43 protein-coding genes, 9 tRNA genes, 1 rRNA gene, 4 pseudogenes and 1 riboswitch (1 of these 58 running past the window's edge) are annotated in these 57,671 nt (G+C 44.3%); of the genes and pseudogenes, 42 read left to right on the forward strand and 15 right to left on the reverse strand.

Going from position 1 to position 57,671, the window contains the following annotated elements:
* The 18 genes from rrf to glmS all read left to right on the forward strand — a co-directional run.
* Positions 1–89 (forward strand): 5S ribosomal RNA (gene rrf / locus ASD40_RS14195); the annotation flags it as partial.
* Between the two features lie 46 nt (positions 90–135).
* Positions 136–212: transfer RNA gene (locus ASD40_RS14200), tRNA-Met, on the forward strand.
* Positions 213–219: 7 nt separating this feature from the next.
* Positions 220–292: transfer RNA gene (locus tag ASD40_RS14205), tRNA-Lys, on the forward strand.
* 20 nt (positions 293–312) lie between these two features.
* Positions 313–392 (forward strand) — tRNA-Leu (locus ASD40_RS14210).
* Positions 393–472: 80 nt separating this feature from the next.
* Positions 473–552, forward strand: a tRNA-Leu gene (locus tag ASD40_RS14215).
* Positions 553–591: 39 nt separating this feature from the next.
* Positions 592–666: transfer RNA gene (locus ASD40_RS14220), tRNA-Gly, on the forward strand.
* 9 nt (positions 667–675) lie between these two features.
* Positions 676–752: transfer RNA gene (locus tag ASD40_RS14225), tRNA-Arg, on the forward strand.
* 22 nt (positions 753–774) lie between these two features.
* A tRNA-Pro gene (locus tag ASD40_RS14230) sits at positions 775–848 on the forward strand.
* A gap of 7 nt (positions 849–855) precedes the next feature.
* A tRNA-Gly gene (locus ASD40_RS14235) sits at positions 856–926 on the forward strand.
* Positions 927–1,017: 91 nt separating this feature from the next.
* Positions 1,018–1,088: transfer RNA gene (locus ASD40_RS14240), tRNA-Gly, on the forward strand.
* Positions 1,089–1,546: 458 nt separating this feature from the next.
* Positions 1,547–4,333, forward strand: coding sequence for a phosphoenolpyruvate carboxylase (gene ppc / locus ASD40_RS14245; RefSeq protein WP_057303907.1), 2,787 nt, complete (start codon positions 1,547–1,549; stop codon positions 4,331–4,333).
* 122 nt (positions 4,334–4,455) lie between these two features.
* Entirely contained in the window at positions 4,456–5,325 is an 870-nt protein-coding gene (locus ASD40_RS14250; RefSeq protein ID WP_057303908.1) for a DMT family transporter, read from the forward strand.
* A gap of 132 nt (positions 5,326–5,457) precedes the next feature.
* Positions 5,458–6,054, forward strand: a complete 597-nt coding sequence (sigW, locus tag ASD40_RS14255; RefSeq protein WP_057303909.1) for an RNA polymerase sigma factor SigW — start codon at positions 5,458–5,460, stop codon at positions 6,052–6,054.
* Between the two features lie 69 nt (positions 6,055–6,123).
* Entirely contained in the window at positions 6,124–6,729 is a 606-nt protein-coding gene (locus tag ASD40_RS14260; RefSeq protein WP_057303910.1) for a zf-HC2 domain-containing protein, read from the forward strand.
* 186 nt (positions 6,730–6,915) lie between these two features.
* On the forward strand, positions 6,916–7,731 hold the full coding sequence (gene cdaA, locus ASD40_RS14265; RefSeq protein WP_057303911.1) for a diadenylate cyclase CdaA: 816 nt from the start codon (positions 6,916–6,918) through the stop codon (positions 7,729–7,731).
* On the forward strand, positions 7,724–8,968 hold the full coding sequence (locus tag ASD40_RS14270) for a CdaR family protein (protein WP_057303912.1): 1,245 nt from the start codon (positions 7,724–7,726) through the stop codon (positions 8,966–8,968). Before cdaA ends, ASD40_RS14270 begins: the two co-directional genes overlap by 8 nt.
* Before the next feature lie 30 nt (positions 8,969–8,998).
* The gene (glmM, locus tag ASD40_RS14275) at positions 8,999–10,339 is read left to right on the forward strand and encodes a phosphoglucosamine mutase (RefSeq protein ID WP_057303913.1); all 1,341 of its coding nucleotides are present in this window, start codon (positions 8,999–9,001) and stop codon (positions 10,337–10,339) included.
* A 473-nt stretch (positions 10,340–10,812) separates the two neighbouring features.
* Positions 10,813–12,642 carry a glutamine--fructose-6-phosphate transaminase (isomerizing) gene (glmS, locus tag ASD40_RS14280; protein ID WP_057303914.1) on the forward strand — a complete coding sequence of 610 codons (1,830 nt, stop codon included), beginning with the start codon at positions 10,813–10,815 and terminating at the stop codon, positions 12,640–12,642.
* A 707-nt stretch (positions 12,643–13,349) separates the two neighbouring features.
* On the opposite strand, the gene ASD40_RS14285 is transcribed toward glmS, so the two are convergent.
* From ASD40_RS14285 to ASD40_RS14295, 3 genes are all read right to left on the reverse strand, one after another.
* Positions 13,350–14,435: a stalk domain-containing protein gene (locus ASD40_RS14285; protein WP_057303915.1), complete on the reverse strand. Its 1,086-nt coding sequence runs from the start codon at positions 14,433–14,435 to the stop codon at positions 13,350–13,352.
* A gap of 110 nt (positions 14,436–14,545) precedes the next feature.
* Positions 14,546–14,845, reverse strand: a complete 300-nt coding sequence (locus ASD40_RS14290) for a hypothetical protein (protein ID WP_057303916.1) — start codon at positions 14,843–14,845, stop codon at positions 14,546–14,548.
* Positions 14,846–14,893: 48 nt separating this feature from the next.
* Positions 14,894–15,703 (reverse strand): SDR family NAD(P)-dependent oxidoreductase, encoded by an 810-nt coding sequence (locus ASD40_RS14295; RefSeq protein WP_057303917.1) that lies wholly within the window; start codon positions 15,701–15,703, stop codon positions 14,894–14,896.
* Between the two features lie 296 nt (positions 15,704–15,999).
* Between ASD40_RS14295 and ASD40_RS14300 the strand changes: the two genes are divergently transcribed.
* From ASD40_RS14300 to ASD40_RS14380, 17 genes are all read left to right on the forward strand, one after another.
* Positions 16,000–17,277 carry a glycoside hydrolase family 1 protein gene (locus ASD40_RS14300; protein WP_057303918.1) on the forward strand — a complete coding sequence of 426 codons (1,278 nt, stop codon included), beginning with the start codon at positions 16,000–16,002 and terminating at the stop codon, positions 17,275–17,277.
* Between the two features lie 24 nt (positions 17,278–17,301).
* A complete protein-coding gene (locus ASD40_RS14305) occupies positions 17,302–18,063 on the forward strand; it encodes a glucose 1-dehydrogenase (protein ID WP_057304235.1) in 762 nt (253 codons plus the stop codon).
* A 173-nt stretch (positions 18,064–18,236) separates the two neighbouring features.
* On the forward strand, positions 18,237–19,202 hold the full coding sequence (locus ASD40_RS14310) for an ABC transporter permease (RefSeq protein ID WP_057303919.1): 966 nt from the start codon (positions 18,237–18,239) through the stop codon (positions 19,200–19,202).
* Positions 19,203–19,216: 14 nt separating this feature from the next.
* On the forward strand, positions 19,217–20,101 hold the full coding sequence (locus ASD40_RS14315; RefSeq protein ID WP_057303920.1) for a carbohydrate ABC transporter permease: 885 nt from the start codon (positions 19,217–19,219) through the stop codon (positions 20,099–20,101).
* Positions 20,102–20,230: 129 nt separating this feature from the next.
* Positions 20,231–21,988 (forward strand): sensor histidine kinase, encoded by a 1,758-nt coding sequence (locus tag ASD40_RS14320; protein ID WP_063870781.1) that lies wholly within the window; start codon positions 20,231–20,233, stop codon positions 21,986–21,988.
* The gene (locus ASD40_RS14325; RefSeq protein WP_057303922.1) at positions 21,985–23,589 is read left to right on the forward strand and encodes a response regulator transcription factor; all 1,605 of its coding nucleotides are present in this window, start codon (positions 21,985–21,987) and stop codon (positions 23,587–23,589) included. Before ASD40_RS14320 ends, ASD40_RS14325 begins: the two co-directional genes overlap by 4 nt.
* 100 nt (positions 23,590–23,689) lie before the next feature.
* Entirely contained in the window at positions 23,690–25,222 is a 1,533-nt protein-coding gene (locus tag ASD40_RS14330; protein WP_057303923.1) for an ABC transporter substrate-binding protein, read from the forward strand.
* A 426-nt stretch (positions 25,223–25,648) separates the two neighbouring features.
* The gene (locus ASD40_RS14335) at positions 25,649–28,462 is read left to right on the forward strand and encodes a family 78 glycoside hydrolase catalytic domain (RefSeq protein WP_057303924.1); all 2,814 of its coding nucleotides are present in this window, start codon (positions 25,649–25,651) and stop codon (positions 28,460–28,462) included.
* Positions 28,459–30,765, forward strand: a complete 2,307-nt coding sequence (locus ASD40_RS14340; protein WP_057303925.1) for a glycoside hydrolase family 2 protein — start codon at positions 28,459–28,461, stop codon at positions 30,763–30,765. The genes ASD40_RS14335 and ASD40_RS14340 overlap by 4 nt, the downstream gene beginning before the upstream one ends.
* A 140-nt stretch (positions 30,766–30,905) precedes the next feature.
* Complete coding sequence (locus ASD40_RS14345; protein WP_057303926.1) at positions 30,906–32,462, forward strand: extracellular solute-binding protein; 1,557 nt, start codon at positions 30,906–30,908, stop codon at positions 32,460–32,462.
* Between the two features lie 240 nt (positions 32,463–32,702).
* Positions 32,703–34,682, forward strand: coding sequence for a helix-turn-helix transcriptional regulator (locus ASD40_RS14350; protein WP_235549257.1), 1,980 nt, complete (start codon positions 32,703–32,705; stop codon positions 34,680–34,682).
* A 258-nt stretch (positions 34,683–34,940) separates the two neighbouring features.
* Positions 34,941–35,846, forward strand: a complete 906-nt coding sequence (locus ASD40_RS14355) for an ABC transporter permease (protein WP_057303928.1) — start codon at positions 34,941–34,943, stop codon at positions 35,844–35,846.
* Positions 35,847–35,848: 2 nt separating this feature from the next.
* Positions 35,849–36,718 (forward strand): carbohydrate ABC transporter permease, encoded by an 870-nt coding sequence (locus ASD40_RS14360; RefSeq protein ID WP_082562226.1) that lies wholly within the window; start codon positions 35,849–35,851, stop codon positions 36,716–36,718.
* A 70-nt stretch (positions 36,719–36,788) separates the two neighbouring features.
* Positions 36,789–38,381: a hypothetical protein gene (locus ASD40_RS14365; RefSeq protein ID WP_057303929.1), complete on the forward strand. Its 1,593-nt coding sequence runs from the start codon at positions 36,789–36,791 to the stop codon at positions 38,379–38,381.
* 106 nt (positions 38,382–38,487) lie between these two features.
* A complete protein-coding gene (locus tag ASD40_RS14370) occupies positions 38,488–41,133 on the forward strand; it encodes a glycosylhydrolase-like jelly roll fold domain-containing protein (RefSeq protein WP_057303930.1) in 2,646 nt (881 codons plus the stop codon).
* A 528-nt stretch (positions 41,134–41,661) separates the two neighbouring features.
* Positions 41,662–42,933 carry a prolyl oligopeptidase family serine peptidase gene (locus tag ASD40_RS14375; protein WP_057303931.1) on the forward strand — a complete coding sequence of 424 codons (1,272 nt, stop codon included), beginning with the start codon at positions 41,662–41,664 and terminating at the stop codon, positions 42,931–42,933.
* 110 nt (positions 42,934–43,043) lie between these two features.
* Positions 43,044–43,125, forward strand: a riboswitch (ZMP/ZTP riboswitch).
* Between the two features lie 45 nt (positions 43,126–43,170).
* Entirely contained in the window at positions 43,171–43,719 is a 549-nt protein-coding gene (locus ASD40_RS14380) for a GNAT family N-acetyltransferase (RefSeq protein ID WP_057303932.1), read from the forward strand.
* 184 nt (positions 43,720–43,903) lie between these two features.
* On the opposite strand, the gene ASD40_RS38575 is transcribed toward ASD40_RS14380, so the two are convergent.
* The 8 genes and pseudogenes from ASD40_RS38575 to ASD40_RS14400 all read right to left on the reverse strand — a co-directional run.
* Positions 43,904–44,368, reverse strand: a 465-nt coding sequence (locus tag ASD40_RS38575) for an ABC transporter permease (RefSeq protein WP_235549258.1), incomplete at its 5' end; no start/stop codon positions are given.
* Between the two features lies 1 nt (position 44,369).
* Positions 44,370–44,713: pseudogene (locus ASD40_RS38580) on the reverse strand (ABC transporter permease); the annotation flags it as partial.
* Positions 44,598–44,939 carry a hypothetical protein gene (locus ASD40_RS39390; protein ID WP_442952677.1) on the reverse strand — a complete coding sequence of 114 codons (342 nt, stop codon included), beginning with the start codon at positions 44,937–44,939 and terminating at the stop codon, positions 44,598–44,600. The gene ASD40_RS39390 and the pseudogene ASD40_RS38580, both read right to left, overlap by 116 nt.
* Positions 44,940–45,290, reverse strand: a 351-nt coding sequence (locus ASD40_RS38585) for an AAA family ATPase (protein WP_235549259.1), incomplete at its 5' end; no start/stop codon positions are given.
* A gap of 1 nt (position 45,291) precedes the next feature.
* Positions 45,292–45,590, reverse strand: a pseudogene (locus ASD40_RS38590) (ATP-binding cassette domain-containing protein); the annotation flags it as partial.
* A gap of 1 nt (position 45,591) precedes the next feature.
* A pseudogene (locus ASD40_RS38595) lies at positions 45,592–45,941 on the reverse strand (ATP-binding cassette domain-containing protein); the annotation flags it as partial.
* A gap of 12 nt (positions 45,942–45,953) precedes the next feature.
* The gene (locus ASD40_RS14395) at positions 45,954–46,820 is read right to left on the reverse strand and encodes a pentapeptide repeat-containing protein (protein WP_057303935.1); all 867 of its coding nucleotides are present in this window, start codon (positions 46,818–46,820) and stop codon (positions 45,954–45,956) included.
* A 13-nt stretch (positions 46,821–46,833) separates the two neighbouring features.
* The gene (locus ASD40_RS14400; protein WP_057303936.1) at positions 46,834–47,163 is read right to left on the reverse strand and encodes a PadR family transcriptional regulator; all 330 of its coding nucleotides are present in this window, start codon (positions 47,161–47,163) and stop codon (positions 46,834–46,836) included.
* A 370-nt stretch (positions 47,164–47,533) separates the two neighbouring features.
* Here ASD40_RS14400 and ASD40_RS14410 point away from each other — a divergent pair, with 370 nt between their 5' ends.
* From ASD40_RS14410 to ASD40_RS14425, 4 genes are all read left to right on the forward strand, one after another.
* The gene (locus ASD40_RS14410; RefSeq protein ID WP_057303938.1) at positions 47,534–49,309 is read left to right on the forward strand and encodes a Rieske (2Fe-2S) protein; all 1,776 of its coding nucleotides are present in this window, start codon (positions 47,534–47,536) and stop codon (positions 49,307–49,309) included.
* 348 nt (positions 49,310–49,657) lie between these two features.
* Positions 49,658–50,110 carry a MarR family winged helix-turn-helix transcriptional regulator gene (locus ASD40_RS14415; RefSeq protein ID WP_057303939.1) on the forward strand — a complete coding sequence of 151 codons (453 nt, stop codon included), beginning with the start codon at positions 49,658–49,660 and terminating at the stop codon, positions 50,108–50,110.
* 24 nt (positions 50,111–50,134) lie between these two features.
* Positions 50,135–50,653 (forward strand): GNAT family N-acetyltransferase, encoded by a 519-nt coding sequence (locus ASD40_RS14420; RefSeq protein WP_057303940.1) that lies wholly within the window; start codon positions 50,135–50,137, stop codon positions 50,651–50,653.
* A 30-nt stretch (positions 50,654–50,683) separates the two neighbouring features.
* On the forward strand, positions 50,684–51,295 hold the full coding sequence (locus ASD40_RS14425; protein ID WP_057303941.1) for an FMN-binding negative transcriptional regulator: 612 nt from the start codon (positions 50,684–50,686) through the stop codon (positions 51,293–51,295).
* Between the two features lie 196 nt (positions 51,296–51,491).
* On the opposite strand, the gene ASD40_RS14430 is transcribed toward ASD40_RS14425, so the two are convergent.
* The 4 genes from ASD40_RS14430 to ASD40_RS14445 form a co-directional block, all read right to left on the reverse strand.
* Positions 51,492–52,058: a CGNR zinc finger domain-containing protein gene (locus ASD40_RS14430; RefSeq protein WP_057303942.1), complete on the reverse strand. Its 567-nt coding sequence runs from the start codon at positions 52,056–52,058 to the stop codon at positions 51,492–51,494.
* A 164-nt stretch (positions 52,059–52,222) separates the two neighbouring features.
* Positions 52,223–53,080 carry an SDR family oxidoreductase gene (locus ASD40_RS14435; RefSeq protein ID WP_156390027.1) on the reverse strand — a complete coding sequence of 286 codons (858 nt, stop codon included), beginning with the start codon at positions 53,078–53,080 and terminating at the stop codon, positions 52,223–52,225.
* 67 nt (positions 53,081–53,147) lie between these two features.
* Positions 53,148–54,791 carry a thiamine pyrophosphate-binding protein gene (locus ASD40_RS14440; RefSeq protein ID WP_057303943.1) on the reverse strand — a complete coding sequence of 548 codons (1,644 nt, stop codon included), beginning with the start codon at positions 54,789–54,791 and terminating at the stop codon, positions 53,148–53,150.
* 33 nt (positions 54,792–54,824) lie between these two features.
* A complete protein-coding gene (locus tag ASD40_RS14445) occupies positions 54,825–55,943 on the reverse strand; it encodes a mandelate racemase/muconate lactonizing enzyme family protein (RefSeq protein WP_057303944.1) in 1,119 nt (372 codons plus the stop codon).
* Positions 55,944–56,123: 180 nt separating this feature from the next.
* Between ASD40_RS14445 and ASD40_RS14450 the strand changes: the two genes are divergently transcribed.
* The 3 genes and pseudogenes from ASD40_RS14450 to ASD40_RS14460 all read left to right on the forward strand — a co-directional run.
* On the forward strand, positions 56,124–56,522 hold the full coding sequence (locus ASD40_RS14450; protein ID WP_057303945.1) for a hypothetical protein: 399 nt from the start codon (positions 56,124–56,126) through the stop codon (positions 56,520–56,522).
* 79 nt (positions 56,523–56,601) lie between these two features.
* Positions 56,602–56,706 (forward strand): annotated as a pseudogene (locus ASD40_RS37185) (gluconate 2-dehydrogenase subunit 3 family protein); the annotation flags it as partial.
* Positions 56,703–57,671, forward strand: the 5' portion of a protein-coding gene (locus tag ASD40_RS14460) for a GMC family oxidoreductase (protein ID WP_156390009.1). It continues 624 nt past the right edge of the window; 969 of the gene's 1,593 nt are visible here — the first part of the coding sequence; its start codon is at positions 56,703–56,705; the stop codon falls past the right edge of the window. The pseudogene ASD40_RS37185 and the gene ASD40_RS14460, both read left to right, overlap by 4 nt.

Below are 57,671 nucleotides of genomic sequence, written 5' to 3' on the forward strand. Positions count from 1 at the left end.
GCGTTCCCATCTCGAACACGACCGTTAAGCCCTCCAGCGTCGATGGTACTTGAACCGCAGGGTTCTGGGAGAGTAGAACGTTGCCAAGCAGTACCCACAAGGGTATTACAATGTAGGGATCACATCTAACTATGACGCGGGGTGGAGCAGCCCGGTAGCTCGTCGGGCTCATAACCCGAAGGCCGCAGGTTCAAATCCTGCCCCCGCAACCAATGATGCGAGTCATTAGCTCAGTTGGTAGAGCACCTGACTTTTAATCAGGGTGTCGTAGGTTCGAATCCTACATGACTCACTTTGCCTTATTTACAGCATGCGCGTATGGCGGAATTGGCAGACGCACTAGACTTAGGATCTAGCGGGTGACCGTGGGGGTTCAAGTCCCTCTACGCGCATCAATCATCCCCAAGTCGTACTATACGGCTTGGCGCCGATTTTTGTCGACTTGTCGTTCATTTTNCCTTATTTACAGCATGCGCGTATGGCGGAATTGGCAGACGCACTAGACTTAGGATCTAGCGGGTGACCGTGGGGGTTCAAGTCCCTCTACGCGCATCAAATCCTCAGCAGTATTTATACTCCTGAGGTACCCATGCGGAAGTGGCTCAGCGGTAGAGCATCGCCTTGCCAAGGCGAGGGTCGCGGGTTCGATCCCCGTCTTCCGCTCCATTTTATTAAGCGCCCTTAGCTCAGCTGGATAGAGTATTTGACTACGAATCAAAAGGTCGGGAGTTCGAATCTCTCAGGGCGCGCCATYTTTTATATGTTATACCTTATCGGGACGTAGCTCAGCTTGGTAGAGCACCTGCTTTGGGAGCAGGGGGTCGCATGTTCAAATCGTGTCGTCCCGATAGACACGCGGGCGTAGTTTAATGGTAGAACTTCAGCCTTCCAAGCTGATCGCGCGGGTTCGATTCCCGCCGCCCGCTTNACTTTATGAATGAATCATACCAATTCCATTCAGCACCTGCTTTGGGAGCAGGGGGTCGCATGTTCAAATCGTGTCGTCCCGATAGACACGCGGGCGTAGTTTAATGGTAGAACTTCAGCCTTCCAAGCTGATCGCGCGGGTTCGATTCCCGCCGCCCGCTTCACAGAATAAGATCACCTTCGGGTGGTCTTTTTCGTTTGAACGGGAATTGGAAGAGAAGCCGTATGGGTTCGACCGTCCGTGAAGGCATCATCGAATATACCCAAGTATGACGCGCGTCCAAATATACCACTAGCCGCTTCCGTAGGAAGCATTTCAAATAAAGTATTTGGAGTATTCCCGCCGCCCGCTTTACATAAAAAGATCACCTACGGGTGGTCTTTTTATGTTTGATGGGAAAAGAAGAGAACCCACTTAGTTTCAATCGTCCGTTAAATTATATAGGCTGCAAAAGGCGCAATACATAAATTACCACGCTCAGGCGGGGCTTTTTTTTATTTTAATACTATGTGCAGAGGGCGGATTGTGGTAAAATATTCTGAAATGAGTTTTTATAGCATCTAGCTTTTGTAGAGAGAAGCATTAATGCAACATAGTGAATAGATGAGGTGGAGAGTTATGTTAGAGAATGATATTGTCCTACAGAAGCAAGCAACGAATAACCTGCTGCGCAGGGACGTACGCTTCTTGGGCCACATACTAGGTGAAGTTCTGGTTCATCAAGGCGGTAATGATCTGCTTGATGTTGTTGAGAGAATTCGAGAGATGAGTAAGTCTTTAAGAGCACACTATGTAATCGAGATATATGATGAATTCAAGAAAACGATCTCCTCCTTGGATCCGGAGATTCGTCATCAAGTGATTCGCGCATTCGCTATTTACTTCCAACTTGTTAATATTGCTGAGCAGAACCATCGGATCCGTCGTAAAAGAGATTACGAGCGTTCCTCTGGTGAATCCGTGCAGCCAGGTTCCATAGAGAGTATTGTGCAAGAGTTAAAGAATAATCATATTCCATATGCAGAGGTTCAAGAAATTCTTAAAGCTATCTCATTGGAACTAGTCATGACGGCACATCCAACCGAAGCCATGCGTAGAGCTGTGCTTGATATTAATCTGCGTATTTCGGAAGATATGATGAAACTCGATAATCCTATGCTGACTTATCGTGAGCGTGAGCAATTACGTGAGAAGCTGCTTGGAGAGGTTCTTAATCTTTGGCAAACGGACGAGCTTCGTGATCGGAAACCAACGGTTATTGATGAAGTTCGTAATGGTATGTATTTTTTTGACGAAACTTTGTTTGATGTACTTCCAGAGATCTATCATGAGCTTGAGCGCTGTTTAAATAAATATTACCCACAAGACTCATGGCATGTGCCTTCCTTCTTGAAATTCGGTTCATGGATTGGTGGAGACCGTGACGGTAACCCATCTGTTAGAGCAAATGTGACTTGGGAAACATTAGGTTTGCATCGTCAACTGGCTTTGCAGAAGTATGAAGAAGTTCTCAAAAAAACCCTTGAGCATATGAGCTTCAGTAAAAGCATTGTGAATGTTAGCGACGATCTAACTGAATCTATTCAATGCGACCGTGAAGCTATGGGGAATATACAGGACGTTTGGCGTAATGAGAAAGAACCATATCGCATCAAAACGACTTATATGATTGAGAAGGTCCATAACACTGGCAATCCCAATGTTCCTACAAACCAGAAGTACAACAGTCCGGAAGAGTTTATTAGTGATTTGAAGATCATCGAGGCTAGCTTGAGGATGCATTTTGCTGACTATGTAGCTGACAAATATATTAAAAAGCTTATTCGTCAGGTTGAGCTATTCGGCTTCCACTTGGCTGCTCTGGATATCAGACAGCATAGTAAAGAGCATGAGAATGCGATGACTGAGGTTTTGGCGAAAATGGGTATCACCAGTGATTACAGCAAGCTGTCGGAAGAGGAGAAAATCAGCCTCTTAACGGATGTACTGAATGATCCAAGACCGATTACATCTACGTATTTGGATTACTCCGAAAGTACTCAGGAGTGCATAGATGTATATCGGACTGTAGGCAAAGCACAGAAAGAATTCGGTCGCAATTGTATTAACAGCTATCTCATCAGCATGACGCAAGGAGCGAGTGACCTCTTGGAGGTTGTTGTCTTTGCGAAAGAAGCTGGATTATATCGCAAAGAGAGCGATGGCAGCGTGACGAGTACGCTTCAGTCTGTACCTCTTTTTGAGACGATTGATGACCTGCATGCGGCTCCTGGCATTATGAGCACGTTGTTAGCGATCCCTGCTTACAAAGCTAGCCTTGACCCTGTGACACAGCTCCATGAGATTATGCTGGGCTATTCAGACAGCAATAAAGACGGCGGTGTGATTACAGCAAACTGGGAGCTGCGCATGGCGCTTCAGGATATTACGGAAGCCGCTAAGCAATATGGCGTGAAGCTGAAGTTTTTCCATGGCCGTGGCGGAGCACTTGGTCGTGGTGGTATGCCGCTTAACCGCAGCATTCTGGCTCAGCCGGTTGAAACGCTCGGTGGCGGCATTAAGATTACGGAGCAAGGCGAAGTATTATCTTCCCGTTATTCTTTGCAAGGCATTGCTTACCGCAGCTTGGAGCAAGCGACTTTTGCTCTAATTACGGCATCTAAATTATCCCGTTCTCCGCAAAGAAATCCACTGGAAGACAAGTGGGAGAACATTATGCGTGGTATTTCGGAACAAGCACAGAAGAAGTATCAGGATCTCATTTTCCGAGACGAAGACTTCTTAACGTTCTTCAAAGAATCCACACCGCTTCCTGAGATTGGCGAGCTGAATATCGGTTCACGTCCATCGAAGCGTAAAAATAGTGATAAATTCGAAGATTTGCGCGCGATTCCTTGGGTATTCTCTTGGACCCAAACGAGATATTTGCTTCCGGCTTGGTATGCGGCGGGTTCGGGTCTCCAAAGCTTTTATCAAGGGAATGCGGCGAACTTAGAAACTTTAAAAGAAATGTATGAGAATTGGTCATTCTTCCAGACGATGATTGATAATTTGCAAATGGCTCTTGCTAAGGCTGACCTTCAAATTGCTAAGGAATACGGCAACCTGGTCAAAGAGTCTGCAATTGCAGAGCGTATCTTCAATCTCATTAGGGAAGAATATGAACTGACTTCGTCCATCATTTTACAAATTACAGGTCAGCAAGAGATTTTGGATAATGTTCCTGTTATTCAGGAGTCCATCCGTCTGCGTAATCCCTATGTAGATCCGCTTAGCTATATGCAGGTAGAGCTATTAACTGAGCTTCGTGCACTGCGTGAGAACAACGAGGATGATGCTATCCTGCTTCGTGAAGTGCTGCTTACGATTAACGGAATAGCCGCTGGGCTGAGAAATACGGGCTGATAAAAACTTAGAGCGTAGAAATAAGATACAGGATTATAAAGTCGGGGGCCACGTGTAACGTAGGCAGCTCGACTTTTCCTGTCCTTATACGAAATGCCCATAGACGGGAGTTGTGCTTCAACATGGGGCGATGGTTTGCAATGGTTCTTGTCATTATCGGGGCGTCAAGCTACGGCTTGCTTTCCTCTTTTATTAAGATGGCCTATGATCAAGGATTTACAGAAGGACAAATTACACCGGCACAAATGACGATGGGAACCTTGTTTGTATGGATGTTGATTCTTTTTCACAAAAAATCATGGGTCAATCCCTTTAAAGGCCCTTGGATTAAGCTTGGTTTGATAGGTATTTTTGGTTTGGCTTTAACGACGGTCTTTTTCAATATTGCTTTAAAAGAGTTGAATGCTTCTTTATCGATTATTCTTCTGTTTCAGTTTACATGGATGACCATTGCGATGGATTGTATCGTGAAACGAAGGCTTCCAAAAAAGGCAGAAAGCATAGCGATTGTCTTAATATTGGTGGGTACATTACTTGCCGTAAATGTGTTTGAGACGAACTGGGAACAATTTAGTTTACTGGGGATTTTGTATGGATTGTTGTCGGCTTTGACGTACAGCATTTTCCTCTTTTTCACAGGACAAGTGGTTAGTACGCTGCCCCCTCTTATGAATTCGGCTATTATGCTTACCGCGGCGATGCCTGTGATGTATATTCTATATCCTCCGACGGTCTTTATACATGAGAATGGAAGTACGCTGCTGCTATGGGGACTTTTGTTGGGTTTCTTGGGGCAGGTCGTGCCTACGGTGTCGTTTAATATCGGAATTCCGCGAATCGGTAGTACGCTTGCTGCTATGCTTGGATCGGTGGAGCTGCCAGTAGCCGTTATTGCTGCTTATCTACTTATAGGAGAGCCGGTAAATGGGTTACAATGGTTAGGGATGGGACTGATCATAGGAGGCATAATTATTTCTGAAAACAAATCATAATTTCTGCGTATGTATAGCAGAGAGACTTTAATCTACGTTTAAAGATCCCACAGCGGAGAGACTTTAATCTACGATTAAAGATCCCTATATTATATTAGGATTTGAATTGTCGAGAAGCCGGAGGAAATCGAATTGAACTTTGTAGAAGCACGTCTGGCTAAGCTGGCCAGGAATGGGGATCGGAATGCTTTTGCAGAGCTTGTGGAGCTCTATAAGGACAAGATCTTTCATTTGGCTTACCGTATGCTGAATAATAAACAAGAAGCCGAGGATGCTGTGCAGGAGACGTTCTTGCGGGTGTATACCAATCTGCACCGATACGATGAGAATCAGAAGTTTTCGACTTGGATTTTCCGAATAGGGACGAATCTGTGTATTGATAAGCTGCGGCGAAGAAAGAATACTTACTCGCTTGATGCGGAGATGCCGGACGGAGAGGGCAATGATTATTATGCCATGCTCCCGAGTCATGAGGACACACCTGAGAAGCAAGTGATTGTGTCCGAAACCCAGGAACAAATACGCAAGGCCATTGAAACCTTACCTGAAAAGTATAAATCCGTTGTGATTCTGAGATATCTGCACGATATGTCTTTACAGGAGATAAGCGACGTTCTTGAAATGCCAGTTACAACGATCAAAACGCGTGTACATCGAGGGCGGGAATACTTGCGTAAAAGGTTAGAGCAGGAGGATCAAGTTGGTAGCACAAATCCTGTTCATATGTGAAACATATTTGAAATTCAAACGTATGGTATACCACAACATGCAAAAGTCTAAGAAAGGGGTGGCTGAATCATGAATTGTAAAGAAGCCCTCCCGCTCATACATGAATATCTCGACGGTGATTTGCAGGGATCCGATTCTCAGCGATTGAAGGAGCATTTGATATCTTGCCAAGCATGTCATGCTCTTTTCAAACAATTGGAGAAAACGGACGCGATGGTTAGAATGCTGCCTCCCGTTAGAGTATCTGATACGTTAACTGCACAAATCATGAGCGGACTGCCTCCAGTGAAGAAACGCAATGGCTGGATGGACTTCATTCGCAAGCATCCTGCTGTATCGGTAGCTGTTGTTTTCGCTACTGTCATGTTCGGAAGCTTCATGTCCATGTGGAATGATGATACGAGTTTGATGGTGAAGGGAAGTAACCTTCAAGACGTTGTTATTGAGGGAGATACAGTTACCGTACCGCAAGGGCATACTGTGAATGGTGATCTTGTTGTTCAGCGGGGTAAACTGAAGGTTGAAGGCGATGTAACAGGAAACTTAATCGTTATTGATGGTTCTCTAAATTTAGCGTCAACCGCGCATATCTCTGGGCACGTCACGCAAGTCGATGAAGCATTGGGCTGGGTCTGGTATAAATTAGGCGAGTTCGTCGGAATGCTCTCGCATTAGCTTGAAACGTCTTCCAAATGGCTTTTTGCCAGAGGAGGGCGTTTTTTTCATTACATAATAATAAAATGAACCAAACTCGTTTTAATAACGTCTTGTGAAGAGAGAAAAATAGAAGTATAACTGGGTTTATGTTATGATTCTATTATAGAGAGATCACTGTGTTCAGTCGCTGGGGGAGAATAATAAATGGACTTACTCACGAGCATCTCGGCTAAGGATATCGTTGATATTCTGATCGTTAGCTATGTGATTTATAAACTGATCCTGTTGGTGCGTGGAACAAGGGCCATTCAACTTATGAAGGGTATACTTGTTGTCGTCATTACATGGGTATTTAGTATTTGGTTTCAGCTCAGTACGCTGCAATGGATGATGAACCAGACCTTTACGTTCGGGGTTCTCGGGGTTATTATTATTTTTCAACCGGAGCTAAGGCGGGCATTGGAGCAGTTGGGCCGGGGGAAGCTATTCAGCCGATCTTCTACAGAAGAGGATCAAGATGTAAATAAGCGGATCAGTGAAGTGATACGTGCTGCGAATTATTTGGCCAAAAGAAAGATAGGGGCCCTGATTGTGTTCGAGAAAGAAACCGGTCTAACTGATTATGTCGAGTCCGGTATTGCGATAGAGAGTAAGATCAGCGCGGAGCTGTTGATTAATATTTTCATACCGAATACGCCGCTTCATGATGGCGCTGTGATTATTCGTCAAGGCCAATTAATGGCTGCTGGTTGTTATTTGCCCTTGTCTGAGAATCCTTTTATCAGTAAAGAACTTGGTACACGGCATCGTGCGGCCATTGGGATGAGTGAGGTTTCAGATGGAATGTGTATTATCGTTTCGGAAGAGACCGGACAAATCTCGCTCACAATGAATGGTCATATCGTACGGGACATCAAAGAAGAATCTTTGATTGCCAAATTGTTCGAAGAACTGAAGCCGAAGGCAAAAACAAAAGAGAAGAACCCTTTCTTGAAATGGAGGGGGCGTTCGAATGGATAAATGGTTACGCAATACGAATGTGGTGCGGATTGTTGCGCTTGTTATAGGTGTTTTGCTATGGGTTGTTGTTCATATGGAGGAAACCAATCTATCCGGGAATTCGCCTCTCCGCGAGCGGGAGGAAACCATAAATAATGTAGCCATTACGACAAAATATGATGAAACTCATTATCACATTTCGTCCATGGCTCCTGCTAACGTACAGGTTATTGTGAAAGGGAAGGAATCATCGGTTAAGAAAGTGACGACCAGTAATTCCTACCAAATTGAGCTCGACTTGACACAAGTGGGCAAGGGAGATCATCAAGTTACGCTTAAACCGGTTGGTTTTCCTTCCGATGTGGAAGTTCAAATTGTTCCTAGAACGGTACATGTGATTATCGAAGAGCTGCAAATGAAAGAAGTGCCAGTCGTCATTAATGTCAAAGGAACTCCAGCAGCCGGTCTCAAAGCCGGACAGCCGATTGTGAAGCCAGCTAAGGTGTATATTACAGCGCAGACCAGCAAGCTAGAGCAGATCGAGAATGTTCGCGGCGAGGTTTCCGTTGATAAGGCCCAGGCAGCTGTTACGAAGCAAGTGAGACTGCAGGCTTTTGATAAAGATGGCAAAGAAGTAGCACTGAATATTAATCCTTCTGTGGTCGATGTCGAAGTGCCAATCACAAGCCCGTTCCAAACCATACCGCTGCAAATGAAAATTAGTGGAGAACCGCCGAAAGGTTTCGCGATAGCGATGGTTACTCAAAATCCGGACAAGGTAACCGTCTACGGTACTCAAGATGTGGTAGATCGCCTAGAGTTTTATCAAGGGCCGCAGCTGAGTGTTCAGGATCTGAAGGAAACAAAGGAGTTTGCACTGGACATACCCTTGAGGAATAAAGTAACTCAACTGGATCCTGCCAAAGTTACGGTCCGCGTGGAAATTGTTCCTTCTATTACGAAGGCATTGGAAAATGTACCGATCACGATTATTGGTCAAAACGAAAGCTATGATACGAAAGTAACACTGCCGGAGACGGCTAAGCTAAACATTACGGTAGAGGGCGCTCCTGCACTTATTGATCAAATGAAAGTGCAGGATGTACAGGCGATCCTGGATGTTAGTAATTTGCCGCCAGGTAAGCATGAGTTGAAGCTGACCTTAAATTTGCCGACCTATGTGAAGCTCGGTTTGCCGCAAGAAGTAAAGGCGACTGTAGAAATCAGCGAGAAAGCATCTAAAGTAACAAATCCATAATGGGTTGTAGAAAAAGAGGAGAATATAAACATGGGGAAATATTTTGGTACAGATGGTGTGCGAGGAGTCGCTAATGGCGAACTGACACCAGAATTAGCTTATAAAGTAGGCCGCTGCGGCGGTTATGTATTAACGAGACAGGCTAAGCATCCGAAGGTCGTTATCGGGAGAGATACACGGATCTCGGGTCCAATGCTAGAAGCTTCTCTCGTGGCAGGCTTGCTATCCATTGGTGTTGAGGTTATTCGCATCGGTGTCGTCAGCACACCGGCGGTAGCTTATTTAACGAAGAAACTCGGAGCTGATGCGGGCGTTATGATTTCGGCTTCGCATAATCCGGTTGAGGATAATGGGATTAAGTTTTTTGGGGGCGACGGCTTCAAGTTGCTAGACGAAACGGAGCTTGAAATTGAGCAGCTGCTAGACGCGGCTGTGGATGAATTGCCTCGCCCCGTTGGCGGCGAGATTGGCACGGTTTCCGATGAGCCAGATGCGAAGTTCGCCTATCTGGCGTTCTTGAAGGAGACGGTATCCGAGTCTTTCGCCGGATACAAGGTCGTTCTGGACTGCGCGAATGGTTCTGCCTTCGAGCTGGCCCCTACAGTATTCCGCGAGCTCGGAGCGGAAGTTATCACCATCGGCGCTGAGCCGAACGGTCGCAATATCAACGATCATTGCGGCTCCACGCATCCTGAGAAGCTTCGCGCTGAAGTGGTGAAACATGGCGCAGCCATTGGTCTTGCTTTTGACGGCGACGCGGATCGTCTGATCGCGATCGATGAGAATGGCGAGGAAGTCGACGGCGACTTCATCCTTAGCATTCTGGGCGATGCGCTGAATCGCACAGGGAAGCTGAACCACGGCACGATTGTGACGACGGTGATGGCGAACATTGGCTTTTTCAAAGGGATTGAAAAAGCGGGTCTAAAAGCTATGCAAACCGCTGTAGGCGATCGTTACGTGATGGAAGAGATGCGTAAAGGCGGTTATAACTTAGGCGGAGAGCAGTCAGGACATGTTATCTTCCTCGACTACATCCCTACCGGAGATGGGATTCTGACGGCTTTGCAGTTGGTGAACACCATTGTCCAATCGGGACGCAAGCTTAGTGAGTTAAAAGGAATTATGCGTAAGTTCCCGCAGCTTTTGGTTAATATTCGCGTTGCGGATAAAAGCAAGCTCAAGGACAACGCTGTGATTGAGGAAGCCATTCGTAAGGTGGAGGAAGAACTCGGAGATAACGGCCGCGTGCTGGTGCGACCTTCAGGAACAGAATCGTTGATTCGCGTTATGGCTGAAGGTCCTGACAAAGAGCAAGTTGAAGCTTATGTTCATGATATTGCTAAGGTTATTCAAGAGCAATTAGTATAAAAGGCAGGGACTAGTGGCTCCCCCTTTCGTGCTTAATGCTAATTGGGGGATTTTCCACGAAAATATATGTTGCGCGCTCACGCTAAAATGAATATGATGTATTTGACTCAAGAAGGAAAGGCAGGATAGAGGTTAATTAAGCAACAAATAGCGCCAGAACTCGCAAGCGGGACGGAAATGTAGTGAGATTGCTACTACTACGCGGTGAGTTGACGAGGTGAAGGTGTTCGAAACATTCGGCGGGGACCTTCCGGCATGAGGAGTGCCGTTAAGTTGGAGAGCAAAAACGTTTGGGCGACCAGGCTGACAAGTATCCAACATCTACTTAATTATTATTTATGAATGTAATGATTGTCCTTATATATGGTTTATTTGATTTGCCGTTTTTCTTGCAAAGCTGATGGATTGTTAAAACAGGATCTTTGAAAAATAGCCCTTTAAGAAGAGGCTTATAAAACTATGGAGGTACTACTATGTGCGGAATTGTTGGTTATATTGGAAAGCGTAATTCTCAGGAAATTTTATTGGAAGGGCTCAAAAAGCTTGAATATAGAGGTTATGACTCTGCAGGTGTAGCTGTGTACACGGCTGATGGTTTGCAAATTAAGAAGGCAAAAGGCCGCATCGCGAATCTTGAATCCAAGCTGGATGAGACTCCACTGACCGGAAGCGTTGGAATCGGACATACGCGTTGGGCGACACACGGTAAGCCTTCGGATGTGAACTCGCATCCTCATACGGATAATTCGATGAAATTCTCGGTTGTGCACAACGGCATTATCGAGAACTACATTAGCCTTAAAGAAGAGTTGACTGCCAAAGGTCATAAATTTGTATCAGAGACAGATACAGAAGTTATTTCTCACTTAATCGCTGATTTGTACGAAGGAGATATCCTCAAAGCAGTCCAAAAAGCGGTAAAGCATATGACAGGTGCATTCGCGCTAGGCGTGCTGACAGAATATGAACCGGATCGCCTTGTAGCTGTGCGTCAGGCTAGTCCATTGATTATTGGTATTGGCGAAGGCGAGAACTTTATTGGTTCGGATATCCCTGCTATTCTTGAATATACACGTAATGTGTTTATCCTGAATGATGGCGAAATGGCGCTGTTGACGCGTGATGGTGTCGAATTAATGACTTTAGAGGGGAATTTTATTTCCAGGGAAATGTTTCATGTCGATTGGGACATTGTAACTGCTGAAAAAGCCGGATATGATCACTTTATGTTGAAAGAGATCTATGATCAACCCAAAGCGTACCGCGATACCATGGGCAGCCGTATTTCCCCTGATGGTCTTAGTGTAACGCTGAACGAGCTTACGATTACACCTGAAGCGATTCGCAACATTAATCGTGTTCATATTGTTGCTTGTGGTACAGCCTATCATGCCGGTATGGTTGGAAAGTATGTTATTGAGAAATTGGCGCGTATTCCAGTGGAAACGGATGTTGCCTCTGAATATCGTTATCGTTCACCGATTATCACGAAAGATACGCTTGTCATCGTAGTTAGCCAGTCTGGTGAGACGGCGGATACGCTTGCTGCGCTTCGTGAAGCTAAACGTTGTGGTGCGCATGTTATGGCCATCACAAATGTGGTAGGAAGCTCAGTAGCACGTGAAGCAGATGATGTAATCACAACTTGGGCGGGTCTTGAAATTGCAGTTGCGTCTACAAAAGGATATACATCACAGCTAATTGCATTCTATCTGCTCGGCCTGCACCTGGCTCAAACGTTAGGGACACAAACATCGGATGAGATCAAAGAAGCGGTTAAGGCATTGAAAGAGCTGCCGGCTCAAGTGGAAGAAATTTTGGGGCAAGCGGAAGCCATTAAAGTCGTCGCTGAGGAGATGGCTAAGCATGATAATCTCTTCTTCATCGGAAGAGGCTTGGATTATGCTGTAGCGATGGAAGGATCTTTGAAGCTGAAAGAGATTTCTTACATTCATTCTGAAGCTTATGCAGCAGGCGAATTGAAGCACGGTACACTAGCGCTAATCGAGGATGGTGTTCCGGTAATTGCGTTGGCTACTCAGCATGAACTGCTTGAGAAAACGGTAAGCAATATTAAAGAAGTTAAAGCACGCGGCGCAAATGTACTTGGGATTGCTGTAGAAGGTGAGCTGGAGCTGCAGAAGTCTGTAGATAGCACTTTCGTTATTCCGAAGACGCTGGATATTCTATCACCTGCTTTGTCTGTAATACCGCTGCAGCTGCTTTCGTATTACGCGTCATTGGCGCGTGGTAATGATGTTGATAAGCCTCGTAATTTAGCGAAGAGTGTGACGGTGGAGTAAGTTTGGATTATTTGTACACTTCAGTGTCTGGTGATATAAAAGTCGTGAACCAGTAAAAAGAGTTGTGAACCTCTAAGTCAGTCCCGGTGAATTTTATCATTCATCGGGACTATTTTTTTAAGGAATGATACATATCGAAACAATAGGCAGCCGTATTAAAATGATTAGAAAGATGAATACGATTAATCAAGTTGATTTCTCTAATCGAATTGGAATATCGCAGGCTACGCTGATTGTCGAGTTATTCGAGGTGAATGTTGAGTTGATTCTTTTGGGATTGAAAAGGTCAATGATAAAGAGGCTAACTTACTGTTGCATTTTGATAAATTAAAGGCTGCCGATCAGGATGAAATTATTGAGTTTATAAAATTGAAAATGAGCCGATATTAATGTTTTTATAATTCTACTCCTATTTCTCATTGCTCCTCGGTGGGGACTTTTTGATGTTTACTGGAGAAGTTCGCAGCAAGGTTGATAAAGTCTGGACGGAGATGTGGGGCTGGTGAGAGACGGACAGGATAGCATGGAAAAGTAAAAAGAGGCTCCAGATGAGATACACGGGGAGTGAATAAAGAATCTTTATCTAAAAAATATGAACCTATTATAATTAAGGTTAAGCGTCTAATTGATTTTCCGAATTCTGCCCCTGAAAAATAAAAGCCATGAAATTCAATGGAGGTTGAATTTCATGGCTAGTTAGAATTCGTTTATCTTCTAGCGTTGAAGCCGACAAAAGCTTTTGTGTTGAAATCGAACACAGCCGTTAACGGTCCAAGAAGTTCATCTTGGTCTGTGTTGTAAGCAACCGTTACGAAATTGCCGTGCGCAGCTTGAATATCTGCGAGCAATTTCTTCTGCTCGTCTGTGGAAGCCAATACGCCTACTTCGTTAGAGGAAACGATTTGAACAGCTGCTTCGTCTTGCTTCGTTGTAATATGAGTCGCTTGCTCCTTCACTTGCGCCCATGCCAAGTTGCGGTATTCCTGCGCTGTCTCTGGCGACATTTTCGGAGTGCCGATTACAGGCGATTGAGCCTGAACAACGAGTAGGAACACAGGGCTTTGCGGAGGTAGGCTCTTCGTTTCAAATGGACCATAGTAAGCTTTTACTTTCGCGCCAGTTTTCAGGTCCTCCCAATTCACGGATTCGCCTTGGGACGTCATGACGCGAGTTTCTTTGCCGCCGTTAAGTACCAAGTTGTCACCTAATTGAACCTGCCAGCCATCATTTGTATGATTCACTGCTTTGATTGTATCTTCTTTGACCGAGCGGTCTGCGTGAACGTTAATGTTTACAGCTTGTGCTTGGCCTGGATAGCTCATCGCCATTGCTGGACCGAACGCGGCATCGATTTGAGTACCGACTTTAAGATCGGCTGCAGTTAGTGTTTTACCGTCTAGGCTCTTGATGGTAGTCGATTTGTCCACGTTTAAAATGACCCATGTGCTGCCAAGCAGCTCGATGCGAGTATTACTACCGTCTTCCTTAGCTTGTACGCTTACGATCACACCAGTTGAACGCATGAGGTCAGCCGCCTCGTCCAACTCGATCTCTTTGTTCGCTTCATCGTAATTCACCGTATATCCAAGCTGAGTCGCAGCATCGCGTACTGGGAGGTATGCTTTTCCATCGATGTACACAGGCGTTAGCGCACTGTCTTGTCCGTTAACAAGAATCTTTACATCTTTTTGTAAGTAACCTGTAACCTTTTCTACCAAATCCTCAGCTCCGACTGCGGCTGTTGTGCCGAGTATCCCAGCCAAAGTTAATATGACAGTTAGTTTCTTCTTCATAGTATAATGCTCCTTCCGATGTTCGAAATGTAGCGTCAATCATGTTGACAATCCATCAGACGGAGGTCGATTCCAATATGTTGCAGTTATCCGAAACTATTTTGTAAGATTTAGGAACTTTGGAAGCTGTAAGGCTGCACATCTCTCTTTTCCATCCCTATAATCCTCGCATGACCCCTGAATATGATCGGATCGTATTTTTTCAATGTTTCTATTGCTTCAGGAACATTCAAAATTTGTGCGCCTTCGCCTAGCTGAAGCTGATCTGGCACCGCCTTATTAATTCGCTCGTTTCTCGCTGCAGTCACGGGATCCACTTGATTATCTGTTTTTTCGATAATCATGAGTTCGCGTCCTGCCTTGTCTTTAATTGTCAGCAAGCCCTTCGTTGAAGCGTAAGCAATCCACATAGTAGTACAACCGATATAACGATGGATGCAATTGCAAACAAGTATAATTTAATCCAATATTTCCGGATGAGTCCATTGGGAGGGTGTTAGCTTACCAGCGCTAGAGCCAGCATCGATTGTAATTGCTGAACCACTAATATAACGAGCCAAATCAGAGGCTAAAAATAAAGCTAAATTTGCAACTTCTTTTGGATCGCCTAGTCTTCCATTTGGAGATAGTAACTTTGCATATTGTTGAATAACCTCTTCAGGTGCATTCCCCCAAATCGAGGTCTTGATGGTTCCTGGACAAATCGCATTGACAGTGATGTTATAAGGTGCATAATCGAGTGCCGCGCTCTTTGTAAGACCTACAACGCCATGCTTGGCCGAAGTATAAATAGCCATGGAACTATTGCCTAACAAGCCAGCTAAAGATGCAATATTTATTACGAAACCTGCCGATACTTTAGACTTAAGAATCGCTTCGATTCCAAACTTCATACCCAGAAATACACCCTTTAAGTTAATAGACGTTAACTTATCAAATTCAGATATTGAATATTCATGAGTCGGCCTATTGTCGGCACTAATACCGGCATTATTTACAATGCCGTCTAAACGGCCATAGGTTTCGATGGTAAAATCAACCAATCCTTTAACATCTTCCTCTTTGCTGACATCCGTTTTAAAGAAAGACGCCTCTCCACCTGTAGATTTAATTTCTTTAACTACGCTAGAACCCTTTTCCTCATTAATATCAGATACAACGACCTTCATCCCATGTTCTGCATAGCACATTGCAATTGCCTTACCGAGGCCATCAGAAGCGCCAGTAACAATTGCGACTTTGTTTTGTACACTAGTGAAGTCTGTCATGAATAAAATCCTCCTAATAAATCGAGTAGAAACGGCAGTTCAGGCTTGGAAATATGACTTGCAGTTACAATTAACCTTAAGTCAATCCATGTTTCTTCACTAACGTTTTGACGACTTCATTATGGTAATTTAACGACAATCTTTTTTCTTTGTAGAGACCTAGCAAGCAGGTCTTTTATGTATTTTTAAGAAAGTCGTCAAAACGTTAGTGATGAGTCGTTAGATTGTTAGTTGCCTTGATATGATCCTTATAAAATGAGGTTGCAGCAATTAACCGAAGCTAAGGAGGAGTAGGCATGGCACATTTTCCAGAAGTTTTTTTATGGGGGGCATCCACTGCAGCGCATCAGGTGGAAGGCAATAATAGGAATTCTGATTTTTGGCTGATGGAAAACTTGGAGGGTTCTGTGTTCAAGGAACCGTCAGGCAGCGCAGTAGACCATTATAACCGTTTTAAGAGTGATATTACTGAGATGGCTAAATTGGGATTGAATTCCTATAGGTTCTCCATTGAATGGGCTCGAATTGAGCCGGAGGAGGGGCAATTCGAAGCGTCAGAAATTGAACATTATCGGGAAGTTCTAATTGCATGTAAAGAAAATAATATAACTCCGATTGTGACTCTCCATCATTTCAGCTCACCGCAATGGCTCATTCGGCTAGGGGGTTGGGAGTCGGCGGATACGCCTGCCCGATTTGCTCGATATTGCTCGCATGTCATGCGTGAATTAGGCGAATTGATTCCCTATGTATGTACGATTAATGAAGCGAATATCTCTATTGGGATCAAGAAAATTATGAAGAGATACGAAGCCAAATCTGGCTCTCCTGGTGCACAGGTCGGTATGAATATGGAGAAAATGGCGGCGCAAATGCAAAAATACTACGTGGAACTAAGTAAAGCGTTTGGAGTACCTCCTACCGAGGTTCACTCGTTTTTGGCACCACGCTCGGAGCAAGGTCTGGCCGTTATCTTTCAAGCGCATGTGGAAGCGAGGGCAGCCATTCGGCAGATTAGTCCGGAAACCAAAGTCGGAGTTACCTTATCGCTATATGACATACAGAGTACTCCTGGCGGAGAAGAACATGCGAGATATGCGTGGCAGGAGGAGTTTGTTCAATTTGTTCCATACTTGCAGGATGATGACTTTTTCGGGTTGCAGAACTATACGCGTGCCGTATATGGACCAGATGGCCTTCTCCCCGTGTCAGAAGATGCAGAGACGACACAAATGGGGAACGAATTTTACCCGGAGGCACTTGGGGCAGTTGTCCGATATGTTAGCACACATCTGAAAATGCCGATTATGATTACTGAAAATGGCATAGCAACGGATGATGATACACGTCGTATTGCCTTCATCGATCAGGCCTTGAAAGGTGTCCATGATTGTATTTCGGATGGACTCCAGGTTTTGGGCTATATGCATTGGTCCTTAATGGATAATTTTGAGTGGCAGCTTGGTTTCTCCAAACGGTTTGGATTAATTGAAGTGGACCGCACCACCCAGGAGCGAACCGTTAAGCCTAGCGGATTTCATCTGGGGAACATTGCTAAAGAAAACGCAATCTAATGAGTGGAGAGAGGGGAAATGGGTATGAAACTGCAAAATAAAGTCGCCATAGTAACCGGGGCAGCTTCAGGTGTAGGCAAAGCGATCGCGGAGCTGTATGCGAAGGAGGGTGCCAAGGTCGTGGTAGCCGACCTGAGTGAAGACGCCATTTTAGCCGTTGTGGACACGATTAACCAAAATGGTGGTACCGCCATAGGCGTTGTCGCTAACGTCATGAAGGAAGAAGATATTCAGGCGATGGTCGAAAGGGCTGCCGAAGCATTCGGAAGCGTCGACATTCTCGTGAACAATGCAGGAATTATGGACGGCTTCAGATTAATCGAAACGATCGAGGACGATTTGTGGGACCGGGTTATAGGCATTAATCTGACAGGTCCAATGCGTGCCATTCGCAAAGCGCTCCCGTTCATGTTGAAACAGGGGGAGGGCGTGATTGTAAATATTGCTTCCGCCGCAGGAATAACAGGGGGTAAAGGGGGAGTTGCCTATACTTCCTCCAAGCATGGTCTAGTGGGGCTTACCAAAAACGTTGGTTACATGTACGCGAAATCCGGCATTCGCTGTAATGCCATCGCACCAGGCGGTGTTCTAACCAGCATCATGAATTCGATGGGAAATATCGACATGGCAGCTTTACAGGTATTCCAAGATGGAGCGGGCACTCAACGGCGTGAACCGGTGGACCCGAGTGAAATTGCTACCGTTGCTCTTTTCCTTGCATCCGAGGATTCTAAATTTGTGAATGGGACTGTCATCACGGCTGATGGTGGCTGGACATCTTATTGAGGCAAATGAAGGCTGAACGGGCGTTTTCCCCGCTCAGTCTTTTTTTATTTCAGAGAAGAGAAATGTCGTTAAAACGTCAATAGGAAGTCGTTAGATTGTTAGTTGGACGATAGTGTATCCATTATGATCAAGGTAAGACATTTGAGCATAAAACGGAAAGGAAGGAACTTTAAATGGAAAAAGCCGTATCAGCGACTGTACCGCGGGCGGGTATCCAGTACAAGAAAAGAGAAAATCGGTACCGTAAATACTTGCCGCTTCTGACTATGATGGCGCCTGGACTTCTTTACCTGTTGTTTAATAACTATCTCCCGATGTTAGGGATCGTCATTGCCTTCAAAAAAATAAATTTTGCTAAAGGCATTCTTGAGAGTGACTGGATTGGATTTAAAAACTTTGAGTATCTCTTTAAGACATCGGACGCTTTTATCATTACCCGAAATACCATTCTTTACAACCTATTGTTTATTATTGTTGGAACCTTATTGTCCTTAGCCTGTGCAATCTTGTTGAACGAGATCAAAAACAAAATCTTGCTTAAGTTCTATCAAAGCGTGATTACTTTGCCGCACCTGATTTCCATGGTCATCGTCAGCTATTTGGTATATGCCCTCCTAAGTGCGGATACGGGATTCATGAATCACACAGTACTCCCTTGGTTCGGAATAAAAGATGGCATTTCTTGGTACACTGAGGAAAAATACTGGCCTTGGATTCTAACGTTGGTTCACTTTTGGAAAAGTGTTGGCTATTCGAGCATTGTTTTCTTTGCTGCATTGCTTGGGATTGACGAAGAGTATTATGAAGCTGCGAGACTCGATGGCGCAAGCCGATTGCGGCAGATCCGCCATATTACCTTGCCGATTCTAACACCAGTCATCATCATGTTGACGCTGCTCAGCATCGGAAGAATTTTCTACTCTGATTTCGGATTATTTTATCAGGTTCCTATGAATTCAGGAGCATTATTTAACACAACGGCCACGATCGATACGTATGTATTTAAAGGACTAACGGGCAATGGTGATATTGGCTTGTCCACAGCAGCAGGTGTGTATCAATCTATCGTTGGATTTTTACTTGTTATGCTCGCAAACTATATGGTGCGACTGTACAGCAAAGATAGCGCATTGTTCTAAGGAGGTAGACACCCATGAAAAAAGAGAGCAGAGGCTTGGCATGGTTCAGCCATATCACGATGTTTTTATTCACAGTCTTTTGTATTCTCCCTTTCATACTGCTCGTTTCTGCTTCGTTAACGGATCAGAATGATATTATTGCGCATGGTTATTCGTTCATCCCCCATACGTTTAGTACGGCTGCATATGAATATTTATACGAAAGAGGGGGGGATATCGCCCGTGCTTACGGAGTAACAGTCTTCGTTACGGTAGTCGGAACGGTGTTAGGGGTAGCCATGACAGCGCTTCTGGCTTACCCGTTATCTAGAAGTGTGACCCCGCATCGCAATTTAATTATGTTTATCGTCTTCTTCACCCTGTTATTCAATGGTGGATTGGTTCCCTCGTACTTGGTCTACACACAAATCTTCCATATAAAAAATACGATCTGGGCATTGATTGTGCCAGGGCTCCTGATGAACGGATTTTACGTGATGTTGATGAGAACCTTCTTTCAAACGACAATTCCAGGCGCATTAATCGAATCCGCACAAATAGACGGAGCCGGAGAATACAGGACCTTCTGGTCAATCGTGCTTCCGCTGTCAACCCCCATATTGGCGACGATTGGTCTCTTCGAATGTATTATGTACTGGAATGATTGGCAGCTTGGCATGATCTATATTACCAACCCCAAACTTTTCAGTATACAAAATCTGCTGAATCGAATCATGCAGGATATTCAATTCATAAGCACTAATATGACGAACAATGCCGGTGATGCTATGCAACAAATGCCTACTGATGCTGTAAAAATGGCCATTGCTGTCATTGGGGTCCTCCCGATCTTGGTGGCATACCCATTCTTCCAAAAATACTTTATCAAAGGAATTATGATTGGTGCTGTAAAAGGTTAAGGTGCCGGTTGGATATCCCACATGCTCAACGCCACAACTTACTTACTACGGTTGTGGCGTTGCCAGTTCTTATAAGAGTATGATAGATTTGAAATTTAAATTTATGTAACAAAAGGAGCCCAAACGATCATGTTTACGCCCATATGGTACTGGAGACGAGCCTCATTGCGAGTCAAATTAATCGTCAGCGTGCTTATAATGACGATGCCGCTGGTGGGGATGCTCTTATACAATAACTATTATGCTATTCATGTCGTTCGCGGTCAGGTTGCGGATTCCTATAAGAACATGTTGAACCTGTACACAAACCAAAGCGATTCTCAATTAGACGACATCGACTCTTATATGAGTACGGTGGCCGGTACTGGATATGATTTGTTATCGCTTAGCCAGGAGGCAGCGGATGGAGAGTATTACAGTGCTAAAATATATTTGTTTAACAAGTTAAGTAATGATATTAACTTGTACGATCCGATAAGTTCATTTTTTGTATATACGGATCACAGACAGGATTTCTTAAACATTTCTAAGAAAAATCCTTCAGCCATTAAGGAAAATGAGATTATTGAACATTATATAATTGATTATATTCATTCTGAGCTATATTCGAAGGGGAGTTCCTCGAAGGTTTGGAAATATGTCCAGATTAACAAAAATAATTACCTCATTGACATTGTGCGTGCGGGGGACTCCTACCTTGGAGCTTTGATTAATACTGACGAATTAGTACAGCCCCTTCGTTCTCTTCAGATTGGAGAAGAGGGAGAGGTCCTACTAGCCAATATGCAAGGAGAACCTATTTCTGATTCAAAACTAGTAAGCGAATATGGGATTGAACTGTTACAGAAAGTAAACGAATATTATATTTCAGGCGCTAAAAAAAAATTTCTTGTAGTTGGAGCTCCGTCTCATCGAGGAGACTTCAGTTTAAATGCTTTGATACCCGATCATTATATATTGGCTAAGCTTCCTTATCTGCAGTCCATTGTTTGGTTTATTACGATCGCTGCCTTCCTCTTTATTCCGATAGGGTTGTATGCCATGAGACAATCGGTTTTGGTACCGTTATATCGGTTACTGCGAACAATGAAAAAGGTTCGAGAAGGAGATTGGAGCAGCAGGGTAGAGCTGAGCAATACTTCGGGGGAATTTCAACTGATGGGAGGGGCGTTTAATGCCATGATGTCCGAGGTTGAACGGCTCCGCATTAACGTTTATGAGGAGCAGCTGGATAAGCAAAAGGAGGAATTACAGCGGCTGCAGCTGCAAGTCAATCCTCACTTTTTCTTGAATACGCTTAATATCGTTTATAATCTGGCCAAGATAAAGAATTATGAGTTGATCTTGGACATGACCATGTCGTTAATCGAATATTTCCGATTTATGTTCCGCAGTAATACGTCATTCGTACCGCTCAAAGACGAACTTGAACATACTCGTAATTATTTAAAGATCCAGAACTTGCGGTTTCCGGAGAAATTGAAGTGGACGATCCACTCTCCGGATTATTTATCGGATGTCCCTATCCCCCCGCTAGTCATTCAATCCTTTGTCGAGAATTCCATTAAACATGCTGTTACGTTGGATGATCCGCTTACCATTGAGGTTCAGATCGAATTTCTGATTGAAGAGCACGGCTCCAGAATGAAAATAAGCATTAGTGATACAGGACTTGGATTTAAGAACGACGTACTTGAAAAACTGCAGGCAGGTAGAAGTGTGGAAAATGAACGGGGTGAGCATACCGGGATTTGGAATGTGGAACGGCGATTACGACTCTTGTACGGTGAGGCCGCATCCATCGTATACGATAACGATCAGGATACCCACGGAGCAAAAATAGAAATGATTATTCCTACAAATCCAGGAACGGAGGAAACCAGATGAATGTTCATCTACTTATTGTAGACGACGAAGTTCTCGCCATTGAAGGGGTGAAATCTGATCTTGATCTTACTAAATTAGGCATCAGCAAACTGCTCACAGCCATTAATATCAGACAAGCCAAAGAACTCTTCGTAGAGGAAAGGATCGATATCCTGTTATGTGATATTGAAATGCCCCAAGGTAGTGGCTTTGATTTACTGACTTGGGTGAGAGAGCATCATCCGAATACGGCGACAATCTTCTTCACTAGCCATGCTGATTTTAAATACGCTAAAGAAGCGCTGCAGCTTGGGAGTATTGATTATTTACTAAAACCTGTTCGTGCAGTTGACTTGGAAAATGCCATACGAAAGGCACAGGGCATTATAAATCGAAACAGTGAATTCAATAGAAACAGTCAATCCCATCAATTATGGCTCAAGCATCATTCCTTTATTATCGAAAGGTTCTGGGTGGATTTAATCAACCATTCCATACCTAGCCAGCCAGCTGCGATACGAGATCAAGTGGAATTGCATCACGTTCCTATTACTGAAGAATCGATCTTCCTTCCCATTCTCATTTCGGTCCAGAGATGGAAAAAGGAGTTAAATCGAAGGGATGAGAAGATCCTAGAGTATGCCCTTAAAAATTCAGCCGAAGAAATTCTGATTGGTGACGGTTCAAACGGAATATGTTTTCATCTGGATCGGGGAATGCTCTTGATGATAATGGTCGCAAATAGGAGAACAAATTGGGAATATGAACAACTTTACCAGGCATGCGAACGATATATCGATTCTTGTAATGATTATTTTTACTGTGACCTCTCCTGTTATTTTGGAAACTCTGTAGAAGCTTATGAGATGGCTGGAATGGTAGCAGAATTAAGGAGACAAGATCGAAACAATGTTGCCTTCGTGAACCAAGTCTATCTTCAGCGTGATAACGGCACCTCCATGCCCCATGCAAAGCTGCCAGCATTGGGAGTAGTTGCTTCCCTTATGAAGACAGCTACTAAGGATGCAGTCGTTCATGAAGTGGAGACGATTTTAGGCAGTCTTGTTAACAATCAAGGTATAAATGCTGAAATCTTACACCAATTCAATCAAAATTTCACACAAGTCGTATTCTCCTATCTGAACTTGAAGGGCATTGAAGCCAATCAATTATTTGGTGATGAAGAGTCAAGACGTATTTCGGAATCGGCGGTGCGGTCCACAATGGATATGCTCGCCTGGGTCCGTCATTCTGTGAGCAAAGCGATGATCCATGCAGAAGCGATCAAAGAGACAGAAAAAATTGTCCAGATCGTAAAAACCTATATCTCTATTAACTTGGATCAAGATATGACACGCGAAAACATCGCGGACCAAGTATTTCTCCATCCCGATTATTTAACGAGAATTTTCAAAAAAGAGACGGGTTATGCTTTATCCGATTATATTGTGCTTGAAAAAGTCAAAGTGGCCAAAGAGTTATTGTCGCATACGGAGCGCCCTGTAAGCGCTATTGCATCAACTTTGGGGTACACGAATTTCTCCTATTTTACAAAATTATTTAAAAAACATGTCGGATTAGGGCCAATGGAGTATAGAAGTCAAAACAGCGACAGTCAATAAGTCGTGAAAACGCTATTATGAAGTCGTTAGAGTGTTAGTCGCTCACGACATTGAACGATATGATGAAGGTGTAAATGAATGATAATTTTGGGGGGATACGATGAAAAGGAAAGCGAAGTTGGCGACATTGTCACTTGTCACAGTCATGTTAACGGGGGTGATTGCCGGGTGCGCGTCTTCGAAAAATGAAGGAAGCAGTGGCGCTACTGCATCTCCGGCTTCAAGCACAAACCCGAGCAGTGCTACGAAAGACCCTTATGAGATCGCAATTGCCATTCCGGCATTCGGAGCAGCACCTAAGGATACGCAAGCGGTACAAGATGAGATTAACAAAATTACAAAGGCTAAAATCAACGCAACAGTGAAAATCATGCCCGTCAGTATCGGGGCCTGGGCGCAACAAATGAATTTGATGACTTCCGGCCGTGAGAAACTGGATTTGTTCTTTGAATTTGGTGCGGGGTACAGCCCCGATGTGGCGACTGGAAAAATAATCGCGATTGACAATCTGTTGGACAAGTATGGTGATGGCATCAAAAAACAGATCGATCCCGTCTATCTAAACAGCGTTAAAATTGAAGGAAAGACCTATGGTGTGCCTGTTTATAAGGATTATACGACAGGGGTTCCCGGGGTTCTTATGCGAAAAGATTTAGTGAATAAGTACAAAATTAATGTAGCATCCATCAAGACGATTGATGACCTGGATCAAGTGTACAAGACAATTAAGGATAATGAGTCCACTATCGTTCCGCTCGGAGCTGGGTTATCTATGCCGTCGGATTTTTATGTTTGGTATGATAAACTGGGAGACCGTTTGGGCGTGTTGCCGGGATATGACAATGGTCTAAAGGTCGTGAACTTGTTTGAGACCAAAGAGTATGAAGACTATTTGAACAAGGTTCATAGTTGGGCTAAGGCCGGATATATCAACAAGGATGCTGCGACAACTCAAGCTAACGCCTCTGACTTATTGAAAGCAGACAAGGCATTTTCTTATTTCATCGGCCTTAGACCGGGCAACTTGGAATCTGAAATCCGAGCGAATGGCAAAGAGCTCGTTTTTGCACCATTAATGCCTAATATTTATGCGACTACTTCCAGTACGCAATCGGGATTGTGGACCATATCCGCTAATTCTACCAACCCTGAACGCGTCATGATGCTCATGAATTTGATGTACACGGATAAGGATCTTGCTAACTTGTTTATCTATGGCATTGAAGGGAAGCACTATGTGAAGGTGTCGGATAATTCGATCGATTACCCTACCGGTATTGATTCAAAGACGGTGGGATATTCGATTCAAAGTTGGATATACGCTAATCCATCCATAGCCTATTTGATGAAGTCAGATTTGCAGGAAATGTGGAAATTGACTGCAGAAGCCAACCAAAAAGCGATTAAATCGAAAGCGCTCGGCTTCACATTCAATTCGGAGCCTGTTAAAAATGAGATTATTGCTCTTAAAAATGTAACAGATCAGTACGCGAAAGGGTTGGAGTCAGGAACACTCGAACCGGTAGATAAATTACCAGAGTTTAGAGCTAAACTGAAAGCAGCGGGTATCGATAAAGTTATTGTGGAAAAGCAAAAGCAGCTTGATGCTTGGGCGACTGCAAACAAAAAATAAGAAAGTTCAAAACCAGGCTTCCATTTTAATGGGCCTGGTTTTTTTATTAGACCATTGCTTGTAAACAGGAAGTCGGTAAAACGTTATGGATAAGTCGTGAGAGTGTTAGTGCGTTATTTAGATTGACCTTAAGATGATAGTAAATCCTTTTGTTTTCGAGAGGGGGACACCTGTGCTTAGAGAAAATCGTGAACTTTGCACGTGAGGTTGATTGATCAGGTGGGCAAACGAGGAAAGGGCGATAAAAGCTTCCAGTATTCCGGCGGTTTTACGGATTGTATGCGACTGGTAACTGCAAACCATGCGAAGCTCCTGCCTTATTCGGTTGGTTTCAATATACGCCCACCATGTGACGTGGGACATGAATTGCGTTAAAGATTGATTTCGGACTTTAATTATCAATCTTAGCTTTGGGAGGTTACCAACATGTTGGAAGTAGTATCATTGCGAACGGAGTATTTGGAAAATCCCCTGGGATTGGATACGAAAAAGCCGCGTCTAGGCTGGAAGTTCCGTTGTGACGGCAGGAACGTCATACAAACCGCATATCAAGTTCAAGCATCTGCAACCGAGAGCTTCACTAACATAATGTGGGACAGCGGCAAGGTTGAGACAGACAAATCGCAGGGCATTCTGTATGAGGGTCCGGAATTAAAATCGCTTGAACGGATCTATTGGAGAGTTAAAGCTTGGAGTAATTACGAAGGGGAGTCATCCTTCAGCGATCCGGTTTTCTTTGAAACTGGATTGTTGAACGCTTCAGATTGGAAAGCCCGTTGGATTGAGCCGGAGAAAGAAGTAGATATTCACGCCTATAAACCGGCTCCATATATCCGGAAGGAATTCACCGTAAAGAAGGGGCTCAAATCGGCCAGAGCTTGCCTGACATCGAAGGGGTTGTATAGTTTTTATCTGAATGGAATCGAGGGCACGGACCATCTGTTCACTCCTGGCTTCACTTCATATCATAAACGCCTACAATACCAAGTTTACGATGTAACTCCATTCTTGCAAGAAGGCTCCAATGCGCTAGGTGTCGTTCTCGGGGACGGTTGGTGGAGAGGGGCTACGGGTGGAGCAAGTTTAAAGAACAATTTTGGCTATAAAGTAGCTTTTCTGGGGCAACTCGTGTTGGACTACGAAGATGGAAGCCGCGAGACCATCGGCAGTGACGACTCCTTTAAGACGTCCCTTGGACCCTTGCGTAAATCGGACATGAAAGCTGGGGATCTTTATGACGCCCGAATCAACATAGAGGGTTGGAATCAACCTTTCTATGACGATTCCTCCTGGGAGCCAGCCCAGCTCACAGACGATGGATTCGACAACTTGATTGCTACTCGAAGTGTCGCGGTAAGAGAGAAAGAAAGATTTACGCCAAAAGTTATGCGAACGCCAAATGGCGAAACGATTCTCGATATGGGTCAAAATATCGCAGGTTGGGTAGAAATGAAGGTTCAAGGCGATGCAGGGACTGAGATTGTTCTAATCCATGGGGAAGCCTTAGATAAGCACGGAAACTTTACTCTACAAAATCTGGCGGATCATGGAACGCTGGAGGATTTCCAAGAGATCCGTTACATAATGGCTGGTAACGGTGAAGAGCGCTACCGTCCGCGGTTTTCGATCTTCGGCTTTCGCTATGTACTCATTAAGAATTATCCAGGAGAAATAATACCTGACAATTTTACAGCTGTAGCGGTGTATTCCGACTTGGACGAAACGGGGGATTTCACTTGTTCAAATCCATTAATCACGAAGCTGGTATCTAACTCCAAATGGAGTCAAAAGGGAAACTTTATGGAGGTGCCAACCGATTGCCCAACCCGGGAAAGAGCGGGATGGACAGGGGACGCCCAAGTATTCTGTAGAACGGCGTCGGATTTCATGAACGTGTACCCATTCTTTGAAAAGTGGATGGCCGACGTTGCAGCGGAACAATTTGCTGACGGTTCGGTCGGCAGCACAGTGCCAACCGTTATTGGGCATCACAGCATGGAGGAATGGGAAAGATTCATAGAGCAAATTAACAACCCGATGGAAGCTATGCGCAGGCCCAAACCTGGTTCAGCCAGTATTCTTGACGGTTCTGCAGGATGGGGCGATGCGGCTGTTATCATTCCATGGACGATGTATCTTTGTTATGGGGATAAGGCTATTTTAGAGAAGCAGTTTGATTCAGCGAAGGCATGGGTCGATTACATGGCTGCTTGTGCGAAGAATGCGAATGAGCTATACCAAGATTCGCCGGCTTATCAAAATTATACAGACGGGGAACGTGATGCTGATTACATCTGGGATACAAGGTACCATTGGGGGGAGTGGCTTGAAACGGATACGGAGTTCAGTGATCTCATGGCCGTTTTGAGCAAAACCAAAGGAAATCATCCGGATGTGTCAACCGCCTACTATGCCTATTCCACCCGATTGTTGGTTGAAATGGCGACTGTGCTAGGCAAGACGGAGGAAGAAGCCAAATACCAAGCACTTTATGAGAAAATTAAACGCGTATATAATCAGTACTTTATTAAAGATGATGGCGCTATATTGGAAGGCAGGCAGGCACCTAATGTTCGTACGCTAGCATTTGACTTGGCGTATGAAGATAAAAAACAAGCCGTTGCCGACAGACTGGCGCAGTTGGTTGTTGAACAGGATTATCACTTGAACACTGGCTTCCTATCGACACCTTTCATTCTTCAGGTGCTGGCGGATTACGGACATGCTGATATCGCTTTCCGGTTGTTGGAGCAGGATACGTGTCCTTCGTGGCTGTACGCTGTAAGCAATGGTGCGACGACCATTTGGGAGAGTTGGAAAGGTATTAAGCCAGACGGAGAACTATCAGGATCATTGAATCATTATTCGTATGGGGCCGTATGCAATTTTCTCTTCGCGGGCATAGCCGGAATACGTCCTGTTTGGGAGAAACCAGGCTACAAGCATTTCATATTGAAACCAATGGTTGGAGGGACGCTGACTCAAGCATCCGCAACGTATGAGTCCCTCTATGGAACCATTAAATCGAGCTGGGAAAAAATGAATCGGGGCGTAACCTATCGTTTTGAGGTGCCGGTGAATACGACGGCAACGATCATGCTTTCAGGCAATCAAGATGATCTTAAGGTAGTATCGGGCGAATTCCCGGATGCACGATATGAAGATGGACGAATTGTATTTAATGCGGGAAGCGGCGAATATCAATTTACAATTTTGGTAGGGAGAGTGGCTACACAATGAGAAGATGTATTGAGATGAATGATGCTTGGCGATTTATTCGGCAGAACGAAGAACAAGCTGAAAGTGAATTGTACAATGATGATCATTGGAATACTGTGAATATTCCCCATACATGGAACGCGATTGATGGAGCAAATGGCTATGAATATTATCAAGGTGCGTGTTGGTACAGAAAGGCTTTTACGGTTGAGCCTTCATACGAGGGAAGTAAAGTGTTTATCGAGTTCAATGGATCTAACAGTATTACTGATGTATACGTAAATGGTCACCATATGGGGCAGCACAAAGGCGGGTACTCCACCTTCAGGTTTGACATTACAGACGTCGTTAAACATGGAGCTGAAAATGTACTTGCGGTAAAAGTTGACAATACGGTTGTGGATGATGTTTATCCTCAGAAAGCAGACTTTACCTTCTACGGGGGGATTTACCGCGATGTAAAAATGGTTGTTACGTCTCCTGTTCATTTTGATTTGATGGATTATGGTTCACAGGGCATATATATTGTTCAGGAAGAGATATCTAAGGAAAGAGCCCAACTGAGCATTAGAACAAGACTTGTAAATGACAGTAATGAAGAGAAAAAAATTAGACTGTGGGCAGATATTTTCGATGCCGATAATCAACTTGTAACCTATGCCGCTAAGGAAGTTATACTGGCTGCAGGAGAAACCAAAACAGAAGATCTGCCTTGTGTCATTGACCATCCAACACTATGGCACGGTAGACAAAATCCCTATATGTACAGTGCCAATCTATCGATGACTAGCTTTAATGACACGATCGATGAAGTATCGATTCCTTTTGGCGTAAGATACTTTCATGTTGATCCTGAAAAGGGCTTCTTCTTAAACGGCGAGCATCTGCCTTTGCATGGTGTATCTAGACACCAAGACAGGAAGGATATGGGCTGGGCTATTACGGAACAAGAACAAATAGAAGATATGGCCTTCATTCAGGAAATTGGAGCATCTTCCATTCGATTAGCACATTACCAGCACAGCCAATATTTTTATGATTTATGCGACAAAGAAGGTATGGTGGTTTGGGCTGAAATTCCCTTCATTTCAGTTATGTCGCAGAACGAATTGGAAGGGATCAATGCAAAGCAGCAGATGGTCGAATTGATCAGGCAGAACTATAATCATCCTTCCATCGTATTCTGGGGGATACAGAACGAAATTCAAATCGGCGGTGAACGACCAGAGGTCAGAAGACTTGTTAAAGAGTTGCATGACTTAACGAAAAAAGAAGACCCCACTCGCCTTACGACAATGGCTAATGTTTTATTTGTCAGTGAGGAAGATGAATATAATCGTATGACGGATGTGATCGGATACAACAAATATTATGGTTGGTATCACGGTAACGCGGAAGATTTTGCACCTTGGCTTGATAAGTTTCACCGCATTAACCCCGATGTGCCGCTTTGTATATCCGAATACGGAGCAGAAGGTATTGTCCAATACCATAGCGCCGATCCAAAGGTAAAAGACTATACGGAAGAATATCATGCTTTGTTCCATGAAACAGTTTGGAAGACTTTCGAGAAGAGACCTTTTCTTTGGGCAACGTATGTATGGAACATGTTTGATTTCGGAGCGAATATCAGAGATGAAGGTGGCGTCCAGGGAAGAAACAACAAGGGTCTTGTCTCCTATGACAGAAAGATCAAGAAGGATGCCTTCTACATGTATAAAGCTCATTGGTCTGAGGAAAAATTTGTTCATATCACCAGTAAGCGACATGTTGATCGAGCAGAGGGCAGTATTACAGTTAAGGTTTATTCAAACTGTGATAACGTAGTGCTATACGTAAATGGAAGTGAATTTCAAAATAAAACCAGTGCGGATAGGGTCTTCATTTTCGAGCATGTATCCCTGGTTGAAGGCATGAATGAAATACGTGCAGAAGCCACCGGAAATAATGCTCAATACGTAGATATTGCAAAATTTAATAAGGTGGAAGAACCGAATCCAAGTTATGAAGCCCCAGTAGAGGAAAAAGGCGGCGAAGTTACGAACTGGTTCCAAATGCCTGATTTGGATGGAGAGATCGAGGAATTACAGTTTACGGACGATGTTTACTCTACGCGTTGTACGTTTAAAGAGCTTTTTGAGAATAAAGATGCGGAAGCGGTCTTAAATAAATATTTAGGAGAAAGTTTTAGGGAGAGACCAACGTATGGCATGACGCAAGGATTTAAGATCGATATGTTGGCGGAAATGGCACCCGAACACTTCACTGAAAAGCTGCTATATGCACTAAATAGAGAACTGACAAAAATTAAAAAGAACAAGTAATATCCATGAAAGAGCAACGAAAAAAAGCCGGTGATTTCGGCTTTTTTTCGCATTCTCTCTAAAAGCAAGTGTAATGTTGGGCTTGAGTCCTCTCAATGATATAATATTTAATTAGTTGCAAATTGAAAGGGGCAAGAAAGATGGCAGTACAATCAAGAATGATGCGGATGATCGTATTGTTAACCGTAGGCGCATTGCTTGCCCTAACAGTAACAGGATGTTCAAGTGTTGGTTCAGGTGGTAATGACACCGCAACTGGTAGTGCTTCTGGGAGTGAACAGAAAAAGGAAGTTAAGACAGTTAGCATTCTCATGTATGGCGATTGGGGGAAAATGCCTGGGCCAGATGATAAGCAGATCAAATATGTTACTGAGAAGACCGGTATTGAAATTAAATCAGAAACGCTGCCTTGGAATGGCGGCACTGATTTTACCAAAGCTTTGAATGTTAAGATTGCTGCGAATGAACTTCCGGATTTGTTCTTGCCTCACGGGGTTGAAAATACTTTGCTGAAGCAAGGTACTTTGCTTGCCTTGGATGATCTGTTGCCAAAGTATGCGCCAACCTTGTGGAATGCAATCCCTCAGGATGTATGGGATAGCGTAAGGGCAAACTCTCCAGATGGAAAAATTTATTTTATCCCGAGAGTTAATTTGTATCCACGATATAGTTCATTGATTCGCAAAGATTGGTTAGACAAGGTAAACATGAAGATTCCGACAACGAAGGATGAATATGTTGCTGTCCTTAAGGCATTTCGCGATCAAGATCCTAACGGCAACGGTATAAAGGACGAGATTCCGACCAGCGGACGCGAAGCGGGGCGATGGATGGACGACTTATTCTTGATGTACGGCGTTGCCATGGTAGAAGGTTACCCGGTTTGGGATTTGTACAACAATGAACTTACGTACTCGGCTGTCACTCCCAATATGAAAGCAGCCCTTACATTTGCCAGAGACCTTTACAAAGACAAATTGCTTGATAATGAAACATTTTTGAATAAAGAATTGACATGGAAAGCAAAGATTCAGCAAGATAAGGTTGGCGTCTGGTACCATATTCCATATGGAATTAAGCAAAACTTTTTCGAGAATCTGCCTAAAATAAATCCAAATGCTTATATTGTCGGAATGCCGGTCCCCAAAGTAGAAGGGTTTGATAGTTTTACTCCGAGACCACTTATCAATAATATGGAGTGGGCTATTCCCAAATCATCCAAAAACGCAGTGGAAGCTTTGAAGATCATTGAATTTTATGCGAAGCCCGAGAATCGTAATTTTGCTTCTTTTGGGATTGAAGGCGAACATTTTGAAATGAAGGATGGCAAAAAGAAGCGGCTGCCCGTCAGTTCGGATCAAACTTATCTGATTGATTTATTTCCAGTTATAACAACGGAGCAGATGACACTGACGCTTCAGGATCAGTATGAACCAAAGGTTGCCCAGATGATGATAGATGCGATGATGGTAGGTGGAAGAGACGGCAAACGGATTGCTGGCGATGGCATTCCTTTATCGATCTATGACGGCTTCCCAGACATTAAATCCAACAAGCTCTATCAAGAATACATGTCCAAAATTATTGTCGGTGATTGGCCGATTGATAAATTCGATGAATTCGTTCAAAGATGGAAAAGCAGTGGGGGAGACGAAGTCACGAAGCGGGCACGCGAGTGGTATGCAAAGAAGAAATAATTAGGAAAAACGGCAGGGGAAAGTATGAATGTATACAAGTACAAAGCGAAACTGATTTTCTCGAATATCAAAACAAGATTAATTCTCATACTTACACTTGTCATTTGCCTCGCAATTGCTTTGGTTGGAACTGTCATGTATAGCCTAGCTAGACATTCGCTATTAGAGGAGATCAAAGTTCCGCACCAGCAAATGTTGACCTTTGTCAGGGACGATGTTGACAGGAAAATGACCGACATTATGACAACGTCTATTTATGCAGTTCTAGACCCTCTGACGATCGATTTCTTGCGTTATGACAATCATAAAAGTATGGATACCATCCTTGGGGTTGTGTCTATGTTGGATACACTAACTCAAAATAGTTCGATCATAGATAGTATCTATATATATGATGAAAAAAATCGTCATGTTGTTGGCAGTTCTCCTTTCGGGTTTAATTCCAGTATTGAGACCTTTGGTGACAAGGGTTGGTTGTCTCAATTGTCTTTAGCTGAACAGGGCACCAATAATTTGACTTTCGCTAAAAGAATGAAAGACCAGGGCGAAGTGATAAGTTTCATTAGACGAATATACGAAGAAAATAAAATATCCGGGTACCTGATCATAAACTTGAAATCCTCAAAACTATTTTCCCAAATCACTCCTGAAGGTTCTACTAACAATGAGGCAGTTCGAATCATTCAAGACGCAAAAGGAGAAACTTTATTCTCAATTGGTGAAAATAAGAAAGAGCAGATAAACCCAAAGAAATATTTTATTACTCGTCTGACTTCAACTTCAACACAATGGAATTACGTTTATGCGGTTCCTCAAAAACAAATTTTTGGCAAATTGTATTGGATTCGGACCATGACTTTCTTGGTGTCCGCGGTTACCATGTTGATCGGAATGTTGATTATTTTCCAAGTTAACCGCATTACATTTAGACCTATTGAACGATTGATTAAAACGGTTCAGAGCCATCGGAATGAGGCGCTAGAGGTTGACTTCACTCAATTGGAGTCCTATGTCGGCAGACTGCTCACGCAACTAACTTTCTTGCATGGCAGCAGCAAAGAACTAAAAGCCAAATTTATTCAAGATATGGTTTACGGAAGACTACGCCGTAAGGAATTTGATCGGAAGTGGCGGTTGCTTTACTCAGAATGGCGTTCTGACTTACCTGTTTATGCTGTTATTGTTTCGGTGGATGCCTATTATAATTGGTTGAATGCATACAAGCAAGATGATCAGTTATTACTTAAGTTTGCAGTAGGTAATATTTTCGAGGAAATTCTTGGGGAGAGTTTTAGGGTGCAGTTTGAAGATTTAACCCAGGATCGGAGTGCCCTCATTGTACAACCCTTGTCTTCTGATATGGCTTTGCAAATGCTTTATGATAAACTTTCAAATGGGATTGAAGTCGCTGATAAATTGTTGAAAATTTCATTATCTGTTGGTGTTGCCGAATCGCTTTATCCGATTAGTAGTGATCTCAGCACTCGCTACAAGCAAGTTGAAGTGCTACTGCTGGATCGTCTGTATATTGGGTATAAAAAACTTCATGTGCCTGAGCAAGCATTACCCTATTCAGATGCGCATGGCTCTGGTTCTAAAAATGAAACCATCCATGAAATTACTCAAGGCATTAAAGAAGGAAAAACAGAATATATAAACAGTATTTTAGAAAAAATACGAATGGAGTGGGAAACGTCAAATTCAAGGCCACTGCACGTATACCGCTGGTATTCCAATTTACTTAAGGAAATGATAACGAAATTCAGAGACCCAGAAGATGAACAATTCCAGGAAATCATGGATTCGTTGGATTCCCTTCAAACGTTGACATTTTCAGATTTGCATCAAATGACATTAGATGAAGCTACCTACCTAGCAGAAGAAGTGAAGAAGAGAAAACCAACAAAACATGGTAATTATTTTAGGAAGATGGTCGAGTACATCCAAGAGCATTATCCAGAAAATATTGGCGTGTCGCACGTAGCGGAGGCTGGAGGCATTAGTCAGTCTCAGGCAAATGTCCTCTTTAAACAAGAAACCGGAACTTCGATCTACGATTATATTACACAAGTACGAATTGAGAAAGCGGAAGAATTACTTAAGAGTACGAATTTGAAAGTGATTGAGATTTCTGAGAAAGTTGGATACGCTAGCGAAAACAGTTTTATTCGTAACTTCAAAAAAATTAAAGGGATTACACCTGGCAAATTTAAAGAATAAAAAGATTTATATTGGAAGCGGAGAAGCTGAAAAAGCTCTCCGCTTCTATTTTTTTTCATCTTCATATTCAACAAATCATATCTATATCCACCATTTATCCGGTGATTTGTTGGATTCAGTGGTGAATTGGACAACTTCAATGTTGAGTCCAGATACAGATGACCGTATTGTTGAATCCAACAGAAGTGGAGGAGTCAGGTAGGGCTGAAGCCGATCACAGTATCTAACAACTAAGAATCAGATTCAGGGGGGAATAAGTTGAAAGTCGTTGCATCTCATCGAATGAAGGTGTTTTGGCCGCTGTATATCATGGCCATACCAGGTATAGTTTTTCTCATCATTTTTAAGTACATTCCGCTTGCGGGCTCCGTAATTGCTTTTCAAAACTATTCTGTATTTAAAGGATTCTTGGACAGCCCTTGGGTTGGATTCAAAAACTTTGAAACCTTGTTCCAGTATCCGGATTTTATAAGGGTGTTCAGCAATACACTAGTGCTTGGATTTCTACGCATTGTAATCGTGTTCCCAATTCCTGTCCTGTTGGCGCTCATGATCAATGAAATCCGGAAATCGCTACTTAAGAAAGGAATTCAAACGGCTCTGTATGTGCCGCATTTCCTTTCATGGGTCATCGTATCAGGCATTGTGTTTGATATGTTTTCACTAAGCGGACTGTTTAACATCGTGATCGGGTGGTTTCACCATGATCCTACCTTGGTTATGCAGGAAAGTTCCTATTTCCGTATTGTTTATGTGCTTTCCGCCATCTGGAAAGATGCGGGGTGGGGAACAGTTGTTTATATGGCAGCGATTAGTTCGATAGACCCTCAGTTGTACGAATCAGCGATGATAGACGGAGCATCTAGGTTCAAGCAAATCCGGCATATAACATTTCCGCTGCTGCTACCTACTGTATTAGTCTTACTTTTACTAGAAATCGGTAATTTCTTGGATTTGGGCTTTGACCAAGTATTTAATCTTCAGACGCCAATGACTTATAGTGTTTCGGATATCTTAGATACTTACGTGTTCCGAACAGGCATTCAACAAGGGCAGTATAGCTTTGCGACAGCCGTCGGATTATTTCAATCGTTAATTGGATTTATTCTAGTATTTACTTTCAATAAGTTGTCGAAAAAAGTTTCAGACGGGGGGTTATGGTAAGTATGCTTGAATCCAGAGGGGAAAAATTATTCGGTTCAGTCGTTACTATCATCCTCCTGCTTGTATCTTTCATCGCAATTATTCCGCTACTATCCGTACTCTCGACCTCATTCAGCTCTAAACGGATGGTGGATATGAATCTGGTCACAATTTGGCCAAAGGAATTTACATTAGCCTCCTGGGATTTTATGATGTATCGTCCCGATCTATGGAAGTCGTTCTTCTTAACACTGGGCACAACGGTGATTGGAACGATTTTGGCGCTGCTCGTCACGGCCCTTCTTGCATATCCGTTGTCTAAATCGGAATTTCGTTGGGGCCCTGTCATTATGATCGGTGTCGTGATTGCGATGATTTTCAAGGCTCCCCTTGTTCCTTATTTTCTGACAGTAAAAGGTATCGGGCTTTACAATAACCCATTGGTGTTAATCATCCCTCATATTCTAAATCCATTTAATTTGATCATTATGCGTACATTTTTCAAGCAGTTTTCCAAAGAGTTGGAAGAAGCTGCTTTTATAGAGGGTTGCGGATATTTCCGAATGCTGTTCCAATTCGTACTTCCGCTTTCCAAGGCTGTGTTAGCTACTTTGGCTTTATTCTACGGTGTTGTGTTATGGAACCAGTTCCAGCATCCGTTGATGTTCTTGCAAGACACGAATCTATTCCCACTGCAAATCAAGATTCGGCAATTTATCACCGACGACAACATCTTGGTTACGGGAGCCGTCTCTACAGCTGGTTTAGCGTACAATGAGCGTACACTTCGGGCGACAACCGTTATTTTTGCCATGATCCCTGTTGTGGCGGTATATCCTTTCTTGCAAAAATACTTCGTTAAAGGGGCTATGCTTGGCTCTGTAAAAGGATAATATCACATCGGTTTGTAGGCTCATTGAGTCTTAGAACATAAACTATTTTAAAAATTAGGGGGAACATGGAATGGTCATCAAAAAGATTGGGGTACTTGCGGCTGTCAGCGCCCTTGCTTTTACTGTAGTAACAGGCTGTAGTGATAAAAAGAATTCTTCCGAAAGTGCAAGTTCTTCATCGGCAGCGCCGAACCAAGGGGCATCTTCAAAGGCGGAGGACATTGTTGATATTGAAGTCTGGGGAACTAACATCGGGTATAAACCAACCACCAAAGGCAGCAAATTGTATGAATTTTATAAGGAAAAATTAGGCGTAGGTGTGATCAGCCCGTATGTGGAATGGAACGGAGGGACTGCTTATTTAAATACGTTAAATCTAAAGATTGCATCCGGTGAATTGCCCGATTTGTTTTTACCCCAACAGGGTATCGAAAATAGCTTAGCAAAAAACGGAGCTATCGCCGATCTGACCGATTTGCTGCCGAAATATGCACCGAATTTATGGGAAGCCATTCCGAAGGATATGTGGGATATTGTGAAAGCAAATGACCCTACTGGTCAGGGCAGAATTTATTATATCCCTGGCATGGTAGACTACGGAAGATATTCCGGCATGATTCGCAAAGATTGGTTAGACAAGCTGGGCTTACAGATGCCGAAGACGCAAGATGAATACGTCAAGGTCTTGGAAGCATTCCGTGATAAGGATCCTAATGGTAATGGGCAGAAGGATGAACTTCCAACTGGCGGCCGTCAGGAAGCACGCTGGATGGATCAACTGTTTGCGATGTACGGAGTAGCTATGTTTGAAGGCTATCCGGATTGGGACCTTTATGATGGCAAGCTGACTTATTCCGCGGTATCACCGAATATGAAGTCTGCCTTGGAGTTTATCTCCAAGATGTACAAGGACGGATTAATTGATAAAGAATCCCTACTGAACGATAAAGCGAAGTGGGACGGCAAGGTTGCAGCTAATAAGGCAGGCAACTACTTCCACTGGGCAGAACAAACCAATCTTTATTTGGATAATTTGCAAAAGAACAGTGGTGTGAAAGGTACATTTGCTTCTCTTCCAATACCAGAGGTTCAAGGCTACAAGGGCTTCTATACCTGGAAACGATTTACACCTCCGGCTTGGGTCGTGAAGAACGAAAAGGATCAAAAGAAGTTAATGGCTACCTTAAAGTTACTGAACAACATGTATGACAAGAAAAATTGGAATGCTTTGTACCTGGGTGTTGAAGGCATGCACTATACAATGAAGGATGGCAAAGCCGTTAAACTTCCGGATGATAAAAGTACCCAAGAGAATCTTATCCTTGATCCTTATTCCAAAATCTCGACCCTTGATTTTACAAGTAATCTCCTGAAAAGTACGTCATCGGAAGATAGAATGTGGGAGATTGACCAAACCGTTCAAATCATGCAGGATGCCCAGAAGTATGCGAAAGTCATTGCTGGAGACGGAATGCCGGCTAGCGTCTATGAGGGTTTCCCAGATATCAATAATCGCACACTCTATATCGAATACGTTAGTAAGATCATTACAGGGCAGTACCCGATCAGCAAGTTCGATGAGTTTGTAGAAAAGTGGAACAAATCGGGCGGCGAAGAGGTTACGAAGCGGGCAAGAGAATGGTATGCAAAAGTGAAAAAATAACTGTTAGACGCTAATATCCGCTCGGCTTCTCATCGAAGTCGAGCGGATATTTCAATCTAATCTCGGGAATCGAATGAACCGAACCTAAATAGGGGGCTATACTATAATGAGTAATCGTATTAAGGAAGTGCTTGAGGGTCAAGAACATAATTATATCCTTCCTTTTCTCTGGCAGCATGGAGAAGAAGAACAGGTGATACGTGAAGAGATTGCCCGTGTTCATGAAGCTGGAATCAGAGCCGTTTGCATCGAAGCACGTCCTCATCCTGATTTTCTAGGGCCGAAATGGTGGACGGATATGGACATTATTATGGACGAAGCCCGGAATCGTGGAATGAAGGTATGGCTGCTGGATGACGATCATTTTCCAACGGGTCATGCGGCAGGCAAGGTGAAGGAGGCTCCGGAAGAGCTTCATCGCAAGTTTTTGGGTGAACGCTATATCGATACCATCGGTCCTGCCCAAGGAACGTCTCTGCTGCTGGATACCTTGCTGATGCGTGGGCTTCGACCTACCATCTCACAGCCCGAAAAAGCGAGTGGAAAGAATAAATTAATCTCCGTTATCGCGGTCCGCCGACATCCCTCTAATGGAGAATTACTCAGTGATTGTATCGACATTACTGATCTTGTGCAAGACGGTATCCTATATTGGGATATCCCTGAAGGGTACTGGCGAGTATTTATTATTTCAGAAAATAAGGATGGCGGCAGCCAGCAGCAGGATGATTATCTCAATCCGATAGATCGAGATTCCGTCCGGATTCTGCTCGACACGGTGTATGAAGCTGTATATGAACGATACAAGGCTGATTTTGGAAAGACATTTGCCGGATTCTTTTCGGACGAACCCGGATTTTACAACGATAAGACAACCTTTGACTTCAATTCGAAACCTGGAAAACAAGGAGTGCCGCTTCCTTGGAGCAGTGAAATGCAGGCCTTGCTTGAGCAGGCATTGGGTGAGAACTACCGTAAGCACCTCTATCTACTCTGGCATGATGGGGGTGAACAGTGCAATATTGTACGTTATACTTATATGAATATCGTTAGTAAGCTCTACGCGGATAACTTTTGTAGGCAAATCGGAGAGTGGTGCAGAGAACGCGGAGTAGAATACATTGGACATGTCCTCGAAGACAACAATGTGCATGCAAGGCTTGGCTCTGGGGCCGGACATTTCTTCCGCTCAATGTGGGGACAAGATATGTCTGGCCTCGATGTAGTGCTATGGCAAATTGTTCCCGGATTTGATGAATTGTCTTATAGCAAGCCTGGCGGGGATACGGATAGCGAATTTTTCCACTATGGCCTTGCTAAGCTTGGTGTATCGCTTGCACATATCGATCCTAAAAAACAAGGCAGAACCATGTGTGAGGTGTATGGTGCGTACGGCTGGGCAGAAGGTCTGAAACTAATGAAATGGCTCACAGATCATATGTTAGTTCGTGGTGTTAATTATTTTGTCCCGCATGCTTTTTCTCAAAAAGCTCCTGATCCGGACTGCCCGCCGCATATGTATGCAGGCGGGAAAAATCCGCAATACCGCTATTACAAACATTTAAATCATTACATGAATCGGATTAGTCACTTGATCTCAGGCGGAAGACATGTGGCCACTGCAGGCGTCGTATACCACGCTGAAGCCGAATGGTCTGGGGAAGCGATGTATTTCCAAAAGCCCGTGAAGCAATTGATGCAGCATCAGATCGACTGCGATGTGCTTACCATTGATATTCTTCTAGGTGACGCACGTGTGATAAACAACAAGCTGCATGTCAATAACGAGGATTTCCAATGCCTTATCTTCCCTTATGCAGAGGCAATTCCCGCAGCGATGATTAGGCGGTTAGTGGAGTTTGCCGAGCAAGGGCTAGCTGTTCGTTTTGTAGACGGACTACCGGAACGATCTAGTGAGGGTTCCGAGGTTTCTGACGATCTAGCTTACCTTGCCGATCACAAGAACGTAAAGGTTGTTGACTTAGAAGATCTGGCTCGAGTACTTATTACTGACGGACATTATGAAATTAGTGTGGACGAACATGAGCCATATCTTCGGAACTATCACTATAAGCATGACAAGTTGGATGTTTTTATGTTCTTTAACGAACATCCGCATCAAACGATCCGTAGGAAAATAACTTTGCCTGTCCAAAGTGATGTATATGCTTACGATGCATTTCGTAATCAGTTGACTAGTTTACATGTAACTCGGGAGAATGGGGCGAATGTGGTGGAGGTCGTTCTTCATCCGTATGAGTCCAACGTACTGCTGCATGGTACTAACCTTGAAGGTTGTGAGGCATTGCCGTCTTATATTGCTGGGGCTGAACGTGAACTAAAAGGAGAATGGAGCGTATCCACTGCAGAGTCTGAGCACTATCCTCGTTTTAAGGAATGGGGGAAACTGGGGGCTTTAACGAATATGAGCGGACCTAGTTATTTACCTCGATTTACAGGTACCTTCCGTTATGAGACGGAATTTGAGTGGAACGAGCCTGCTGACCAAGCAATTTTAGACTTGGGAGAGGTCTATGAGACCGCTCAAGTGTGGATTAATGGTGAGGAAGCAGGAGTACGCATTTGTCCGCCTTACCAGGTTGAGATCAATGGCCTAATTAATAAGGGTAAAAATAAGTTAGTTATCGAGGTTACGAATACGTTGGCGAAAGAACAACCTGATTTCTTGTCGGCATTTGCGCAGCAAGAACCAAGTGGACTTATTGGACCTGTGCGAGTGGTCAGATTATGATATCCTCCTCCGTATTTGGATCGAGGAATTATTTTACGGAGTTTGACGGATTTGTAATTTGGAAAAGCTGCGTGGATTAAACAAATTCAGTCTATTTTCACCGTATGAAAGATGACCTGCATCCGAATTTTTTTCGGTCAGGTCATTTTTCATACGGTGTTGAGCAAGATCATGGATTCATAAAGAAAATTACAAACCAATGCTTGGTTTCGAAACGTTCACATTGCAGAACAGACGTTGAAAGGAATCAAGGCCATAAATATGATTAGTAAAGGGCAGGCGAAAAATAATTCGTCTGTTCTATCTGCTGTTGAATGGCTCAATATAATATTTAGAAAAGTGGCATAGCAAAATTACAAATGATCGCAAAAACGAAATAAAAAGGTCGTCATATCGGATGTGAGCCTCCATATGTTTCCGGTAGAATGAAAACATGGGGGTGAAACGGCAGGAGGCTTATCTAATCCAGATCGCTGATTAGAACGATTTTGAATCAAACATTTTATCTAAGAAAAGGAGGATTGTGCTATGGGAAGAAGTTACTACGCAATTATCGATATAACGGATTATGGTCCTTACGTTACCAAACTGGTGCTGCCCATATCGGTGAACGTGAAGGCGGAAGAGGTGAAGCCGGAATGCTTTAGTGTATATGTGGAGCGGAAGGACAAGAAGGGTGAGATCCTGAAGCTTTCGAGGAACTGGTTAGAGAAGACGGAAAAGGAGCTAAGCAAGGGCTACTGCGTGGTGGAAGCCGCTTATCCTTCTTGTAGCCAGGGTGTACGAAGAGAGGAAGGGGAGTTCGTGACTCTAGAAATGAAGTATGGACCGCTCGATTCCTTATCCGCTGCAATTGCCTGTCCGAACAACTTCAACGAGTTTATCGTCAGCGATTATCGGATTACCCAGATTGCGGAAATTCCGGCGGAGGAAGAGAGGCTGACGGGATTGGTATTCGACCTGTGTGCAGGTAATACCATGAAACAGGCGGAGAAGTTCCTGCACGGCATTTCCTCCTATGAAGAGGAGCCGCTAAAGTATGGCTACTTCGTGCCGCAGTATGGAAACGGCAGGCGGCCACTCATCATCTGGTTGCACGGAGCTGGAGAGGGCGGAGAGGATCCGACCATCGCTTATACAGGCAACAAGGTAGTGAACCTGGCCAGCGATGCAATCCAAGCCAAGTTTGGCGGAGCTTACCTGTTGGTACCGCAGACACCGACCTTCTGGATGAACGATGGCAGCGGACAGTACGGCAGGACAGGTAAGTCCAAGTATGGGGAGGCCTTGAAGGCTCTGATTGATGAGTTCATTTTCAGGAATGATGCGGCAATCGACACTAACCGGATCTATATCGGCGGCTGCTCCAATGGGGGATTTATGACCATGCGTATGGTGCTGGATTATCCGGATTTCTTCGCTGCTGCATACCCTGTTTGCGAAGCGCTGTTCAATGACGTCATCCGTGATGCGGATATCGAGGCGATTAAGCATGTGCCGATTTGGTTTACCCATTCCAAGGATGATTTGATTGTAAAACCGGAGGAAACTGTAATACCGACTTATAAGCGCTTGATTAAGGCTGGTGCGAAGAATGTGCATTTCTCGTTCTTTGATAAGGTTGTGGACATCCATGGCTTGTTTACGGATGAAAAGGGAGAACCCTTTAACTATATAGGACATTTCTCCTGGATATATGCCCTGAACGATGACTGTCACCTGAATTATGACGGGAAGCCGGTCGTGGTGGAGGGGAAGGAAGTATCTTTGATGGATTGGCTTGCTATGCAGAGCAAGTAAATGAAAAACATATCCTATTACTGGAGAGTTTAAAAGACTTCTTAACGGGGAGATAACGCAATAAAATTCCTTGATCTCCTTATATTTTCCAGATTATAATGTAGTAAATATTTGGTATGAGTGACTGGCGAAAACGTAGATCACTACGGGGGAGCGCATATTTCATAAAAGCCGTTCGCCTGGGCAAAGTATTTGGTCAAATGACCGAATACTTTTCTATTTTAAGGGGGAATTGCATTGGTTGATTTATCAGATCGAAAGCCCAGTAAAGGTAAACTTAATAGTCAATGGATTGATATTAGGAAAGCTCGAATTGAAGACTTAGACGAGGTGCAGAAATTATATGTAGAAGCAGCTAAATGGATTCGCTCCTCGCAAGGTATCATTCAGTGGAACGAAGATACGTTTACGATGAATTATTTGGAGCAATTTATTCGTGAGAAAGATGTATTTGTCGCATACCTGGATGGTGAGCTTGTGGGTTGTTTCTCTGTCCAGTGGAAGTACGAGGAAATATGGGGAGAATTATTTCATGATAATGCGGGTTACATTCACAGGTTAGTTGTTTTGCGGAAGTATAAGGGACAGGGGATCGGAAGCTATTTCCTTACTTGGGCGGAAGACTATATAAAGAGCGAAGGAAAGAAATGGTTAAGATTAGACTGCATGGCGGATAACCCAGCGTTAAATCAATACTACCTTAGCCAAGGATTGGTTTTCCAGGGGAGATACGACGGTCGCGGGTGGAGCGCAAATTTATACGAGCGTGAAATTATAACAAAATAAAAAGCACCACTTAGGTGCTTTAAGCTGAGCTGATATTTCAGCACTAGGGGCTGATAACATTTTTTCAACATGAGCGACCACCGCAAGATAACTCGGATAAACACCCTCATAAGCCCAGTATAAGCGATTATAACGACTTTCGTATTTTTACACTGCTAATCAGTTGCGACAGCTGATCTTTTTTTCATACCCGCTTTTTGTACACCCTCATTGCAAAGAAATAGGCTACGAACAAAATCCCGACGCACCACGCAAGAGCGATCCATATTTCATTGCCCACCGGCTGATCTGCCAGTAGCGCACGGATGGCGTTCACGATCGAGGTCACCGGCTGGTTTTCGGCAAAGGCGCGAACGACCGACGGCATYGACTYGGTCGGCACAAACGCCGAACTGATAAACGGCAGGAAGATAAGTGGATAGGAAAACGCGCTTGCACCTTCCACCGTTTTTGCGGACAGWCCGGCAATCGCCGCGACCCAAGTTAAGGCCAGTGTAAACAATGCAAGTATGCCTGCTACGGCAAGCCATGGCAGTATTCCCGCGGACGAACGAAAACCCATAATCAACGCTGCGAGAATGATGACGATCAACGATATGGCGTTGGACACCAGAGAGGTCAGCACATGCCCCCAAAGCAAGGCGGAACGNCGAAAACCCATAATCAACGCTGCGAGAATGATGACGATCAACGATATGGCGTTGGACACCAGAGAGGTCAGCACATGCCCCCAAAGCAAGGCGGAACGTGAAATCGGCATGGTGTGAAACCGYTCGAATATGCCCCGCTGCTTATCCATAAACAGGCGGTAAGCCGTGTAGGCTATTCCGCTTGCGATCGCCATAAGCAGTATGCCTGGCAACAGGTAATTCACATAGTTATCCGTTCCGGTTTGAATGGCACCGCCTAACACATAGACGAACAGCAGCATCATCGCAATTGGAGTGATGCAGACCGTGATGATGGTGTCCATACTGCGGAAAATATGGCGCATGGAACGTCCGAAGCCTGAGCGCCAGCTTGGGTGGAGGCATCGTTGGGATACCACCCTGAGTTCCGGTTTGAATGGCACCGCCTAACACATAGACGAACAGCAGCATCATCGCAATTGGAGTGATGCAGACCGTGATGATGGTGTCCATACTGCGGAAAATATGGCGCATGGAACGTCCAAGCATAACGCTAATATCGGTGAAGAAATGATTCTTTGCCGTCTCCATTTACTTCGCCTCCTTTTTGCCGACGATTGCGAGGAATATTTCCTCTAAAGTCGGCTGTTTTTCAACATATTCCACCTTTGCGGATGGGAACAGCTTTTTTAGATCCGAGAGTGTGCCGTTGGCAATAATTCTACCCTCGTGCAAAATGGCAATTCGGTCGGCTAGCTGCTCAGCCTCCTCCAAATACTGCGTGGTCAGGAGTACCGTCGTGCCGCCGTCGGCAAGCTCCTTGACAATCTTCCAAACCTCGATTCGCGACTCGGGATCAAGTCCAGTGGTCGGTTCGTCGAGGAAAATGATCTGCGGTTTTCCCACAAGGCTCAAGGCGATGTCGAGCCTGCGGCGCATACCNCGCGACTCGGGATCAAGTCCAGTGGTCGGTTCGTCGAGGAAAATGATCTGCGGTTTTCCCACAAGGCTCAAGGCGATGTCGAGCCTGCGGCGCATACCACCCGAATAAGTAGAAGCCCTGCGGTCCGCGGCATCTGTCAAGTCGAAGCGTTTAAGCAAGTCGTCCGCAACCTGACGCGGATTATTGAGGTATCGCAGCTTGGCAATCATGATCAGATTTTCCCGTCCGGTCAAAATTTCGTCCACGGCGGCAAATTGCCCGGTCAGACTGATCGCCTGCCGCACATTCTCGGGTTTTGANTCGTCCGCTACCTGACGCGGATTTTTGAGGTATCGCAGCTTGGCAATCATGATCAGATTTTCCCGTCCGGTCAAAATTTCGTCCACGGCGGCAAATTGCCCGGTCAGACTGATCGCCTGCCGCACATTCTCGGGTTTTGATGCAACATCGAATCCGTTTACGGTGGCAGTTCCGCTGTCTTGTTTGAGCAGCGTGGTGAGGATTTTGACAACCGTTGTCTTGCCCGCCCCGTTGGAGCCGAGAAGGGCGAAAATACTGCCCTTCTCCACCTCGAAATCAACGCCCTTTAGGACTTGATGCTGCTTGTAGGACTTTTGCAGCCCTGTCACTTTAATGGATGTAGTTTGCATATTTTTCCCTCCTTATCGGACTGTAACCTTTGACAAGTCTGCCCCCATTCCTTTAAGCGAAGCATAGGTCAACTTATCCATGACTGCGCCGTCAAAGCAGATAGTTTTGATGCCACGGTAATACTTGTTGGTCAACGAAAAAAACGCTTGAAAAGATACATTCTTGAGTGTAGCGCCCCTAAACGAAACTTCGTTTAATGCCGACTTGTCAAACTTAACGCCGATAAAGGTTTGCCCGTCAAGGCGCAGTCCGCTCAGGTCGGAATATTTGAAGTCCACGCCGTCAAAGATACAACCTTCAAAGATCGTTTTTCTAAGGTCAATCTTGGTAAGCGTGACGTCGGTCAGTTTTATGCCTGTGAATTTGGCTCCGTCCAGCCCCGAAACGCTGAAGTTGGTGCGTACAAGGAGCGATTTATTGAAGCTCGCATTCGAAAGGTCTAGTGTGGATAGGCTGCAGTCAGTTAGATTTGCACCGTCAAAATTGGCTTCACGTAAATCACTGCTCTTAAAGGAACTTCCGGTCAAGTCTGCGCCCGCAAAGTCGGCACCGCGTAACGCGCTAGCGTTAAATTGACCTTTATGGGCCGTAACGCCTGCAAAGTCGCTCATTGCCAGGTTGCTTGCGCTAAAGTTTGTCACTACTTGCCGTTCCAGCGAGCGGGAGAGGTTGGCGACTTCCAATATCGTTTGCTCAATGTCGCCGATGCTCTCAATGGTCATATTAAACGCTGTTTCATCGTTTTTGCCCTCAGCTTTGAGTTCACGATATCGCTCCTGCAAATCGGAGTGCAGGTCGGCTTTTAATTCGGTGACGCTTTTTACCCCATCGTATGGCGTGAACACGCCGTTCAAATAGTTCGTCAATTTCGGATTCATAACATCAATCTCCTTATAATAGATTTTCTAGTACGCGCTTTGAATACTCCCAATTGCTTTTGTTGCGTACGTAAGCATCCTTGCCTTTTTCGGTAATCCTAAAATACTTGCGCCGTCCGCCCTGTGACTCATCGCCCCAATACCACTCGATATCGCCGTCTGTCTCAAGCCGCCGGACGCTGGAGTACATCGTGGCTTCCTTTAATTCATACTCGCCGCCCGAGCGCTCGGCGATCAGTTTGACAATTTCGTATCCGTAGCGGTCAGCTTCGGATAAGAGCCTTAAAATCATCGTATCGGTATGTCCGCGCAGCAGGTCGGATGTAATTTTGTTTTCGCTCATTTCATCACCTCCGCATTTTTATAATACGACATACTACTATGTCTGTCAAGGTAATGTTTTAAATAAAATACTTTGTTTGAAATGCATGCTGTAATCAAAACGATATCTAACGGATTCATTGCTGAAGGAGTACGCCGTGGAGAAGTTTCTGCGTATAAAGAACATAAATATCTTTAAAATAACTAGACAAGATACTTTATTGTCAACCATTGGAAAAGATTTTGTCATGCCGATTTCCTTACTCTTTGCTGAAGCCATGGCCGGAACACTAAGGTATAATAAAACTATGGAGAAGAACGCAGAGGGTTCTGCCCAGATACGATTGTTGTAGTTTGGAGTGCAGCTTGAAAAAATAAAGGAGGCTGTATCGATGAGTGTCAATTTAAACTGGATTTCAGCAGGCAATTTGGAAGCGCTTAAACAAGAGGGCGCAAAGGTTATACGAGGCGGTATCGCTGTTTTTTATCATGAAGACCAAGTATATGCGGTGGACAACCGCTGTCCGCATTTAGGCTTTCCGCTCCATATGGGGAGCTTGTGCGACGGGATTTTGACGTGCCATTGGCATCATGCCCGGTTTGATGTCTGCAGCGGCGGTACGCTTGACCCGTGGGCAGACGATGTTCCGTCGTATGAAGTGCGGGTCGACGGCGGCGAAGTGTGGGTAAATCCGGTTTCCAGAAGAGCGGAAGGCACGGAAAAATATAAGCATAGACTGAAAGAGGGACTCGAGCAAAATATCGGCATCGTCATCTCGAAAGCGATTGTCGGACTGATCGAAGCGGGAGTGCCGGAGCAGGACATCGCCCGCATTGGCATCGAATTCGGCACGACATATGGAACGGGCTGGAACGCCGGACTTACGATTCTTACCGCGATGGCGCAAATCGTCGACAAGCTGGACAAGAACGGCAAAATACTCGCCTTGTACCAAGGCCTTGTCCATGTCGCTCGAAGCAGCTCGGGCAGAGGAACCCGCCACTTGCTGTCAGCGCTGCCGTCGGCGGACGTGCCGTTCGAACGGTTGGCAGAGTGGTATCGCAGCTGCATAGAGGTGCGGGATACGCAGGGCGCTGAGAAAGTGCTGATCACCGCCATTTTGAAAGGCATTGACACGAAGCGTCTGTCAGAAATGATGCTTGTCGCCGCAACAGATCACTTTTACTTGGACGGCGGCCATGTGTTCGATTTCCACAGCAAAGCTTTTGAGGCGCTGGAGTGGGCGGAGGTGTCACAAAAGGAGCGGATTTTAACTTCGCTCGTGCCGATGATGGCTCGTCCGACACGGAGCGAAGAGCTGCACCAGTGGCAGGCACCGCTGAACCTCGTAGAGCCGATCAAGCAAGCGGTCAACGAGCTGGAGCAGAATGCAGCGCAGGCGAAGCTCGCCGGTGGGTCAAAGGATGCGCGGCAGCAGACAGCTCTGTCTGCTGATAGGGAAGAGCAATTGCTGAAGCGGCTGCTGAGCGATACGCCTGAGCAGACGATCGCTTTGCTGCGCGACCTGCTCATCGCGGGAACGGCTCCGGCGCAATTGGCGCAGCTCGTTGCTTTGGCCGCCGCGGAACGGATCGTTCGTTTCCATACGCAGAACGATTTCGGCGATTGGATTGCAGTGCTCCATACGTTCACTTATGCTCACGCCGTGCATGAAAGGCTACTGCAATCGGATGAGCCGATGCTGCAGCGGGCGATTTTTCACGGAGCCGTCAGCGTATATCTCGACCGTTTCTTAAACGTGCCGACAGCCACACGTCCGAAGCCGTCCGGCTCCGCCGCGCCGGCCAACCATCAGGAGCTGCTCGATTTGCTCGATCTGCGCCAGCAGGTCGGACCGGCCGCGCAATGGGTGATGGACTACATTCATGGCGGTGGTGAGCCGGGAGCGCTGCTGAACACGCTTGGACATGCGTTGTTGCGGGAGGATGCGGAATTCCATTCTTTTCAAATGTATGAGGCCGCAGTGGCCGAATACGACCGCTGGCAAGCGGCGACAGGTTCTTTTGCGGAGAAGGCCAAAGAAACGATGCTGCTCGCCTGCACCCGATATTTGGCGGCACACGCGCCAACCGCGCGTGAGCTCCCGCATACGGCTAAAATTGCCTGGAGGCTGCATAAAGGTGAACGATTGTTTGAAGAAGAATAACAGATAGACACGCCAGCTGGAGCGTAGAAACGCTTTGGCTGGTTCTCAAAGATGAGCGGAGCAATAAGAAGCAGGGCAGCATCGCCGCTCTCGAAAACATTTGATTGGAGGCTTTGAGCAGTGGCTGCTGATTCGGGGCAGCAATGCGAGCAATCAGCTACTTGCTTATTTAAACGATAGCGTTCAATAAGCATAGAAACAGGCTACCGCAGAATTTAATCGCGGTAGCTTATTTCCGTTAACGGTTAGTATGGAAAAGCCTGCAGGATTTTTGTTGTAAATACAACAAAAATGATGTACTATTTTTTTACGACGTTTGAAAAATACACGATTAGTGGAGTTGCAATTATGAAGGAAATTCTACGTGAGGTTGGAATGATTGCCAGGGCATTGGATTCTATAAGTAATATAGAATTTAAAAAATATGACCTTACAAAAGGACAGTACCTGTACCTCGTACGAATATGTGAAAATCCAGGAATTATTCAAGAAAAGTTAGCTGAAATGATAAAGGTAGACCGAACAACAGCTGCTCGTGCTATAAAGAAACTGGAGATTAATGGATTCATTGAAAAGAATGATGATCCATATAACCAAAAAATTAAAAAACTATTTCCTACAGAGAAAGGGAAGACTGTTTACCCTTATATAAAAAGGGAAAACGATTATTCCAATATGGTCGCACTATCTGGATTCTCTGAAAGTGAAGTAGAAACGATTTTTAACCTGCTGCAAAGAGTCAGAAAAAATGTGGAAAAAGACTGGGAGTTTGTAAAAAAGGGAAACAAGAGAAATTATTGATTTAGTAAAAGGAGGACAAATAAAATGACTATAAAAATAAAAAAGTGCACATTTGAAGATCTAGCATTACTTCAAGAAATTAGTGTTGAGACATTTAAGGAGACATTTAAGAATCAAAATTCACCTGAAAATATGAAAGCCTACTTGGAAAAAGCATTTAACTTAAAACAATTAGAAAAAGAATTATCAAATATCTCTTCGGAATTCTATTTTATTTATTATAATGAGGAAATTGCCGGGTATTTAAAGCTAAACACCATGGATTCTCAAACTGAAAGAATGGGCAATGATTCGCTTGAAATCGAGAGGATTTATATAAGGGGAAAATTTCATAGACAGGGGCTTGGTAAATATCTAATAAATAAAGCTATAGAAATAGCGATAGAGCGGAATAAAGAGAAGATATGGCTAGGGGTTTGGGAAAAAAATGAGAGCGCAATTACCTTTTATAACAAATTGGGTTTTGTTCAAACAGGGGCCCACTCTTTCTATATGGGTGATGAAGAACAAATAGACTTTATAATGACCAAAATACTCATCTAACATTTTCCGGCAAACGAGGAGGAGAAAACCATGTATATTCCTTCACACTTTCACATTGATGAAATAAAAGTCGCTTACGACATTATCAGAGAACATAGCTTTGCAACACTGTTTTCACAACACAATGGAGTACCCTTTGCTACTCATTTACCATTAATTTTGGATAAGGAGAACAAATACTTATATGGGCATTTTGCACGTCCGAATCCTCAGTGGAAGGATATTAGCAATCAAATTGTCTTAGCCATTTTTCATGGTCCGCATTGCTATATCTCTCCTTCATGGTATGAAACAAATAAAGCAGTTCCAACATGGAATTATGTAACTGTTCATGTAAACGGTGAAGTCCAACTTATTGATGATGAAAAAGAGTTAATGGATTCCTTGCATGAAATGGTATTGAAGTATGAAGCCCCTGATAGTTCATATAGATTGCAAGAGGTAGACGCAGACTATATCGCTGGGCTGAATAAAGGGATTCAAGGATTCAAAATAAGAATCAACAAGATAGAGGGAAAAGCAAAGTTAAGTCAAAACCATTCCGTACAAAGGCAAGAACTTGTCATTAATCAACTGGAACGGATTCAGAATGGAGACGAACAAAAGATTGCCTCTCTTATGAAAGCAAACCTAAAAAAATAACTTTAGGTTATATTCTTTTACAACAGAACTTTGAAGTTTGGAAACGATGTAAAAGTTTAATAGAAAAGTACAAGAAGACCCGAATGGGCCCTCTAATGTTTAGAAGATGTGAAGAATCACCATTTAATTTCTATGCGGGGGCGTCGATGCCTTCTTTGACCGTAATGTCCATTCCTTTGTCTTGGGGAAATGGGAATCAAGTTTCGGACGAGCCGCCGGTTTTTGCGGCTTTTTGGCGTGCGCGGAACCGTCGGACCTTCATTAGGTTGCCGCATGCTTTATCATCGCAGAACCGTTTGGAGCGGTTCCGGGTTTCGTCGTAGTAAACCACCTTGCAATCCGGATTATCGCAAATACGCAAGCGGGAGTGATCGCTCTCCGCGAGTAAGCGGCCGAAGGAAGCGGCCACTTCCGCTCCGATGCGGGGCCATCCTTTTTGTAAAGGAGTGGATTCCAAGCGATACTCCGAATCCGAATCCGCTATGCGCAGAATCATGGGTCCGCCCGATAGCGCCCGGTTCAGCCCCTCGAGATTTGTAGGGTCTGCGGAATCGCGGACCGTCAGCTTTTGGACGATACGAAGGATGTGCCCTCGCAACCGTTTCAACTCATCCAATTCTTCCGCGGATGGAGCGCCCGGATAGGGAAGGTTGTGGAAAGCCAGCCATTGTTCCAACCATCCCGGTTTGTCCAGAAAATCTTCGGAATGACCGCTGCCTCTCCAGTCGTGATAATCGCTTTTCAGAAAATCGTCCCATAACATCGCGTCGCAGCTCCCTTGTCTTCATGTGGAATGTATTTATTGTAACACTCAAATCATTCCTTAGCTAGTGACTTGACGGCCATAATGCATCATGATAAAGTGTGCCGAATTTAATTATTTTGATAGGTAAACCAAGAAGGCATATTAACTGTGATTAAGCAGTTTTAGCCGTTCATAATCACTCCACCAGTGATATGAATAAATTGTCCTGATACATAAGTAGAATCTTCCGAAGCTAAATAAACGTAAGCGGGAGCGATTTCAAAAGGCTGCCCAGCACGTTTCATCGGATTTTTGGCTCCCCAATCCGCAACTTGATCTGGCGGGAATGAAGCTGGAATAAGCGGAGTCCATATTGTTCCGGGAACGACACCGTTGACACGAATGCCCTTGCTATGTAAGGACTTGGATAGCGAACGTGTAAACGATACAATTGCTCCCTTAGTTGCGGAATAATCAATAAGTTGTTCGTTTCCTTCATATGCCGCAAGAGATGCTGCGTTGATGATGGAGCTGCCGGGTTTCATATGCGGCAAAGCTATTTTGGTCAAATAAAAAATGGAGAAAAAATTCGTTCGGAACGTTTTTTCCATTTGTTCGGAAGTTATGTACTCCAAGCCATCTTGAACGTGTTGTTCCGCTGCGTTGTTCACCAAAATATCAAGTTTTCCGAATTGCTTAATCGTTTGCTCCATCACCTGCTTGCAAAACGCTTCGCTTCCTATATCGCCTGCAATACATAGATAACGCCGACCCTTTTGTTCCACATATTGTTTTGTTTCTTCAGCGTCGGAATGTTCATTCAAGTATACAATGACAATATCCGCCCCTTCTTTGGCGAAAGCGACAGCAATAGCACGCCCCTGGCCACTGTCTCCACCAGTAATGATAGCTACCTTATCCTTAAGTTTTCCACTGCCCTTGTAGTTGGGATTATCGAATATGGGTCTTGGATTCATGAGCGATTCAATGCCCGGCTGCTGATCCTGATGCTGAGATGGATATGGGGGGACTGGCTGCATGGGGGATTTCATTGGAATCGAATCTTGTGTTGTTGACTCTGTCATCGAGGGGCTCCTGTTCTATTTATTATGATTTGAAATCGGGATGCGGAATTTTGGCGGTAAACACGTCAAGTAAGACAGGTATGCTGCTGGTTCGTGAATGTTTCAATGCTTCTTCCAGTTGTTCAATAGTTTCGATTCGATATGCGTTCCAACCGCTAGCTTCCGCTACCGTGGCGAAGTCCAGATGGGTCAACTGTGTCCCTTCAGGCTGAAATCCTTTCATGAACATTTTATCCCTTTCCATTTGCAGAGTACCATTGTTAAAGACGACAACAGTAATTGGCAACCCGTACCGAGTGGCGGTAAGCAAGTCAGCCAGTACCATTGCTAAACCACCGTCTCCCGTTATACAGACGACTTGTTTTTCCGGCCAGCATAGTTTTGCTGCCATCGCGGCAGGTAGACCAAATCCCATTGTTCGCCACTGGTTAGAGAGCAACACGTGCTGATGGTTTGCACGGAAATTCCTCAGAAACCAAAGTGTTGAATCTCCCTCATCCAAGGCAATTACCGCATCTTCCGCAATGTTTTGTTCCATTAGTTTAATAATGGTTGAGGGAGGGAGAGGAGATCCAGTTTGATTCCTTTCAACCTCGTTTTGTACCATCCACGAATGTTTGCATTGTTGAACTTGAATGACCCAATCGGATTGAGGTTTATGTGACTTTAAGCCTTCTATTAGCTGAGGAATAAGATTCGCCAATTCTCCTACTAATCCGATGTCTACTGGAACCGAAGTCCCAATGTTCGACGGATGTTTTGAAATGTGAACAATGCGTACATTACTAGGGACAAATCCATCAGGGAACCATGACGTTTCAACCGCTAATACAACATCTGCCTGTAGGAACAGCGCTTTGAGAAAGGGGTTACCGCCTTCTCCGAGAGCGTTCAACATGAATGGATGTGCATCTGGTAAGATTCCCATTGCACCATAGCTCATCGCGACGCCGCAACACCAAGTTTCGGCTAATTTTTGGATTCCTTCACGATCTGAAATAGCGCCACTTCCCACCAACATTATAGGTTGCTTGGCGGATTGTATGAGTTGTAGGGCTTTTTGTATGATTTCCCGATCGGAAAAAGGGAAGGCGACCTGTGGTTGCCTGCGAGGTTGAATAGTAGTTGTCATGTTGAATACATCAGTAGGAATCGACAAATGCGATACGCTACGCTGCAAAATAGATGTTTGCATCGCCTGTGTCAGTGACTCGATTACCGAATCTGGATGAACGACGATTTGACTGTATTGTGAAATCGCTTGTACAAGTTCTTGTTGATTGATGTACTGTTTATAGGATGTGCCTATTTTGTTCACCGGTGCTTGACCAGTGATTGCAAGCACTGGGGCATTATCCAAATAAGCATCGCCCAAACCATTAATGAGATTGGCAAGGCCAGGTCCCATGTGTGCGATACAGACCCCAAGTCGGCCAGTTAATTTAGCCTCTGCCGAAGCCATCATGGCAGCGACGGACTCATGTTTGACGGCAATAAATGAGATAGTATCTTGCATGGCAAGTGCACTCATTAGTCCAAATACAGAATCCCCAACTACTCCATAAATCCGTTTGACATTCCAGAGTTGAAGTTGTTCCAATATAGCCTCTGCAACTGTAAGGAAAGAACGGCTCTCATTGATCGAATTAGATAACTTTGTTGTCATCCATGTTTTACTCCCCACAAATTGTTTTTGGATTTATCCATAACTATTCCCATCCCATTGATAGAAGGCAAGCATCTCGCTATCAATCTCGAGTCCAATTCCAGTGCCGCTTGGTATAGAGATTTCACTATTCGAAGGTTGAATTCCGATTAATTTTGTAAAAGGATTATCCATGACGTCCCATTCAAGAGGTTCGATTGAGTCTTCTCCCATCTTGCCCCAAGGCTCCAAACAAGCATGAGCGAAGATGGCGTATAGGCGTGATAATGCACCATCATAGGAATGTGGAGTTACGCGGGTCCCAAAGCTTCTAGCAAGGCTTAATGTTTCCCTGTAACCGTCAATACCAGCCACATGCAGAGTATCCGGCGTTATAAAGTCAAGAGCATATTGGAGAAAAATAGGCATGAAATCTGCTGCTTTTTCGAGGTTCTCACCGCCGGCCAGCGGAGCAGACAAACGACTTCTTAGCCATACGTATTCAGTAATGCGACTGATCTCAAGCGGCTCTTCAAACCATAAAAAATTAGGCCACGTATCAAGCATAGACTGCCAGCGTAAAGCTGCAATTATGTCATAGCTTTGATTGGCGTCCAAAGCTAAACCAATCTTTTCTTGTAACAATGTCTGAACCATCTTTATATGTTGTTGATCCTCGTGGATTGATTTACCGCCTATTTTTACCTTAATTTTATCAAATCCTTGATGGATTGCCTGCTCAATAGCTTTCAGGGAATGCTTTTGCCAATTTGCTTTATCTGAATAGGACTGAAACGAAGCATAGACGGGCACACTCTCTCGAAACTTCCCTCCCCAAAAGTCACACACGGATACATTGCATGTCTTGGCCATAATCTCTGTTAATGCCATACTAACAGCCGCAGATGAACGGGAATGCCATTTTTTCAAGGTACGAACCAAGGTAATTCTGTCAGTAACTGACTTACCGATTAGATAGGGAATGATTCGTTCCTGAAAGCCTTTATGCAAGGTTGGCAGCCAATCGACGCATTCTCCCCAACCTTCGACACCTAAATCAGTCGTTATCCGAATCAGATAACAGGTTCGATACGTTTTTAAACCGTTGGCATCTCCGTATGGTTTAGGAAGATGATAAAAGAGTGGAAATGTTTCTATTTTACGAATCAGCAAGGAGATATACCCTTTCAAATTATGATGTGTTTACAAGTAGGATTTATTAAAAAAGGGATAAATATACAATAAATTAAAGTTACGTCCATAGAGACATAGCCTTTGTTAATATATGTAATAATTTCTCGAGAAGCAGGAAATAATTAGTTGCAATATATTGTTTATGAAAAGAGGTATAGCATGAATTGGCACAATTGGTCCATTGATCGGACGCTCATTCTTTTTGTCGGTTTGGCATTTCTAGCTCTTGGTATCCAAGTGACGATGTTTCATTATCGGCAAAATTTTCACAATAAAGCTATGTGGGTACCTGTCATTTCAGCTCCCATTTTTTTTATAGCGGGTATCATTTTGGCCTGGTATAACGTTTATTGGCTGCGTAATTTATTTCAGGTTCTAATGTGGCTGGGCGTTTTGTTCGGTCTGGTTGGTTTCTATTTCCATTTTCGGGGAGTAGGTGTTCGGGTTGGAGGATGGGCTTTGCGCAACTTTCTCATCGGCCCGCCAATCATACTTCCTTTATTGTTCTCCGCTATGAGTGTTCTCGGTTTGATCGCCATATATTGGGAGGTAAGGTGATTCTATGCTAACGAGTAGCTACTACCCCTCTTACGATGTCATGAATGAGTTAGATGAGTGCGATGACCATACCCAACGGGTGGTTTGGTCTGAAATTGGTTATGCAGGTCCGGCTTATCCGCGTGGATACGTACGTACACAGCTGGGGCAATTGGATCCATGGGAGGCGCAACCGAAACAATGATGAAACGAAAATATGGAAATGAAGAAGTAGATGTAGTTATAGTTGGGGCAGGGGCAGCCGGAGGTGTACTCGCCAAAGAATTGAGCGAAGCAGGAATGAGCGTGGTAGTCCTGGATGCAGGTCCCTTCCGTGATACTCAAAAAGATTTAGCAAGTGATGAGCTTACCATGCAAAACTTAGGGTGGCAGGATACTCGAATCGTGGATGGAAGCAACCCGTTAACGATGGGACACAACAATTCCGGCCGGGGTATCGGTGGAGGGACGGTGCATTTTACGGCTGTCTTTTTACGATTTCATGACGCTGATTTTAAAGCGAGAACAATGGATGGAGTCGCAGAAGATTGGCCGATTAGCTATGAGGATTTAGAGCCTTTCTATGCCAGGGTCGAAAAGGATATTGCCGTATCTGGGCCTAAGCACTTTCCATGGGGAAATTACCGCGGCCCCTATCCTTATCCCGAAAGGGAGCCTCTTAGTCCAAACGCGTATATGTTTATGAACGGTTGTGAAAAGCTTGGGATCCGTTCGTCTGTAGCTCCACTTGCTATACTATCCGCACCATTCGAAGGCCGTCCCCCATGTATCAATCGAGGCTTCTGCAATCAAGGGTGTATGCCCGATGCTAAATTCAGCACCCTCATCGTACATATTCCTAAAGCAATCAAAGCTGGAGCAGAAGTATTAGCCGATTGCATGGTGACGCAGGTGTTAATGGGAAAAGACGGGGTGGCGAAAGGCATCGCCTTCGTACATGACGGAAGAACTTATGAGCAAAAAGCTAAAATCGTGATTTTGTCTGCCTATGTTGTAGAAACGCCACGTTTACTTCTTAACTCTGCAAATTCTCAGTATCCGGATGGGCTAGCCAATAGCAGCGGTTGGGTTGGGAAATCTATTATGGTTCACAGCTCTCAAGACGTTTATGCCAGATTTGAGGAAGAAATCAGGCTGTATAAGGGTACA

This window comes from Paenibacillus sp. Root444D2, from assembly GCF_001426375.1.
In the GTDB taxonomy this organism is placed as follows: Bacteria; Bacillota; Bacilli; order Paenibacillales; family NBRC-103111; genus Paenibacillus_E.

Bases quoted from the DNA above. Each gene is read 5' to 3' on its own strand.
- glmS (WP_057303914.1), top strand. From the start codon at position 10,813: ATGTGCGGAATTGTTGGTTATATTGGAAAGCGTAATTCTCAGGAAATT.
- cdaA (WP_057303911.1), top strand. From the start codon at position 6,916: ATGGACTTACTCACGAGCATCTCGGCTAAGGATATCGTTGATATTCTG.
- ASD40_RS14250 (WP_057303908.1), top strand. From the start codon at position 4,456: ATGGGGCGATGGTTTGCAATGGTTCTTGTCATTATCGGGGCGTCAAGC.
- ASD40_RS14350 (WP_235549257.1), top strand. From the start codon at position 32,703: ATGACAACGTCTATTTATGCAGTTCTAGACCCTCTGACGATCGATTTC.
- glmM (WP_057303913.1), top strand. From the start codon at position 8,999: ATGGGGAAATATTTTGGTACAGATGGTGTGCGAGGAGTCGCTAATGGC.
- ASD40_RS14340 (WP_057303925.1), top strand. From the start codon at position 28,459: ATGAGAAGATGTATTGAGATGAATGATGCTTGGCGATTTATTCGGCAG.
- ASD40_RS14400 (WP_057303936.1), bottom strand. From the start codon at position 47,163: ATGAGCGAAAACAAAATTACATCCGACCTGCTGCGCGGACATACCGAT.
- ASD40_RS14285 (WP_057303915.1), bottom strand. From the start codon at position 14,435: ATGAAGAAGAAACTAACTGTCATATTAACTTTGGCTGGGATACTCGGC.
- ASD40_RS14435 (WP_156390027.1), bottom strand. From the start codon at position 53,080: ATGCAGCCAGTCCCCCCATATCCATCTCAGCATCAGGATCAGCAGCCG.
- ASD40_RS14300 (WP_057303918.1), top strand. From the start codon at position 16,000: ATGGCACATTTTCCAGAAGTTTTTTTATGGGGGGCATCCACTGCAGCG.
- ASD40_RS14310 (WP_057303919.1), top strand. From the start codon at position 18,237: ATGGAAAAAGCCGTATCAGCGACTGTACCGCGGGCGGGTATCCAGTAC.
- ASD40_RS14345 (WP_057303926.1), top strand. From the start codon at position 30,906: ATGGCAGTACAATCAAGAATGATGCGGATGATCGTATTGTTAACCGTA.
- ASD40_RS14330 (WP_057303923.1), top strand. From the start codon at position 23,690: ATGAAAAGGAAAGCGAAGTTGGCGACATTGTCACTTGTCACAGTCATG.
- ASD40_RS14450 (WP_057303945.1), top strand. From the start codon at position 56,124: ATGAATTGGCACAATTGGTCCATTGATCGGACGCTCATTCTTTTTGTC.
- ASD40_RS14420 (WP_057303940.1), top strand. From the start codon at position 50,135: ATGACTATAAAAATAAAAAAGTGCACATTTGAAGATCTAGCATTACTT.
- ASD40_RS39390 (WP_442952677.1), bottom strand. From the start codon at position 44,939: ATGGAGACGGCAAAGAATCATTTCTTCACCGATATTAGCGTTATGCTT.
- ASD40_RS14430 (WP_057303942.1), bottom strand. From the start codon at position 52,058: ATGTTATGGGACGATTTTCTGAAAAGCGATTATCACGACTGGAGAGGC.
- ASD40_RS14360 (WP_082562226.1), top strand. From the start codon at position 35,849: ATGCTTGAATCCAGAGGGGAAAAATTATTCGGTTCAGTCGTTACTATC.
- ASD40_RS14415 (WP_057303939.1), top strand. From the start codon at position 49,658: ATGAAGGAAATTCTACGTGAGGTTGGAATGATTGCCAGGGCATTGGAT.
- ASD40_RS14395 (WP_057303935.1), bottom strand. From the start codon at position 46,820: ATGAATCCGAAATTGACGAACTATTTGAACGGCGTGTTCACGCCATAC.
- ASD40_RS14290 (WP_057303916.1), bottom strand. From the start codon at position 14,845: ATGTGGATTGCTTACGCTTCAACGAAGGGCTTGCTGACAATTAAAGAC.
- ASD40_RS14305 (WP_057304235.1), top strand. From the start codon at position 17,302: ATGAAACTGCAAAATAAAGTCGCCATAGTAACCGGGGCAGCTTCAGGT.
- ASD40_RS14295 (WP_057303917.1), bottom strand. From the start codon at position 15,703: ATGACAGACTTCACTAGTGTACAAAACAAAGTCGCAATTGTTACTGGC.
- ASD40_RS14315 (WP_057303920.1), top strand. From the start codon at position 19,217: ATGAAAAAAGAGAGCAGAGGCTTGGCATGGTTCAGCCATATCACGATG.
- ASD40_RS14260 (WP_057303910.1), top strand. From the start codon at position 6,124: ATGAATTGTAAAGAAGCCCTCCCGCTCATACATGAATATCTCGACGGT.
- ASD40_RS14270 (WP_057303912.1), top strand. From the start codon at position 7,724: ATGGATAAATGGTTACGCAATACGAATGTGGTGCGGATTGTTGCGCTT.
- ASD40_RS14365 (WP_057303929.1), top strand. From the start codon at position 36,789: ATGGTCATCAAAAAGATTGGGGTACTTGCGGCTGTCAGCGCCCTTGCT.
- ASD40_RS14425 (WP_057303941.1), top strand. From the start codon at position 50,684: ATGTATATTCCTTCACACTTTCACATTGATGAAATAAAAGTCGCTTAC.
- ASD40_RS14370 (WP_057303930.1), top strand. From the start codon at position 38,488: ATGAGTAATCGTATTAAGGAAGTGCTTGAGGGTCAAGAACATAATTAT.
- ASD40_RS14320 (WP_063870781.1), top strand. From the start codon at position 20,231: ATGTTTACGCCCATATGGTACTGGAGACGAGCCTCATTGCGAGTCAAA.
- ppc (WP_057303907.1), top strand. From the start codon at position 1,547: ATGTTAGAGAATGATATTGTCCTACAGAAGCAAGCAACGAATAACCTG.
- ASD40_RS14440 (WP_057303943.1), bottom strand. From the start codon at position 54,791: ATGACAACAAAGTTATCTAATTCGATCAATGAGAGCCGTTCTTTCCTT.
- ASD40_RS14375 (WP_057303931.1), top strand. From the start codon at position 41,662: ATGGGAAGAAGTTACTACGCAATTATCGATATAACGGATTATGGTCCT.
- ASD40_RS14325 (WP_057303922.1), top strand. From the start codon at position 21,985: ATGAATGTTCATCTACTTATTGTAGACGACGAAGTTCTCGCCATTGAA.
- ASD40_RS14410 (WP_057303938.1), top strand. From the start codon at position 47,534: ATGAGTGTCAATTTAAACTGGATTTCAGCAGGCAATTTGGAAGCGCTT.
- ASD40_RS14335 (WP_057303924.1), top strand. From the start codon at position 25,649: ATGTTGGAAGTAGTATCATTGCGAACGGAGTATTTGGAAAATCCCCTG.